Genomic DNA, 54814 nt, shown 5'->3' on the forward strand with positions numbered 1-54814 from the left:
ATATCCATCAGCTCACAAACGAAAAGAGCCGAGCAGATGCTCGGCCCCATCGCGAATGTTTCATCCACGCATGGCGTGGATCTACTGTGTCGACCAGGGTCGACACCCACCAACAGCAGCACGGACGCCGTTCCGACAGCAGCGGAAAACTGTCGAAGGCGGGGTGGTGTCGGGTTGCGGGGTGTCCGCGCCATGGATGGCGCGGCCAAGCCTACAMGGAYGTACTTGCGGCGTCCCCGCAACCCGACACCATCCCGCCATCCCACGGATATCTCGTTTTTGACGTTGACGTTGACGTTGCTGTTGCTGTTGCTGTTGCCGGCCAGCGGCCGGCACTACCAGTGCGGGTGCAGGGTCGCAGGCCCTGCAGAACATCCTCAGCTGCGCATTCCCACGCCACGGCGCAACAACCACAGCGCCAGCGCCGTCAGCACCACCACGAAACCGATCATCAGCGCATACGCCACCACCACCGGCACATCGCTGCTGCCCAGCAGGCCATAGCGGAACGCGTTGACCATGTAGAAGATCGGGTTCGCGTGCGTGGCCGCCTCCGCCCATGGCGGCAGCAGCTTCACCGAATAGAACACGCCGCCCAGGTAGGTCAGCGGAGTCAGGATGAAGGTCGGCACGATCGCCACGTCATCGAACTTCTTCGCATACACCGCGTTGATGAAGCCGGCCAGCGAGAAGATCGTCGCGCCCAGGATCACCGTGGTCAGCGTCACCAGCGGATGCGGGATGCGCACCGGAGTGAAGAACATCGCGATGATCAGCACGATCACGCCCACCATCAGGCCACGCAGCACCGCACCGGCCACGTAGCCCCACAGGATCACCCAGTTCGGCATCGGGCTGACCAGCAGCTCTTCCACGTGGCGGCCGAACTTGGCGCCGAAGAACGAGGAGCTGATGTTGCCGTAGCTGTTCTGGATCACGCTCATCATCACCAGGCCCGGCACGATGAACTGCATGTAGGTGTAGCCGCCCATGTCACCCACGCGCGAACCGATCAGGCCGCCGAAGATCAGGAAGTACAGGGTCATGGTGATCGCCGGCGGTACCAGGGTCTGGCCCCAGATGCGCATGATGCGGGCGACTTCGCGGCGCACGATGGTCATCAGTGCGATGCGGTTGCGCTGGCCGTCGGTCAGGACCGGGGTCGGGGTGCTGCTCATGCGGACGTCTCCTGGTTGCCGGTGAGGCGCACGAACAGTTCCTCCAGGCGGTTGCTCTTGGTACGCATCGAGCGCACGCGGATGCCCGCCGCGTTCAGTGCCTCGAACACGCGGTTGAGGTCCATCGCACGTGGCATGTCGATGTCCAGCGTATGGCCGTCGGTGGCGGTCAGGGTTGCCCCCTCGATCACCGGCAACTGGGCGGGCAGGGTGCCGTCGATGTCCAGCAGGAAGCCTTCCACGTCAAGCTTGGCCAGCAGTTCGCGCATCGGGCCCTGGGTGACGATCTGGCCGTGGTCGATGATGGCCAGGTTGCGGCACAGGTGCTCGGCCTCTTCCAGGTAGTGGGTGGTGAGGATGATCGTGGTGCCGGCGGCGTTGATCTCCTTCAGCACCCGCCACATGTCGCGGCGGATCTCGATGTCCACGCCAGCGGTCGGTTCGTCCAGGATCAGCAGGCGCGGCCGGGTCATCATCGCGCGGGCGATCATCAGCCGGCGCTTCATGCCGCCGGACAGGGTGCGGCTCATCACCTGCGCCTTCTCCCACAGGTGGGCGCGCTTGAGCTCGACTTCGGCCATCTGCTCGGCTTCGGCGCGCGGCACGCCGTAGAAGCCGGCGTAGTTCACCAGGATGTCGAAGGGCTTTTCAAACAGGTTGAAGTTGATCTCCTGCGGCACGAGTCCGATCAGGCGCATGGTCGCGCTGCGGTTGCGCACCAGGTCGCTGCCGAACACTTCCACCTGGCCCTCGCTGAGGTTGACCAGGGAACTGATGATGCCGATCAGGGTGGACTTGCCGGCACCGTTCGGGCCCAGCAGGGCGAAGAAGTCGCCCGGGGCCACTTCCAGCGAGACCCCTTTCAGGGCCTGGGTGCCGTTGTCATAGGTTTTACGCAGGTCGCGCACGCGCAGGGCGGGCGCCGTATCGTTCAGGGAAGCCAAGCTCGATGCCTTCGCGCCCATGGGCTGGCGCTGGAGAGGGGCGGGGAAGGTCTATTATAGAAGACCCCGAGGGCTTGCCCCGGCTACACACTGTCCCGAAAAGTCGTGCCTGTCCAATTCCCCATCAAACTGGTCGACCGCCGCATGCTGGCGCCCTCCATCGGCCATTACCAGTTCGTGCGTGACGACGGCCAGCCGCTGGATTTCCAGCCCGGCCAGTTCATCCAGGTCCATTTCAGCTACGCCGATGGCACCGAAACCAAGCGCAGCTATTCGCTGGCGACCATCCACGACCACGCGCTGGGGCCAGGCGAGGCGGTGGATATCGCGGTCAGCTTCGTACCCGGTGGCGCCGCCACGGCGCTGTTCGAGGCGCTGGACATCGGCGGCCAGGTCAGCGCGTCCGGTCCCTACGGTCGGTTCTGCCTGAACCCGGGCGACCACAACGGCCGCTACCTGCTGATCGCCACCGGTACCGGCGTCACCCCGTACCGCTCGATGCTGCCGTTGCTGGCAACGGCGATGGCCGAGCGTGGCGTGCAGGTGGTCCTGTTGCAGGGCGCACGCAGCCCGGGGGAACTGCTGTACAGCGAAGACTTCTACAGCTTCGCCGAAAAGCACCCGAACTTCCGTTATGTGCCTTGCCTGTCGCGGGAACTGCCGGCCGAGCCGCACCCGGACGTACACCATGGCTATGTGCAGCAGGCGCTGGCGGCGTTCACGCCGGACCCGGCCACCGACATCGCCTACCTGTGCGGCAACCCGGACATGGTCGACGCCTGCGCCGAAGCGCTGAAGGCGGCGGGCCTGGGTAATCCGCAGATCCGCCGCGAGAAGTACGTCAGCAGCAAATAAGACCGCTGCCGCCGGGATCAGGCAGGTGGCAAGGGGCGCGGCAGCACCTGCACCGAGGCTTGGGTGCTGCCCGCCAGTCCGGCCATGTCTATGGTCAGATGCCATGGGCCCGAAGAGGGCACCGTGAGGTGGAAGGGTGACGTGCTGACCAGCCCGCCGTGGAACTGATGCCTTCGCCCATTCCGGTAACTGGCCAGATTGCTTGGTGTCATCAAGCGCACGTTGGCGGCGCGGGTCAGAGTGATTTCAATCACGTCACCCGCCTGCAGGATTCCAAGATCCCATTTCAGGTAGTTCATCTGCTTCTGCCCTCTGGATGGCCGTTGCGAGTGCAGGCCGCGGTGATCAGTGGAGGCAGCCAGCGGCTGCCTCCGGCTCCTACCCGGTCAGTACGGCACCCACGCATCGCGCCAGGCCGAACCCACGCCCGGCCGGTAGGCCTCGGCGTTGACGTTGCACCACGCGCCTTCCGGGAACGGGCGGCAGGCGTACAGCTTGCCGTCGGTGCCCTTCACCACGGTCTCGCCGGGCTTGTAGCTGCCAAGTCCGGCCGGGTACACGAAGTCGTAGTCGCCACCCGGCGGTGGATCCACAGGATCGACCGGATCCGGAACGCGCGTGTCGAGCTGGAACCGATGACCCGGCTTCAGATAGACGCGGTTCTCGGTGGCCGAGGCGATCGGCCTGATCACACCATTGTCCATCACACCAACGCGCGCCTGCTGTGCACTGGCGTTGACCGCATGGGCCAGAGCCAGCGGCCACTGGTTCGCCGCAGTCTGGCCGGCGGCCAGGGTGATCTCCGGGCGCTCCAGATCGTTGCCTTGGGCGTTGAACACGCGCAGGGTCAGGGTGGTGCCCACTTCCAGCGCGCCGCGGGCGGTGACCGGACCGGCATCCTGCCATTGCGGTGGCGGCTCGACGCCACCGCCTCCCTCGAAACGCACGTCCATGCAGGTATAGAAGGCCTCGGCCGAATCCGAGCGCTGCCAGGTGTTGTAGATCAGGTGCTGGCCGCTGCGCTGGGGCAGTGGGCAGTCCAGCTTGTAGACACCGCCCGCGGACAACGGGACGTCGCCCAGCGTGCAGAACTCCTGCAGGTCGGCCCAGCGCAGCGGGCTGCCCGGCTGCCAGCCATCGCGGGTGACGTAGAACTTCCATTCGCGGGTGGCATGCGGGGCAGAAGCAAGAAATTCAAAGGTGTAACGGCCGTTGCCATCGGCGCGGATCGGCGTGGTCGACCAATCGGACCGGTCCAGATCCAGGCCGCGGTACTTGCTGTTGCCACCGCTGCACAGCTCGCCGTCGGGAACGACTGCCTGGTGGTTGCCATTGGCATTGGCCTGGTTGATGCCGGCCCAGTCGTAGAAGGGCTGTGCGCCGCCGATGTCCTTGGCCGCAGCACAGGCGGGGTTGGTCGGCTGCTCTGGATTGCCCTGGTAGCAGGCGTACACCCGGCTGGTGGGTTTGGACATGGTGCCGTGTGCCAGCGCGCTGGCAGAGGCGCCCAGGCTGGCGATGGCAGCCACCGCGAGAGCAAGTCGATTGAGCGGTTGCATGATGGGGTCCTGTGGACGGTGGAAGGTCCAGCGAGTCTCCACACGATGCACAGCGCCAACCATTCAACGATTCCGAAAAGCTGCAGGCTGCGACGGGATGTGCAGTGCCTGCGCGAACGGGTTAACACTTCAAGCCGGACCCGCAGGCCTGCCTCTGCCCCATTGCAGAAGCGGGGCGGCACACGCGCGCCGCCCCCGCTCAGTCACTCAGTCACTCAGTACGGCACCCAGGCATCGCGCCAGGCCGAACCCACACCCGGCCGGTACGCCTCGGCATTGAYGTTGCACCACGCGCCTTCCGGGAACGGGCGGCAGGCGTACAGCTTGCCGTCGCTGCTCTTCACCACGGTCTGCCCGGGCACGTAGCTGCCGATACCGGCCGGATACACATGGTCGAAATCACCGCCGGGTGACGGTGTACCCGGATCTGGCACCTTGGTGTCCAGCTGGAAGCGATTGCCATCCTTCAGGTACACGCGGTTGTCGGTGGCCGAGGCAGTGGGCGTGATCGCGCCGTTGCTGAGTACGCCGACGCGCGCATGCTGGGCACTGGCGTTGACCTTGCGCGCAAGCGCCAACGGCCACTGCGCCGGCGTGTTCTGGCCTGCGGCCAAGGTGGCTTCCACGCGTTCCACGTCGTTGCCGTTGGCATTGAACACACGCAGCGCCAGGGTGGTGCCCACCGGCAGCTCGGTACGTGCAGTCACCGGCCCGGCATCCTGCCACTGCGGCACCGGCGTGGTACCGCCGCCGCCTTCAAAGCGCACGTCCATGCAGGTATAGAACGCTTCGGTGGAATCGGCGCGCTGCCAGGTGTTGTAGATCACATGCTGGCCGCTGCGCTGCGGCAGCGTGCACTGCAGCTTGTAGGTGCCATCGGCCGACAGCGGCGTGTTGCCCAGCGAGCAGAATTCCTGCAGGTCGGCCCAGCGCAGCGGGCTGCCCGGTTGCCAGCCGGCGCGGGTGACGAAGAACTTCCAGTCGCGCGTAGCGTGCGGGGCGGTCGCCTTGAACACGAAGGTGAACCTGCCGTTCGCATCGGGCTGGATCGGTGTGGTCTGCCAGTCGCTGCGCTCCAGGTCCAGGCCGCGGAAGGTCGGGTTGTTGCCGCTGCACAGCTTGCCGTCGGGCACCACGGCCTGGTGGTTGCCGTTGGCGTTGGCCTGGTTGATGCCGTTCCAGTCGTAGAACGCCTGCGAGCCGGCCACTGCCTTGGCGGCCGCGCAGGCCGGGTTGGTGGGGTTCTCCGGGTTGCCCTGGAAGCAGGCATAGACGCGGCTGACCGGGGTGATCATCGTGCCGTGTGCAGCGGCGTTGCCGGCAACGCCAACACCGACGCCAACGAAGACGGTGGCCAACAGCAATGGGGTGTATCGCAGAGACATGGCGCATCCTTGTGGTCGTCGAAGGGAGCGGTGACCGCAGCACCCACGCCGTATCGCGCGACGGACGATGAGCGGTACCGTCGCGAGTATCGAGCTGCAACACGCAGTGGGAAACCACGTCAATGCCGATCCGTGACTACGTGTGTGAAGCCCTTCCCGCAGGCTTCACGCCACACTGAACGAACACGCTGGCGGTCACGCCTGCGGCGCGGCGACGATCACGTTCCCGTGCAACGTCATTGCCGCGGGTGGCCGACCCGATCCACCTGGCACGAAAAGCATCCATGTCCTGCGTTGTGCAGCTGCACAAAGGCCACCGTTGTATCGGCGAACAGCCGGTCCAGGTGCGTGGCAACCTCGGTGCCCTGGCAGACCAGGCCGCTCAGCATGAAGTCCGCGCTGTCATAGGCGCGCACCGAGATCAGCCGCCGCTGCACGTAGGCAGGTACCACGCCTGCTGGCAGCACGCAGCGGGTTGCACCGCGCTGCACGAAGATCGGGCCCGAGGCGCGGTATGGCGAATGCGTGGCCAGGTGTGTGTAGGGCAGCAGAAGCAGTTCTGCACCGGCAGGCGCGTCGGTCAGGCTGACCCTGCAGGGGTAGCCGCCGCTGTCGCCGGCGCGCCGGCGCACGATTCCCCGCGCGGCCAGCGCATCATCGCTGGATTCGAAAAGCGTCTCGAACGGCTGGTGGTCGATGCCACTGAGTTGCCACGGATGCATGGAGTGTCTCCTGGTTCTGCGCGCATTCTGCCGGCGCCACGGGCCGCCTGCTCGCCATTTTCCGCCACCTGATCGCGCTGGCCGATACCGCCCTGTACCGGGCAAAGGCCGAGGGTCGCAACCGTCTGGTGGCCGTGCCGACGCCGGCCCAGGACATCCGCCTGTCGCCGCCAGCGTCCGGCGCGTGTAAGTTGGGTCACATTCGATTGGTCACATCTGCCGCGGCACACCGTCGTGGTGGACAGGAATATCCCCAGGGGAATCACGCACGATGCAAAGACACCATTTCGCGCGGGCCGGGTTGCTGGCCAGCATGCTGATTGCCGGCTGCAGTGCACCGCCGCAGGCAGGGTCCGACGGCGCGGGCGATACACCCAGCCGCCGCTACGGCCAGATCGATTTCCGCCCCTGCACGCTGGCCACCGAAGGCGCCAATGCCAACGTCGAGGCGCAGTGCGCGACGTTCCAGGTGCCCGAAGACCGGAGCAGGCCGGATGGCCGCAGGATCGATCTGCGCGTGGCCTGGCTGGAGTCGGGCAACAGCGGTTCGGGCCTGCCGGACCCGGTGTTCTTCCTGGCCGGCGGGCCTGGCCAGGCGGCCAGCGAGGTGGCCGTCATCGTCGATACGGCACTGCGCCAGGTGCGCAAGCAGCGCGACATTTTCCTGATCGACCAGCGCGGTACCGGCGGCTCCAATCCGCTCAGCTGCCTGGGCGCGGACGGCAAGGAGCTGCCGATGGATGAAGACGCTGCGCCCAGCGAGGCGCTGCTGCGCGAGTACGCGGAGCGCTGCGCTGCGTCGCTGAAGGGCCGTGCCGATCCGCGCTTCTATACCACCGCCGAAGCCATCGCCGATCTGGACGCGGTACGCCAGGCGCTGGGCGCCAACACGCTGAACCTGGTCGGTGGCTCGTACGGCACCCGCGTTGCCCAGCGCTACGCGGCCGCGTACCCGCAGCACACCCGCAGCATCGTGATCGATGGCGTGGTACCGAACGAGCTGGTGGTCGGCGGCGATTTCGCCACGACCTTCGACAACGCGATCACCCTGCAGTCCGAGCAGTGCCGCAAGGATGCTGTCTGCAGCAAGCGCTTCCCGGTCGACACCCGTGCGCAGCTGCGCAGCGTGGTGGAAACCCTGCGCCGCGCGCCGGTCACGGTCGACTACCGCGACCCCGGCACCAACGCACCGCGGCAGGACGTGCTGACCCCGGACAGCGTGGTCGGCCTGGCGTTCGCCTTCTCCTACGTACCGCAGTACTCCTCGCTGTTGCCGCTGGTGCTGGATGAAGCGGCACAGGGTCGCTATGCACCACTGGCGTCGCTGGCGCGCGGTGCGACCCGCAGCATGGATTTCCAGATCAACCGCGGCATGCAGTGGTCGGTGATCTGCAGCGAAGACGCTCCGCGCTACCAGGCGCCGGTCGAAAGCAGCGACAGCCTGGTCGGCCCGGAAGTGGCGCGCGCGTTCTTCGCCGCCTGCCCGGTGTGGCCGCACCAACCGGCTGCGGCGGCTGCGGCAGTGCCGCTGCACAGCGACCTGCCAGTGCTGCTGCTGTCCGGCGAACTGGACCCGGTGACGCCGCCGCGTTACGCCGAGCAGGTGCTCAAGGGCCTGCCGAAGGGACGCGCGCTGGTTGCCCGCGGCCAAGGCCACGGCACCCTCACCGCCGGCTGCATGCCACGCCTGCTCGGCCAGTTCATCGACACCACCGATGCCAAGGCGCTGGATGCCAGCTGCCTGGACACGCTGAGCTACGTGCCGGCGTTCACCTCGTTCAACGGATGGGCCCCATGATCGTCGCCGACAACCTGCACAAGGCCTTCAATACCCGCACCGGTCGCATCCAGGCGGTGGCCGATGTCGGCTTCCGCGCCGAGGATGGCCGCATCACCGGCCTGCTCGGGCCGAACGGCGCCGGCAAGACCACCACCATGCGCATGCTGTACACGCTGATGACGCCCGATGAAGGCAGCATCACCGTCGATGGCATCGACGCGGCCCGCGATCCGGTGGAAGTGCGTCGCCACCTCGGCGTGCTGCCGGATGCACGTGGCGTCTACAAGCGGCTGACCGCACGCGAGAACATCGCCTACTTCGGCGAGCTGCATGGCCTGTCGGCGTCGCGCATCCGCGAACGCATCGAGGTGCTGTCGCATGCGCTGGACATGGCCGACATCCTCGATCGGCAGACCGATGGCTTCTCACAGGGCCAGCGCACCAAGACCGCCATTGCCCGCGCATTGGTGCACGACCCGCGCAACGTGATCCTTGATGAACCCACCAACGGCCTGGACGTGATGACCACCCGCGCGCTGCGCCGCTTCCTGCTGGGCCTGCGCGAGGAAGGGCGCTGCGTGATCCTGTCCAGCCACATCATGCAGGAGGTCGGTGCGCTGTGTGACCACATCGTGATCATCGCCAAGGGTACGGTGATGGCCGCCGGCAGTGCCGATGAACTGCGCGCGCAGTCCGGCGAGCCCAACCTGGAAGATGCGTTCGTGAAACTGATCGGCAGCGAAGAGGGCCTGCACGCATGAGCATGATGTCGACCCTGATGACGGTGATGCGCAAGGAACTGCGCGACCTCTCGCGTGACCGCCRCACACTGCTGCTGACCCTGCTGTTCGGCCCCGTGCTGTACCCGCTGCTGATCCTGGGCATGGGCAAGCTGGCTGAAAGCCGCGTGCGGATCCAGATCGAACAGCCGCTGCAGATCCCGACCATCGGTGCGGAGAATGCGCCGAACCTGGTGCGCTTCCTGGCGGCGCAGGGATTGAACGCCGCGCCGGCACCGAAGGATCTGGCCGAAGCGATCCGCTCGCAGGAGATCGACGTCGCCCTGCGCATCAGCCCCGAGTTCGGCAAGGACTGGGCCGATGGCAAACCCGCGCTGGTGGAAGTGATCCGTGACAGCACCCGTCGCGCCGCCGAAGTGCCCAGTGCACGCCTGCAGGCGGCCCTGGCAACCTACAACGGTCAGGTTGGTGCGCTGCGGCTGATGGCGCGTGGCGTCGACGCACAGGTTGCACGACCGCTGGATGTGGCCACCCAGGACATGGCCAGTGCCGAGGCCAAGCGCGGCATGATGCTGTCGATGCTGCTGCCGGTGCTGCTGACGCTGACCTCGTTCATCGGTGGCGCCTACCTGGTGATGGATGCCACCGCCGGCGARCGCGAACGGCAATCGCTGGAGCCGTTACTGGCGACCCCGGGTTCGCGCAGTGCCATCGTCAGCGGCAAGATCGCCGCCGCCTGCGTGGTCGGCTTCGCCTCGTTGCTGCTGACCTTGATCGCGTTCAAGGCCAGCGCACAGATCGCGCCCGGCAACGTCGGCCGGCAGCTCAACATGAACATCGGCTCGATGCTGCAGATGCTGCTGGTGATGGTGCCGATGCTGCTGATCGGCACCTCGTTGCTGACCTTCCTCTCGGCCGCGGCCAAGAGCATGAAGGAAGCGCAGAGCCACATGACCTGGCTGGTGCTGCTGCCGATGCTGCCCGGCTACGCGCTGATGGCTTACCCGGTGAAGAGCGAGCTGTGGCAGTACGCGGTGCCGTTCCTGTCGCAGAACCAGATGCTGCTGAAGGTGATCCGCCACGAGGTGATCAGCCCGACCATCTGGGCGATCTACCTCGGCGCCAGCCTGGCGCTGGCCGCCGTGCTGTGGTTCGCCGCCGTTCGCCGCTACCACAACGAGCGGCTGGCGATTTCCGGCTGAGTGGAACCGGTAGCGCCGGGCCATGCCCGGCGGATGTGGCACGAGGCCCGGTCATGCCGGGCCTCGTGCATTTCAGCGCTGTGAAGCGTTTCCGTCTGCATACCGCGCCGGCGTCACTCCCATCTCGCGCTTGAATACCGCGATGAAGGCGCTGGGCGTGTCGTAGCCCAATGACAGCGCCACGGTGGTGACGGATTCACCGGCCAGCAATCGCGGCAGGGCCAGCAGCACGCGCAGGCGCTGCCGCCAGCGGGTCAGGGTCATGTTCGTTTCGGCCTGCCAGCGGCGGGCGAGGCTGCGACTGGACAGGCCGCTGGCGGCTGCCCAGTCCTCGACGGTGCGGGTGTCATGTGGCACACGTGCCAGGGCGGCGGCGATGCGGCGCAGGCGGCGGTCGCTGGGTTGCTGCAGCGCAAGTGGCAACGGCGTGCCTGCAGCGATCTCATCGGCGATCACCCCGGCCAAGCGCTGTTGCCGCGCATCCAACGCCTGCCCGCACCAGTGCAGTGCCCGCGGCACTGCCACCTGCAGCAGGTCGCTGGGCTGGAAGATGCGCGGTGCGGTGGGCAGGTCCGCGCAGGCCGCCTTGCTGAAGTACAGGCTCCAACCATCGAAGCTGCCGATGCTGGAAAGCGCATGCGGGTGCTGCGGCGGAAGCCACGCCACGTGCCCGGCCGGAAGCAGCCAGTGGGTGTCGCCCACCTCGATCCGCAACAGGCCGGTGTGGGCGCCCAGCAGTTGCCCGCGCGCGTGCTGGTGGCGGGCGGTGCGCCGTGAACCCGGCATCGCCAGCTGCGTGCCGAGCAGGGCCGGCCCCTCACTGGCATCGGCCAATGCAGGATCGATCAGTGGTGTCTGGAGTGTCTGTTCTGCCATATCGATTGGCAGTTATACGGCAGAACGGTCGGTGGCGAGCGTCGACACTGGGCGTCCACCTCCCAGGAGCRCGCCATGCAGCCGCACGACATCCTTCCCGACCACCAGAACGAGGTGCAGGTGAACGGCCTCACCGTACGCAAGGGCAGCGTCGGCGCCTTTCTCGCCACCGTGCGGGAGTGGCAGGACCCGGCCCGTGATGCCGACCTCCGTGCCGCCGCCGAAGCTGATCTGCGCGGCCTGCTGCCCGGGCTGCACGCGCTGGGCCTGTTCCAGGTGCTGACGGCGCGTGATCCTGCGCTGCAACGGTTGATCGACAGCGCAGCCTGAAACGCACAAGGCCCGGACATGCCGGGCCTTGCTCCAGAACCGCCGGGCGCGGCCCGGCGCTACCGCCTTGGGCATCAGCCGCCCGGTGCGAACACCAGCGTGCGGCGGGTGGTGACCGGGGCCGTGACCGGTTCGAAGCGCCAGCGCTTGACCGCGTTGAGGGCTTCGCGATCAAAGACACGCGATGGCGTGGCGCGCAGTACGCGCGCATTGGTCACCGAGCCGTCGGTGCCGACGGTGATCTCCACCAGGACTTCGCCGGAGGTACCCGAACGCAGTGCTTCGGCCGGGTAACGCGGGGCTGGCGTGCTGACCGGGCGCAGGCTTGGCGCAGCGGCGGTCGCGGCCTGGCGGGCGGCGTTGGCCTGCTGCGCAGCGGCCTGCTGCTGCTTCTGCTCGGCATCGCGACGCGCGGCAGCCTGGCGCTCGGCTTCCTGGCGCTCGCTGTCACGGCGGGCAACGTCCTGCTGCGCAGCAATCTGCTTGGCCGCTTCGGCTTCCTTGGCACGCTGTTCGGTCAGGCGCTGCTGCTCGGCCAGCTGCTTGGTGCGGTCTTCAGCGTCCTYCTTGACCTTCTCGGTCTCGTCTTCGGTGCGCTTGGCGGCAACCTGCACGCCCTTGGTCAGGCCTTCCTTCAGGCGCGGCAGGGCCGGGGCCGAGGCATCGACCTTTTCGATCAGGGCGACCAGCCGCTGCGCTTCAGTGAAATCCTCGCGGCCCAGATGCTGCTCGGCGGCGATCAGGGTGTAGGGCAGAAGATCGGTCAGCGCGCTCTTCACCGAGGCATCGTCCGGCGTCTTGTCGCGCAGTGCCAGGTAGTACTCGATGGCATTGTCGCCGGCCGGGGCGTACATGCGGTTCTCGCGCAGTGCCTGGCTGGCCGATTCGCGCAGCTGCTCGGTACCCATCGACTGCACCTTGGCGGCCACTGCCGGTGCGGCTGGTGCTGCAGCGGCGGGAGCGGCGGCGCCCTGCGCGGCCGGAGCCGGTGTTTCATCCTTGCCCGAGCAGGCAGCCAGGGCCAAAGCCAGAGCGACCGGCAACCACCGGCGCGCGGCAGCGATCATTGCGACGTGCGACATCCTGCTCCCCTCTAAGAAGACGACGTTACGAAAAACGTAGATACGCATGGCCGGGACGCAAGGTCCGGGCGTGGCGGGGGACGTTTCCCAGCGTCACCGTCGCCTGTAGCGAGGGTGCAATCTAGCATCCCGGCCTCACCTGCGCACAAGGGCAGGCGTAGCGGGCCGGTGGCGGCACAGGGACCGCCACCGGGATTGGGATCAATGGACGGCAGACTTGCCGTGGCTCTCAGCCTTGTCGTGGCTGCCGGACATCAGCTTGTCGGTCCACGCGATGCCGATGGCCGACAGGATGAACACGCAGTGGATGATGGTCTGCCAGAGGACGCCRTCGGCCGTCAGCATCGAGCAGCGCGCTACGCCGATGTTGGCGGCAGCCACGCTCATCTGCTCCGGGGTGCACAGCGGGATACCGCCCAGCGCGCCGGTGGCGATGAACGTCTTCAACAGATGGATCGAGGAGATGCCGATGATCGCCATCGCCAGCTTCACCTTCAGCACGCTGGCGTTGACGTGGCTCAGCCATTCCGGCTGGTCCGGGTGGCCTTCCAGGCGCAGGCGCGAGACGAAGGTTTCATAGCCGCCGACGATCACCATCACCAGCAGGTTGGAGATCATCACCACGTCGATCAGGCCCAGCACGATCAGCATGATCTGCTGCTCGCCCATCGACACCGAGTGCGAGATCAGGTGCCACAGTTCCTTGCCGAACAGGAACACATAGACGCRCTGGGCAACGATCAAACCCAGGTACAGCGGCAGCTGCAGCCAGCGCGAGGCGAAGATCAGGGTGGACAGCGGGGAGAGCGGCGGACGGTTTGCACTCATGCGGAGGATGCTGCGTTTCGGGGGAGAGGCGAGGTTACCGGCCCGCCATGACGGTGCCAAGCCAACGCACGCACTAGACTTCAGGTTCCTTTCCGTACCCCAGAGCCGCCGCCATGATCGACCTGTATTACTGGCCTACCCCGAACGGCCACAAAGTGACCCTGCTGCTGGAAGAAGCCGGCCTGGAGTACCGCATCCATCCGGTCAACATCGGTTCGGGCGACCAGTTCAAGCCGGAATTCCTGGCCATTTCCCCCAACAACAAGATGCCGGCCATCGTCGACCACGCCCCGGCCGACGGCGGTGCCCCGCAGAGCGTGTTCGAGTCCGGTGCGATCCTGCTGTACCTGGCCGAGAAGACCGGCCGCTTCCTGCCAGCCGACCCACGTGGCCGCGTCACCACCTTGGAATGGCTGTTCTGGCAGATGGCCGGGCTGGGCCCGATGAGTGGGCAGATGGGCCACTTCAATGTATACGCGCCGGAGAAGATCCCGTACGCGATCGAGCGCTACGACAATGAAGTGCGCCGCCTGCACGGGGTGATGGACAAGCGCCTGGCCGAGCACGCCTTCCTGGCCGGCGAGGAGTACACCATCGCCGACATGGCCAGCTACCCGTGGGTTGGCGCCTACGACAAGCTGCCGGCGGACTTCGACGCGTTCCCGAACCTCAAGCGCTGGCACCAGGCCATCGCCGCCCGCCCGGCGACCCAGCGCGCCTATGCGCTGCGCCAGCAGGTCAACCCGGACGCGGGCAAGCCGCTCAGCGACGAAGAGCGCAGGCACCTGTTCGGCAAGCGCTGAGGATTCAGCGCAGGCCGCTGCGCTCGCCGGGCATGACCCTGCGCTACCCAGCCCGCCAACGGTAGCGCCGGGCCATGCCCGGCGGATGTGCTTTGCTCGGTCCCTGCCATGGGCAGAAGGTCATGCTGTCTTCCTGCACCGCCTTGGTTAGGATGGACGCTGACCGTCCCGCGCCTGTCGCGGTGGCGGACCTGCCGTTTGCCGGGACCCTCCATGCGCCATCTGTTCGCCTCGCTCGCCCTCATGCTTGCCACCAGTACCGTCGCCCACGCTGAAAAACTCACCCTGGAAGCCATCACCGGTCCGCTGCCGTTGTCCGGCCCGACCCTGATGAAGCCGAAGGTGGCGCCGGATGGTTCGCGCGTGACCTTCCTGCGCGGCAAGGACAGCGACCGCAACCAGCTGGACCTGTGGAGCTATGACATCGGCAGCGGCCAGACCCGCCTGCTGGTGGATTCGAAGGTGGTGCTGCCCGGCACCGAAACCCTCAGCGACGAGGAAAAGGCCCGCCGCGAGCGCCAGCGCATCGCCGCCATGACCGGCATCGTCGACTACCAGTGGTCGCCGGACGCGCAGCGCCTGCTGTTCCCGCTGGGCGGCGAGCTGTACCTGTACGACCTCAAGCAGGAAGGCAAGGCTGCGGTGCGCCAGCTGACCCACGGCGAAGGCTTTGCCACCGACGCCAAGCTGTCGCCCAAGGGCGGCTTCGTCAGCTTCATCCGCGGCCGCAACCTGTGGGTGATCGACCTGGCCAGCGGAAAGCAGATGCAGCTGACCGGTGATGGCAGCACGACCATCGGCAACGGTATCGCCGAATTCGTCGCCGACGAAGAGATGGATCGCCATACCGGTTACTGGTGGGCACCCGACGATTCGGCCATCGCCTACGCCCGCATCGATGAAAGCCCGGTGCCGGTGCAGAAGCGTTACGAGGTCTATGCCGACCGCACCGATGTGATCGAACAGCGCTACCCGGCCGCCGGCGATGCCAACGTGCAGGTGAAGCTGGGCGTGATCTCGCCGGCCGAACATGCGCAGACGCAGTGGATCGACCTTGGCAAGGAACAGGACATCTACCTGGCCCGCGTCGATTGGCGCGATCCGCAGCACCTGAGCTTCCAGCGCCAGTCGCGCGACCAGAAGAAGCTCGACCTGGTGGAAGTCACCCTGGCCTCGAACCAGCAGCGCGTGCTGGCCCACGAGACCAGCCCGACCTGGGTGCCGCTGCACAACAGCCTGCGTTTCCTCGATGACGGCAGCGTGCTGTGGTCGTCCGAGCGCACCGGCTTCCAGCATCTGTACCGCATCGACAGCAAGGGCAAGGCCACCGCGCTGACCCACGGCAACTGGTCGGTGGATGAACTGCTGGCGGTCGATGAAAAGGCCGGCCTGGCGTACTTCCGTGCCGGCATCGAATCGGCGCGCGAAAGCCAGATCTACGCCGTCCCGCTGCAGGGGGGCCAGCCGCAGCGCCTGTCGAAGGCGCCAGGCATGCACAGCGCCAGCTTCGCGCGCAACGCCAGCGTGTACGTGGACAGCTGGTCCAACAACAGCACGCCGCCGCAGATCGAACTGTTCCGCGCCAGTGGCGAGAAGATCGCCACCCTGGTCGAGAACGATCTGGCCGATCCCAAGCATCCGTATGCACGCTACCGCGACGCGCAGCGCCCGGTCGAATTCGGCACGCTCACCGCGGCCGACGGCAGGACGCCGCTGAACTACAGCGTGATCAAGCCGGCAGGCTTTGATCCGGCCAAGCGCTACCCGGTGGCGGTGTACGTGTATGGCGGCCCGGCCAGCCAGACCGTCACCGACAGCTGGCCTGGCCGTGGCGACCATCTGTTCAACCAGTACCTGGCCCAGCAGGGCTATGTGGTGTTTTCGCTGGACAACCGCGGTACCCCGCGCCGCGGCCGTGACTTCGGTGGCGCGCTGTATGGCAAGCAGGGCACGGTGGAAGTGGCCGACCAGCTGCGCGGCGTGGCCTGGCTGAAGCAGCAGCCGTGGGTGGACCCGGCGCGCATCGGCGTGCAGGGCTGGTCCAACGGCGGCTACATGACCCTGATGCTGCTGGCCAAGGCGTCGGACAGCTACGCCTGTGGCGTGGCCGGCGCACCGGTCACCGATTGGGGCCTGTACGACAGCCACTACACCGAGCGCTACATGGACCTGCCGTCGCGCAACGACGCCGGTTACCGCGAAGCACGCGTGCTGACCCACATCGAGGGCCTGCGCTCGCCGCTGCTGCTGATCCACGGCATGGCCGACGACAACGTGCTGTTCACCAATTCGACCAGCCTGATGAGCGCGCTGCAGAAGCGCGGCCAGCCGTTTGAACTGATGACCTACCCCGGTGCCAAGCACGGCCTGTCCGGTGCCGACGCACTGCATCGCTACCGCGTTGCCGAAGCTTTCCTGGGGCGTTGCCTGAAACCTTGATCATCATCCGGGAAGGAGCCCGCCCATGACCCTGCCGCCGCCGATTCCTGCGCCCTCCACCCTGGCTTCCGGCTGGTGGTGCCGGCATTGGCGTTGGGCGATGCCGTTGGCGGTGCTGCTGTTCCTGGCCGCACTGGGCGGCGCCATCGCCTGGAGCCTGCTGCGCTGGACCGAGGCCGCGCACGACAGTGCGCCGATGCGCGAGGCCATGCGCCGCGCCGGCTGCAGCGTCGAACTGGTGCAGGTGTTCGGGGAACCGCTGCAGGCCGGCACGCTGCCGCTGGGCAGCATGCAGACCGCCATCAACGGCGAGCGCGACGTTGGCCTGACCGTGGCGCTGGAAGGGCCGCATGCGCACGGCCGCCTGTTCGTGAAGGGCACCCGCAGCGACGACGTGTGGGATTACCCGGTGATGTACGTGCTGGCCGAAGACAAGCAGACCTTCGACCTGAGCGCGCTGGATGATGCCGAGGCGGCCGGCGAATGCGAACTGCAGGCCTGTCGCGATCGTGGCGAATGCGCGCTGACGGCAGCGTTGTAGATGGCGTGACCTCCGGCCGATTGTCGCCACCGCCGTGAGCGCGTAGGGTGCGGGCAACCCTGTCCTGGAGTGCTCCATGAAGCCGATCGCGCTTGCCATCGCCCTGGCCCTGACCGCCGCCCCGCTGCTGTCGGCCCCACCGGCCCTGGCCGCACCGGCCGCCAAGGCCTCCACGCCGGCCAGCCCGGCCTGGGTCGCGCGCAGCAATGCACTGGCGCAGATCCTGCTGGATGCGCAGGGGCCGTTCCAGCCCGAGGAGACCGGCTTCTTCGGCGTGCCCGGCTATGACGACAAGGTCGCCGACCTCGGCCCGGACAACGACCAGCGCTACCGCGCCGCGATGGCCAAGGCCCGCGACGAACTGAAGGCCAAGCTGGCCAGCGAGAAGGATCCCAACGTCCGCCAGGACCTGGAGATCATGATCGCCGCCGCCAATCAGAGCATCGAAGGCAGCGAGCTCAACCAGAAGTACCTGCTGCCGTGGCGTGATGCGCCGCAGAGCGTGTTCAGCGGCCTCAACCTGCTGCTGTCCGACCAGGTGCCGGCCGAGCGCCGGGCCAAGGCGGTCGATCGCCTCAAGGCGTATGCGGGCCTGCAGCCGGGCGGCACCGCGTTCACCACGCTGGCCCGCCAGCGTTACGAAGAGCGGTTGAAGGACAGCACGCTGCTGCAGCCGACGAAGATCGAAGTGCAGCAGTCGCTGGACAACGTCGAGACCTACATCACCGGCATCGAGTCGTTGCTGAAGAAGTACCAGGTCACTGGTGCCGACGAGGCGATGAAGGCGCTTGCCGCACAGATGAAGGACTACGCCGCATGGACCCGCAAGGAGGTGCTGCCGAAGGCACGTGCCGATGCGCGCCTGCCGGCTCCGCTGTACGCCTACCAGCTCAAGCAGGTCGGCATTGATATCGACCCGAAGCTGCTGATGCAGCGCGCGCAGCTGGAGTTCATGGAAACCCGCTCGGCGATGYGCCAGCTGGCGCCGCTGGTGGTGAAAGAGAAGGGCCTGAAGGTCAGTGATCCGAGCGACCCGGTGGCGGTGATCCGTGCGCTGAAGGGCGAGAAGATTGCCGATGACCAGCTTGAAGGCCACTACCGCAAGGTGATCGATGCCATCGATCCGTTGATCCGAGAACACCGCATCGTCGACGTGCCGCAGCGCGCGATGCAGATGCGCTTGGGCTCGGCTGCCGAAAGCGCTGCCAGCCCGGCACCGCACTTCCTGCCTGCGCCGCTGGTCAACAACACCGGGCAGCAGGGCACCTTCGTGCTGCCGCTGGGCAACCCGGCCGCCGGTGCGGGTGCGCAGTACGACGACTTCAACTTCGGTTCGGCGGCCTGGACGCTGAGCGCGCATGAAGGCCGCCCGGGCCACGAGCTGCAGTTCACCGCGATGGTCGAGCGTGGCGTGTCGCTGGCGCGCACGATGTTCGCGTTCAATTCGGTGAACGTGGAAGGCTGGGCGCTGTATGCCGAGGCGGAGATGGTGCCGTACGAGCCGCTGGACGGGCAGATGATCGCGCTGCAGTTCCGCCTGCTGCGTGCCGCCCGCGCGATGCTGGACCCGATGCTCAATCTCGGCCTGACCGACCGTGCCAACGGCGAGCGCGTGCTGATCGAGCAGGTGGGTCTGTCCAAGGCGATGGCCACCCAGGAACTGGACCGTTACATGGTGCGCATGCCGGGCCAGGCGGGCAGCTACTTCTACGGCTACACCCGCATCCTCGAACTGCGCATGCAGACCGAGCTGGCACTGGGCGCGAAGTTCGACCGCTTGGCGTTCAACAACTTCCTGCTCGACCAGGGCCTGTTGCCGCCGGACCAGCTGGCCGAAGCCGTGCAGCAGCAGTTCGTCCCGAAATACAGGAAGAACTGACCGGTAGTGCCGGCCGCTGGCCGGCATTGCCTTTGCCTGCGGTTGCCGGCCAGCGGCCGGCACTACCGCCACGTCAGCGCTGCGGGGTGATCGTCTGCGTCGGCAGGCGTGCCGGCGGCGCCGGATCCGGTACCCAGATCGCCACGCCGGCGGCGCGCTTCTGCGTCGTCGGTATGCCGATGCCCACGCCGCCGCCCACGTGCGAACCGTAACTGCCGGCACCCACCGACATGCCGACCGGCGAGCCACTGCTGCCCACGCCCATCAGGATCACGCCGTTGGCACCCAGTGCAGCCGCTTCGCGCTTGAGGCGAGCCACAGCGGCATCGGTCTGGCCCTGCGTGCCGAAGCCCACCGCCGAAGACGATTCCAGCTGGGCGATTTCCTGCGAACCGGCGGGCGGCGTCGAATAGATCTGCACCTGGGACGGATCGATCGGCGCGCGGGCGCGGCCCAGCATGACTTTGGAGGTACTGGCGCAACCGGCAACGGTCAGCAGCATGGCCGCCAAGGCGACCCAACGGATGTTCATGGCGTATACCCCTGTAGGACTGGTTCGGATCATCAGCCGGGCACTCTGAATCGGCGCCAACATCGGGGCTCGACCCATGGCCGCACGCTAGCACGGGGCCGGTGAGGCTGACGGCAACGGCGGTAGGCGGCACTGCCTGGAACGGCTATGGTTGGCGCATGAACAACCACGGGAGGGCGCTATGGGTGTGATCAGTCTGTTGTGGGGCGTGCTGGCGCTGCTGTGGATGATCCTGGCGTTGATACCGCTGCTGGGCTGGGGCAACTGGTTCCTGATCCCGTTCGCCGCGGTCGGCGCGATCATCGCCGCGCTCGGCATCCTGTTCACCCACCCCAGCAAGCGCGGCCGGGCGTGGACCGGGCTGATCCTGAACGGCATCGTGGTGGTGGTCGGCATCCTGCGCCTGGGGCTGGGCGGCGGCGTGATCTGAGCCGGCCGGGCCGGTGCGACCGGGCGTCGCAGGGACACGGCCGCCGGCCGGGCAGGGAGTAGAATGGGCGGCTGCGCGAGCCCCCCGCGTGCCTGTCGAACCGCGCCCTGCGCGGCTGCTCCCATGATCATTCGTTCCCGCCCCCACGGCTGGCAACTGCTGTACATCCTGCGTGGCTCCATCGTTCCGGCGATCGCGCCGAAGGTGCTGGCCATCCTCATCCTGTCCATCGCGGTCGCCGCGGTGGTGGAGCTGGCGCCGCCAATCGGCATCGAGCGCGTTTCGGTCACCCCGTTCACCCTGCTCGGCCTGGTTCTGTCGATCTTCCTCAGCTTCCGCAACAGCGCCTGCTACGACCGCTGGTGGGAGGGCCGCAAGCTGTGGGGCCAACTGGTGTTCGAATCGCGCTCGCTGGCGCGGCAGGTACAGGTGCTGCTGGCCGACGACGCGCCGCGCCGCCAGCGCCTCGGCTACCTGACCACCGCCTTCGCCCATGCACTGGCCGCGCGCCTGCGCGCCCGCGACGTTGCGCTGGCGGCGGTGCCATGGCTGGACGAGGAACAGCGCGGGCAGCTCGCCCAGCGCGGGAACGTGCCCGATGCGTTGCTGGCGATGATCGCCGCCGAACTGGCCCAAGCCCGTCGCGCCGGCACGCTCGATTCCATTCTTTACGTCCAGCTGGAAGAGCGCCTGCACGCGATGTCCTCGATCCAGGCTGGCTGCGAACGCATCCTGACCACCCCGCTGCCGTTCGCCTACACCCTGCTGCTGCACCGCTGCGCGTGGATGTTCTGCGTGCTGCTGCCGTTCGGCCTGGCCAGCTCGCTGGGCTGGGCCACSCCGGTGSTGTCGGCGGTGCTGGCMTAYGCCTTCTTCGGCCTGGACCAGCTGGGYGAAGARATGGAAGACCCGTTCGGCCTGGAGCCGAACGACCTGCCGCTGGACGCGCTGGTGCGCACCATCGAGATCGACCAGCTCGACGCCCTCGGCGAACGCCCGTTGCCCGCACCCCTGCTGCCGCAGGGCTACCTGTTGCAATAGCCACTCCCCGGAGCCTGCCATGCCTCATCCCCATTACCGCCCGCGGCGCATGCGCCATGACGAATTCTCGCGCCGCCTGATGCGCGAGAACACGCTGACCACCGACGACCTGATCTATCCGGTGTTCGTGCACGAACCGGCCGGTCGCGTTGCGGTGCCGTCGATGCCGGGCGTGGAGCGGCTGTCGATCGAAGAGCTGCTGAAGGTTGCCGAGGAGGCGCTGGAACTGGGCATCCCGGTGATCGACCTGTTCCCGGTGCTGGATGCCTCGCAGAAGTCGCTGGACGCCTCGGCGGCGTGGGCCGAGGACGGCCTGGCGCAGCGTGCGATCCGCGCGCTGAAGTCGCGCTTCCCGGAGCTGGGGGTGATGACCGACGTGGCCCTGGATCCGTACACCACGCACGGCCAGGACGGCATCATCGATGACAAGGGCTACGTGCTCAACGACATCACCGTCGAAGCGCTGGTCAAGCAGTCGCTGTCGCATGCCGAGGCAGGCGCGGACATCATTTCGCCGTCGGACATGATGGATGGCCGCATCGGTGCGATCCGTCGTGCGCTGGACGCCGACCACCACCTCAACGTGCGCATCATGGCCTACTCGGCCAAGTACGCGTCGGCGTTCTACGGTCCGTTCCGCGATGCGGTGGGCAGCGCGGCCAGCCTCGGCAAGGCCGACAAGAAGACCTACCAGATGGACCCGGCCAACGGTGACGAGGCGATGCGCGAGATCGCGCTGGACCTGGAGGAGGGCGCGGACATGGTGATGGTCAAGCCGGGCATGCCGTACCTGGACCTGGTGCGGCGGGTGAAGGAAACCTTCGGGGTTCCGACCTTCGCTTACCAGGTCAGTGGCGAGTACGCGATGATGAAGGCGGCGTTCGCCAACGGCTGGCTGGACGAGCGCGCCTGCGTGCTGGAATCGCTGCTGGGCTTCAAGCGTGCCGGCGCCGATGGCGTGCTGACCTATTTCGCGCCGCAGGTGGCGCGTTGGCTGCGCGAGCGCTGACAATAGCGCCCACGACGGACGGAGGAACACGCGATGGGACCTGAAATGGGTTGGATGCAATGGTTGATCTGGGGCACCGGTACGCTGGTGTTCGGGGCCATCATCGTCGGCGTGTTCGTTGCTGCCTGGCGCGCCGCGCGGCGCCCGCCCGAGCAGCTCTCCGCTGCGGCCCGGGTCGCCCGCGAGCAGGCCGTGCCGGAAAGCGTGCAGGCCGAACTGGCCGCACTGAACCGGCGCAAGGACAAAGGCCAGCTCAGCGAAGCGGAGTACGAACAGCAGCGCGCGAAGGTGCTGTCGCGCTGAGCGCCGTGGCCCGGGACCCGGGCCATCCACGCATGGCGTGGATCTACTGGTAGCCGCCAACCTTGGTTGGCGGTTTTGTTTCTGTGCCGACCAAGGTCGGCACCTACCGGAGCGGGGGGGGCGGTCGGTATCCACCGAACCGTCATCCACGCATGGCGTGGATCTACTGCATGCACGCGGGCACTGCCGCCACCTTCGGCACGGCCAGCCGGTATACATCCACGCCACCGGCGCGGGGCGACTTCGCCGCGCTGCTGGCCACCATCATTTCGCCCGGCTTGGCGTTGTCGACCACCGGCGCACCGGTCCAGCCGCCGGCCTGGTTGAACGACAGTCCGATCGGCTGCAGCGCAGCGCCCGTCCATGCACAACCGCTGGTCCAGACCTGCGCGGTGTCACCGCTGCCCCGGCTGAAGGCCACCGCGCCAGCGCTGCCCAGCCAGTCGCCATCGGTTTCATCGGCGGGGCTGTTCAATGCCTGCAATGCCGTCGCCGGGCCTCGCACGCCCTGCGCGTCCAACGAGGCCACGAACAGGTCCCAGCCGGCACCACGGCCCTGCTGGCGGGCAAACAGCAGCTGTCGCCCGTCCGCGCTCAATGCCGGCCCGCGCTCTTCATGGCGGACACCATCGCCTGCCAGCGCTTGCGGCGCCCCCACGCTGCCATCGGCGGCGATCGCCGCCCGGTACAGCCCCGACCGGCCCTCGCGGCCTGCGGCGAACAGCAGCCAGCGGCCATCGCGGCTGAAATACGGATCGCGCACCTCGCCGGACACAGCCAGCGGCAACGCCTGCGCCTGCTGCCAGCGGCCGTCGACCACGCTCGCCTGCCACAGCCCCCAGCCGGCCTCGCCACGGCGGGCGAAGACGATGCGCTGGCCATCGGCGCTGATCGTGGCCCGGCCTTCATCGGCACGGGTGGAGACCACGCCCATGCCTTCGATGCCGTACTCGTTCAACGCCATCGCCACCGGGGCAGAGAGTAGACTGGCGGCGAGCACCAGCAGGGTCGGGGCGATACGCATCATCCAGGTCCATGCACGAAAGAGCACCAGTCTAGCCAGCTTGAGGATTCCATGACCGATCGTTACGCCGTCTTCGGACACCCCGTCGCCCACTCGAAGTCGCCGCAGATCCATGCGGCGTTCGGTCGCCAGGAAGGCATCTCCCTCGACTACCGCAGCATCGATCTCGCCCCGGACGCATTCCTGGCCGGGCTGGAGGCGTTCGCCTCCGAAGGCGGGGTCGGTGCCAACGTCACCTCGCCGCACAAGGAAGCGGCGTTCTCGGTGTGCACTACGCTGACCGCACGCGCGCGCCGCGCCGGCTCGGTCAATACCCTGCTGCGCAAGGGCGACCGCTGGCACGGTGACACCACCGATGGCATCGGCCTGGTGCGTGACCTCACCGACCGCCACAGCCTGGACCTGCGCGGCCGCCGCGTGCTGCTGCTGGGCGCCGGTGGTTCCGCGCGCAGCGTCGCTCCGGCGCTGCTGGATGCCGGCATCACCGAACTGGTGGTGGTCAACCGCACGCCGGAACGTGCCGATGAACTGATCGATGCCATGGGCGAGCCGGGCCGCGCGCTCAGCCGCTACTGGGACGATCTGCGCGACCTCGGTGATTTCGAACTGATCCTCAACGCCACCTCGGCCGGCCGCGATCGCGACGCCGAGTTCAAGCTGCCGCTGTCGCTGGTCAATTCGATGACCACGGCCGTCGACCTGAACTACGGCGAGGCCGCCATCGCCTTCCTGGCCTGGGCGCGCGCCGCGCAGTGCCGCAACACGGTCGATGGCCTGGGCATGCTGGTCGAGCAGGCGGCGGAGAGCTTCCTGCAGTGGCATGCCGTACGCCCGCAGACCGACGAGGTCTACCAGCAGCTGCGCGCCGGTGCCGGCGCCTTCGCCGGGCAGGACTGATCGATGGATACCCAGGCTCTGATGGTCTCCCTGCTGACCATGGTCGGCGTGCGCCTGCCGGTGCTGATTGCCCTGTGCGTCGGCCTGGTCTGGGTGATGGGCGCGCCGCGCGATCCGGCACGTACCGGCGCGCTGACCGGCCTGCTGCTGTTGCTGGCGTCCAGCATGGGCAGCCTGCTGGCCAACCTGGTGCCGATGTGGATGGTCAGCAACGGTGACTTCGGCGCGATCTCGCAGCTGAGCACCGTGCTGGGCGTGGTGCACTTCGGCCTGGCGATGCTGGATGCCGTCGGCACGGTCCTGCTGGTCTGGGCGCTGGTACGGTTGCTGCGGCTGCGCGCCGCTACACCCTGACTCCGATGGCGGCCTTGGCCGCGTCGGTAGCGTTGCGGGGCGTGCATCCAGCCATCGTGCGACGCGGCTGACCCTGTTCAGCGCCCGCGCCTCGGAGCCCGTGGCCGGCCATGCGACAATGGCCGGCCTGACCCCGCTACGGTAGTTCTGGCGTGACCGAAACCGTCGCCGCTCCACGCAAGCTCGATGACACCTTGAAGGACGCGATCCGCAAGGCGTACACGACGCTGCAGGCCAACACCCCCGGCTTCTCCACCCGCCGCTCGCAGAGCCAGATGATCGGCGTGGTGTCGCGTGCGCTGTCCACCAGCGGAGGCGTGGGCGTGGTCGAGGCACCGACCGGCGTTGGCAAGAGCCTGGGCTACCTGACCGCCGGGGTGCCGATTGCCCTGGCCAGCAAGAAGAAGCTGGTGATCAGCACCGGTACCGTGGCGCTGCAGTCGCAGCTGGTCGAGCGCGATATTCCGAACTTCCTCAAGGCCACCGGCCTGGAGGCGACCGTTGCCCTGGCCAAGGGCCGCACCCGCTACCTGTGCACGCGCAACGCCGCCGAGGCGCACGGCGAGGGCGCGCAGAACGGCATGTTCGAGGACGAGCAGCCGCTGTTCGACCGCCCGCTGGCGCCGATCGAGATGGACATCGCCAAGCGCCTCACCGTGGCCTTCACCAGCGGCAGCTGGGACGGCGACATCGACAACGCACCGGAAACCATCAGTCCTGGCCTGCGCAGCCGCATCACCACCCCGGCCTCAGGCTGCGCGGGGCGACGCTGCGCGTACTCGGCGCAGTGCGCGGTGCTGCGCTCGCGCAACACCGTGCGCGATGCGCAGATCGTGGTCACCAACCACGCGTTGCTGCTGTCGGCGCTGTCCATTGGTGACAGCGACAACGGCCAGCCGATGATCGCCGCGCCGTCGGACATGCTGCTGGTGCTCGACGAAGGCCACCATGTTGGCAATGTGGCCATTGATCAGGGCGCGGCCAGCCTGGCATTGGATGAAATGGCCAAGCGCACCGGCCGCCTGCAGATCCTGATCGCCGGTGCCTACCGCGCGGTCGACAAGGATCGCCTCGGCAACCTTCTGCCGAACGAAGCCATCGACGCGGCCAGCAACGTGGCCAAGGGTCTGCGTGCGTTCCGCGACCACGTCGAGGCGGTATGGATGCCGGCGCCGGCCGACGAGGAGCCGATGTGGCGCGCGGCCAACGGACGCCTGCCCGAGGCCTGGCGCGAGCCGATCGAGGCGCTGGCCGACGATACCCGCAGCCTCTACAACTGGGCGCACGCGGCCACCGCGCAGGTCGCCAAGGGCAAGCCGGACGATCCGGCGCGCGAGCGCCTGCAGCGCAACCTCGGCATGGCGCTGGAGATGATCGAGCAGCAGTACAACCTGTGGCAGGTCTGGCGCCGCGAAGACAAGGAAGGCGCRCCACCGATGGCACGCTGGGTGACCGCCACCCGCGATGGCGACCTGGTGCTGCATGGCTCGCCGGTGTCGGCCGCGCACGTGCTGCGCAAGCTGTTGTGGGATGAAGTGGATTCGGTGGTGATGACCTCGGCGACGCTGACCGGTGGCGGCGACTTCCAGGCGCTGGCGATCGACAACGGCATCCCCGAAACCGCCGAGATGGTCTCGCTGTCCTCACCGTTCGACCTGCCCAACCAGGCCGAGCTGATCGTGCCGCCGTTCCCGGTCACGCCCGATGACCGCGAAGGCCATCCGCGCGAAGTGGCGCGCTACATCGGCAAGGAACTGGACTGGACGAAGGGCTCGATGGTGCTGTTCACCTCGCGCTGGAAGATGGAGAAGGTGGCGGGCCTGATGCCGGCCGCCAAGCGCAAGCAGGTGCTGGTGCAGGGCGAGATGTCGAAGACGCGCATGATCGATGAACACCTGCGCCGTGTCGCCGCCGGCGAGGGTTCGGTGCTGTTCGGGCTGAACTCGTTCGGCGAAGGCCTGGATCTTCCCGGTGAGGCCTGCACCACGGTGGTGATCACCCAGGTGCCGTTCGCGGTGCCGACCGATCCGCAGACCGCCACCCTGAGCGAATGGGTGGAAGCGCGTGGGCTCAATGCGTTCAACCTGATCGCGATCCCGCATGCGCTGCGCACGCTGACCCAGTTCGCCGGCCGCCTGATCCGCACCTCCACCGACACCGGGCGGGTGATCATTCTCGACTCGCGCCTGCTGACCCGCCGTTACGGCAAGCGCATCATCGACGCGCTGCCGCCGTTCAAGCGCACCATCGGCTGAGCTGCGGGGTCAGATCCCCTCCGCAGGAAGGGCTCTGACCCGGCCGCGCGAGCAGGGCGTTTAGCCTTTCAGGCCTGCGACTGCGGGCACGACTCGAATGCCAGTGCGTAGGGCCGGTACATGCAGCGGATCAGGTCATCCACGGTCTGCAGCCGCGGCGGCCATGCGACGCGCTGCGGGCCTTGCCTGGTCTGCAATCCGGCGATGCCGTCGCTGAGCGTGGCGCCCGGCGGCAGCGGCAGCGTCGCCAACCGCGCGCGGGCACGTCGCAGTGCCGGCAGGTCGTCGTCGAGAAAGGCGATGGTCGCATCCACATAATGGTTCCATCCTTCCGGATCGGCGCCCGCCGGCTTGTACGTCAAGCGCATCAGCGCGCTGGCCGGATCGCGCTGCCCCGCGTAGGCGCGCAGTTGCGCCTCGTGCCAGGCCAACGCTGGGTGGCCGCTTGCCTTGGCCTGGCGCCGGTATGCGGCGAACAGGTCAGCCAGTTCCAACTGGCAGCCGGCGCGCCGGACCAGCGCGTCCCAACCCTCGCCGGGGCCGTGGTCGAATGCTGCCGGAGACATCGCCAGCAGTTGGGCATGATTGTCGAAGCGGCATTCGTCGGCGAACGCCGGCGTGGACGCAGTGGCCAGTGCCAGCGATATCAGGCTGAGGAAACGGCGCATCAGGACGTCCATGTGTGGGGCCGCACATGATGCACCCCTGGGGTGGACGGTGCCGACCACTGGACGGCACGACAGGCAACGTGCGCTGCAGCTGCCGGCCAGCGGCCGGCACTACCGATCTTCAGTCGCCGAGCAGGGCGGTGTTGCGCACGGCGCCCTTGTCGGCGCTGGTGGCCAGCAGGGCATAGGCCTTCAACGCGCTGGTGACTTTGCGTGGTCGCGGTGCGCGCGGCTTCCAGCCCCGTGCATCGGCGTCGGCGCGGCGCTGGGCCAGCGTCGCCTCCTCCACCAGCAGGTCGATGCGGCGGGCCGGGATGTCGATGCGGATGCGGTCGCCATCCTCCACCAGTCCGATCACACCGCCGCTGGCCGCTTCCGGCGAAACGTGGCCGATCGACAGGCCCGAGGTGCCACCGGAGAATCGGCCGTCGGTCAGCAATGCGCACTGCTTGCCCAGGCCTTTCGACTTCAGGTAGCTGGTCGGGTACAGCATCTCCTGCATGCCCGGGCCGCCCTTCGGGCCTTCGTAGCGGATCACCACTACGTCGCCGGGCTTCACTTCATCGGCAAGAATGCCGGCCACGGCGGCGTCCTGGCTTTCGAACACGCGCGCATTGCCTTCGAACACGTGGATCGATTCGTCCACGCCTGCCGTCTTCACCACGCAGCCGTCGACGGCGAGGTTGCCGCGCAGCACGGCCAGCCCGCCTTCCTGCGAATAGGCATGTTCCAGCGCACGGATGCAGCCTTCGGCGCGATCCTGGTCCAGCGACGGCCAGCGCGTGGCCTGGCTGAAGGCCTCCTGGGTGGGAATGCCTGCGGGACCGGCCTTGAAGAAGGTGTGCAGGGTGTCGTTGTCGCTGCGCATCACGTCCCAGCGATCCAGTGCTTCACCGAGCGTGGTGCTGTGCACGGTCGGCACCGAGGTATCCAGCAGGCCGGCGCGATCCAGTTCACCGAGGATGCCGAACACACCACCGGCGCGGTGCACGTCCTCGATGTGATATTTCGGCGTGTTCGGTGCCACCTTGCACAGCTGCGGCACGCGCCGCGACAGTGCATCGATGTGGGTCAGGTCGAAGTCGACCTCGCCTTCCTGCGCGGCGGCCAGCAGGTGCAGGATGGTATTGGTCGAGCCGCCCATGGCGATGTCCAGGGTCATGGCGTTGGCGAACGCGGCCTGGGTGGCGATGCCGCGCGGCAGCGCACGCGGGTCTTCGCCGCCATACCAGCGGTGGCAGAGTTCGACGATCAGGCGGCCGGCGCGACGGAACAGCGCTTCACGGTCGGCATGCGTGGCCAGGGTGGTGCCGTTGCCCGGCAGCGACAGGCCCAGTGCTTCGGTCAGGCAGTTCATCGAATTGGCGGTGAACATGCCCGAGCACGAGCCACAGGTGGGGCAGGCGCTGCGCTCGTAGTCGGCGACCTTCTCGTCCGAAGCGCTGTCATCGGCAGCGACGACCATCGCGTCGACCAGGTCCAGCTTGTGCTCGGACAGCTTGGTCTTGCCGGCTTCCATTGGTCCGCCGGAGACGAACACCACCGGGATGTCCAGGCGCAGCGCCGCCATCAGCATGCCGGGGGTGATCTTGTCGCAGTTGCTGATGCACACCAGCGCATCGGCGCAGTGGGCATTGACCATGTATTCGACGGCGTCGGCGATGATCTCGCGGCTGGGCAGCGAGTACAGCATGCCGTCGTGGCCCATGGCGATGCCGTCGTCCACGGCGATGGTGTTGAATTCCTTGGCGACGCCGCCAACCTGTTCGATCTCGCGCGCGACCAGCTGGCCAAGGTCCTTCAGGTGCACGTGGCCGGGCACGAACTGGGTGAAGGAGTTGGCGATGGCGATGATCGGCTTGTGGAAGTCGCCATCCTTCATGCCGGTGGCACGCCACAGGGCGCGGGCACCGGCCATGTTGCGGCCGGCGGTGGAGGTGCGGGAGCGGTATTCGGGCATGGCTGGCGGAACGGGCGGGCCGTACGACGTGGGGGTCGGTTGATCATGGCCAATTTTTTCGGTTGCTGCTGCAACCACCGGAGGCGGTCCGGCAGGGCTGCGCCCTGCACCWGCCGAATCAACGTCAACGTCAAAATCAAAAGCGGGCTATCCGCGGGATGGCGGGGTGGGTCCGGTGGCGGGGGACGCAACCGGACCCACCCCGCCTCCGACAGGTGGCCGTGGGCCAGTAGATCCACGCCATGCGTGGATCAAGCTCGGGATGACAACGAAAATGAAATTCCGTTCATCTTTCCTACTTTGCCGATTCCGGTTGTTGGCCCGGATTTGGCATGATGGGGCATTGTTCCGACTTGAAGGCATGAGGCCATGAAACGTTCCCGCACCACTGCGCTGCTGCTGATGAGCGCTGCGCCGCTGCTGTTCACTGCCTGCCAGAAGGAAGAGCAGGTGCAGGTGCAGGAAGGCCTGTATACCTCGGTGGAGGCCTGCACCACGGCTACCGCTGATCCTTCGGCGTGCCGCAATGCGTTTGCCGAGGCGCAGAAGAAGTCTGCCGACGCAGCGCCGAAGTACGCGACCAAGGAAGCCTGCGAACAGGATTACAAGCCTGAGCAGTGCGTGCAGCAGCACACCTCGGCCGGCACCTCGTTCATCGGTCCGATGATGATGGGCTTCTTCATGTCGCAGATGCTGAGCAACCGCGGTGGCCTGGCCCCGCAGGCGCCGGCTTCGGCGCCGGCCTACCAGGACAAGAGCGCCGGTTGGGCGCGTCCTGCCCCGGGCGGCAGCGGCGGCCTGAACACCGCCAGCGGCATCGGCGCGGGCAAGGCCGGGCTGGCCCCGGTCAGCAGCGAACCGAACCGTGCGGTGACCGCCAGCCGCAGCGGCTTTGGCAGCACCAGTGCGCGCCGCAGCGGCAGCAGCGTCGGCGGCTGATCGACCCATGCAACGTATCCGTATTGCCGAGCGCGCCCAGTGGCGCGCGCGCGCGGAGGAAGCCGGTTTCCGCTTCCACACCATCGACGGCCAGCCGTACTGGGATGAAAGCGCGTATTACGCGTTCACCCTGCGCCAGATCGAGCAGGACATCGAAGATCCCAGCGCCGAACTGCACCAGATGGCGATGGACCTGGTCGGCGATGTCATCGCCAGCGAGCGCCTGATGGACCAGCTGGCGATCCCCGCGCATTACCGCGACTGGATCGCCGACAGCTGGCGCCAGCGCCAGCCGCACCTGTACGGGCGCCTGGACCTGGCCTACGACGGCACCGGCCCGGCCAAGCTGTACGAACTGAACTACGACACGCCGACCTCGCTGTTCGAAGCCAGCTTCTTCCAGTGGCAGTGGCTGGAGGACCAGCGCAACGCCGGCCGCCTGCCGCAGCACGCCGACCAGTTCAACGCGATCCATGAAGCCCTGGTCGAACGCTTCGGCGAACTGGCCACGCAGCTGCCGCCGCCGCTGTATTTCAGTGCGGTGGGGAGCTCGGACGAAGACCGCGGTACGGTCGAGTATCTGCGCGACTGCGCTTCGCAGACGGGCCTGCACGGGCAGGCGATCGCCATCGAGGACATCGGCCTGTCCGAAGACGGGCGCTTCACCGCGCTGGACGATACGGTCATCGGCACGCTGTTCAAGCTGTACCCGCTGGAAGACCTGATGGCCGAGGAATTCGGTCGCGCGCTGCCGGGCTCGGGCGTGCAGCTGCTGGAACCGGCATGGAAGGCGGTGCTGAGCAACAAGGGCATCCTGCCGCTGCTGTGGCAGCGCAATGTCGGCCATCCGAACCTGCTGGAAGCACACTTCGATGACGGCAGCGCGCTGGCCTCGGGCTGGGTGCGCAAGCCGCTGTTCTCGCGCGAAGGTGCCAACATCGAGATGCACCTGGCCGACGGCAGCACGCAGCGCAGCGACGGTCCGTACGACGGTCCGGCGATCCTCCAGCGTGCGCATCCGCTCACCCGTTTCGAAGGCGGTTACCCGCTGATCGGCAGCTGGGTGATCGGCGACCACGCCTGCGGCATCGGCATCCGCGAGGACGACAGCGCGATCACCCGCGACAGTGCGCGCTTCGTGCCGCACGCGATCATCGACGAAGCGCCGACGCGGATCTACGTCTGATGGCGGTGCAACGCCCGCCCGGTCGGCGCGGGCGTCCTGCTCCCGTGCCGGGCCGTCACTTCGACGATGGTCGCGGCCTGAATGCGTTCGCCGACCGCATCGCGGTGCGCTGCCACCGCTGCGATACGCCGGGCTGGGTGCTGGCGAGCTGGCAGCCCTACCGTTGGACGGTGCGTTTCCGCTGCACCGGCTGCAGCGTTGCGCTGGACAGTGGCGACTGGGTGGGCGCGGTGTGCATGCAGGGGCGTCGGCCGTGCGGGTACTGCGGGCACCAATGGCTGTACGTGCATCGCCGGATCGCGTCGGGCGTTCGTTCGCCGGCCACCTTTCCCGCACGATGTGGRCAATGTGGGCGCAGCAGCGATGTCGACGTGTCGGCCACCCCGCTGCGCGATGCCGAGCCGGCTGATCCGCACTTCGGCCTRCCGCTGCATCTGGTYGARCCSRCCCGYGYAGGTCTGCTTTGGGCCTACAACGCCGAGCATCTGCAGGCGCTGCACGACTACGCCGCAGCTACGCTGCGTGAGCACGGCGGCGTACGCAACAGTTCGATGTTCTCGCGGCTGCCGCAGTGGATGAAGCTGGCGCGTCATCGCGTGCTGTTGCAGCGTGCGGTGGAGCGGCTGCAGAAGCGCTTGCTGCAGGGGTAGTGCCGGCCGCTGGCCGGCAACCGCTGTTGGTAGAGACCGGCCTTGGTCGGCGCCGTTGATTGTGTGCCAACCAAGGTTGGCATCTACCAAGGCGATGTGTCGGTAGCGCCGGGCCATGCCCGGCGAGCGCAGCGGTCCGACAGGTCAGAGCAGCCCTTCGCGCTTCACCGCCAGATAGCGCTCCACCAGCGCGGCGGGCAGGGCATCGGCCGTGACGTCCAGCACCATCACCCGTTCGGCACGCAGCGCGTCATGCGCCTGCGCGCGCTGTTGCAGGTACAGCGCGGCGGCACCGGCCTGCGCGGCATCTTCCACCGTGTGTACCTCACCTTCCAGCGCAGCATCCAGCTCGCGCTCGCGCAGGCTGGCTACGCACACCAGATGACGGCGCTGCAGCAGGCGCACCGCCGCAAGCAGGTCTTCGATGTCCTCGTCGCGCACGTTGCTGACCAGCATCACCAGCGCGCGCCGGGGCTGGCGCAGTGAGACTTCGGTGGCGGCAGCCAGATAATCGGTGGCCACGGCCTGCGGCTGCAGGTCGTAGCTGGCGCGCAACAGATGCTGCACCGTGTCCATGCCGCGCTGCGGCGCCACCCAGCGACGCTCGCCGCCTACCGCGAACAGGCCGGCAGCATCGCCTTGGCGCAATGCCAGGTAGGCCACCACCAGCGAGGCGTTCAAGGCATGGTCGAAATGCGAGAGTCCACCTTCGCTGGCCAGCATGCGCCGGCCGCTGTCGAGCATCAGCAGCAGCTGCTGGTTCTTCTCGTCCTGGTACTCGCGCGAGATCAGCTTGCGGGCGCGGGCGGTGGCCTTCCAGTCGAGCTGGCGCAGGCTGTCGCCGATGCGGTACTCGCGCATCTGGTGGAAGTCGGTGCCTTCGCCACGGCGGCGCTTCACATGTGCACCGACCAGTCGCGAGGCCTGGTCGGCACTGAACAGCGCAAATCGGGTGAGTGGCACGAAGTTGGGATAGACCCGCACCTCCAGCGCCGGTGGCAGCGTGCGTTGCTGCCACCACAACCGCCATGGCGAGCGGATGCGCAGCTGCACGCCTTCGAAGGCAAAGCGACCGCGCTGCTGCGGCTGCACGTGGTAATGCAGCGAACTGGCATGGCCCGCCCGCAACTGCACGCGTTGCGGCAGTGATTCCAGTGGCCAACCGCCTGGCACCAGATCGAATACCTGTACCTGCATGGCCTGCCCGGACTGCAGGCGCAGGCCGATCTCGCGGCGCACGCCCAGTGCCAGGGCCTCGGGCACGTCGCGCTCGACGCTGGGCGGTGGTCGTCGCCGCTGCCGCCACAGATCAACCAGTGCCACCACCGCAACCAGTGCGCCGGCCAGCGCCCAGCTCCAGCGTGGCAGCAGCCCGGCCAGCACCACGCCGCCCAGCGCAGCCCAGGCCAACAACAACGCCAGCAGCAGCGGCGCAGGCCTCATCGGCGCGGCGCTTCCACCTTGGCCAGCAGCGCACCCAGCACGTCGTCGGCACCCTGGCCTTCGATCTGCAGCTCCGGTGCCAATGCAATGCGGTGGCGCAGGGCAGGGCGGGCGATGTCGCGCACATCATCGGGGGTGACGAAGTCACGACCGGCCAGCACCGCCTGCGCGCGCGAGGCACGCACCAGGGCGATGCTGCCGCGTGGGCCGGCGCCGACGGCGATGCCCGGCCACTGCCGGGTGGCGGCGACGATGCGCACCGCGTAGTCGATCACTTCGTCATCCACGGTGATTGCCGCGGTGGCCTGCTGCAACGCCAACAGTTCGCCGGCACCGAGCACGCGCGGCACCTGGCTCAGGTCGAAATCACTGGCGGCACGGCCGCTGGTGATCGCCGCGACCATGCGCTTCTCGTCCTCCAGCTGCGGATAGTCGATCAGCACCTTCAGCAGGAAACGGTCCAGCTGCGCTTCCGGCAGCGGATAGGTGCCTTCCTGTTCCAGCGGGTTCTGCGTGGCCAGCGCCATGAACGGCGGTGCCAGGGTGAAGGCCTTGCCTTCGATGGTGACCTGGCCTTCCTGCATCACTTCCAGCAGCGCGGACTGGGTCTTGGCCGGGGCCCGGTTGATCTCGTCGGCCAGCAGCAGGTTGGTGAACACCGGGCCGCGACGGATCTTGAAGCTCTCGCTCTTCGGGTCGTACACCGCATGGCCGCTGACGTCGCTGGGCATCAGGTCGGGGGTGAACTGCACGCGGCCATAGTCCAGTTCCAGTGCCTGCGCCAGCGCGCGCACCAGCAGGGTCTTGCCGAGGCCGGGCACGCCTTCGATCAGCACGTGGCCACCGGCCAGCAGGGCGACCAGGATCTGGTCGAGCACATCGGCCTGGCCGATGAAGGCGTGGCCGACGGCCTGGCGGATGGCGTCGACGCGTTCGATCAGGCGGGCGGTGGCGGCCGCCGGAAGTTCAGGGGCATCGGTCATAGCAGGGATCTCATCTGGAGCAGCAAGCGGATGCGCTCGCGCAGGGCGGAGGAATCATGCGGCGAAGGCGGAGTGAGTGCACTGGCGACTCGACTGACGGGCCATTGCAACACTGCGGCGATGGCCTGGTCACGCGCAGCACCGTCGAGTGCGGCAGCCAAGGGCGCGCGCAGGCGCAAGCGGTGCAGGAACAGCGCCTGCACGGCCAGGTACAGGCGCGTGCCATGGCCGAAGCGCAGCAGCAGTTCGCCACTGGCGCGGACGTGTTCCAGCAACGAACGGCGTTCGACCACCGGCGCGGGCAGGGCACTGCCGAAGCGTTGCGCGCGTGACCACAGCCAGCCGAGGATCGCCAGCAGCAGCGGCACCCACAGCGGCCAGCCCTGGTAGAAGATGCGCGCGCCCAGCGAGGGCGGGCGGCTGCCGTATACCAGCCACATCGTGYCGCGCCCATAGTTGGGATCGAGCAGGTAGCGCGTCAGGTCGCGGTGCGAGAGGTCATGCAGGCCATCGCGGGCAACGGCATCGGCGTCGACAGGGCGGCGGCGTGTTGATGCGGACGGGCCTTCACCGCGCATGACGTCCATATCCGCCAGCACGTCGATGCGGCCCTTGCCATGCGGCAGGCGCGCGAACACCAGTCCTTCCTGGCCACCCCAGCGGCGCTCGGCCGTGGCGTTGGCCTGGAAGCCCAGGCTGAAGCGCCGACCGCCGCAGAACTCGACGTGGCTGGGATCATCCACCACGTGGAAGGGTTGGCAGTCGCTGCCATGGAACAGGCTGTCCACGCCGATCCTGTCCAGCAGGGGGCCCTGCGTGCTGCTGGCATCGTCCTCGGCCGGTGGCTGCGTGCGCAGCAGCAGATGGCCACCCGTGCCGACCCAGTCCAGCAGGGCCTGCGCAGTGCGCGGCGGCATGTCGGCGGTATCCTGCAGCAATACCACCGTATCGGTGGCGGCCAGTGGCATCTGTGCCAGGTCCAGCCGCTGCCGGGACTGCACCTCGATGCCGTCGGCGCGCAGCGCCTGGCCCAGCACATACAGCGGGTTGTAGCTGGCTTCGCCCTGCGGCGGCAGCACGATGGTCTCGGTCACCTTTTCGTGCGTGCGCAGGAACAGGATGGTCAGCGGCACCCCGAGCAGGACCAGCGCGCCGAGCAGCAACGACCAGAACAGGCGCGGGCTCATGCCTGCCACCCGTACTGCTGGCGCAGCGTGCTGGCCAACGCGTCGAAATCGCTGCGGGTAGGCAGGCGCCCGCCGTATGCGGCGTACTGCCACATGCGCACGATGCGCGCGAACAGTTCACGGTCGGTGCTGTCGGACATGCGCCGCGAGGCACGCAGGCACTGTGCTTCGGTGGCACCGGGCGGCAACGCGATGCCGGTGCGCTCCACCAGCGTGCGCACGCTGGCGCGATAGAGCAGCGCCAGTGCCTGCCGCGGCCGTCCCTGGTCCCACAGCAGCCCGGCCTGGGTCGCCACATCCGGCGGCAGCACCACCGGCATTTCCACCTGCTCTTCGGTAATCTGCGGTGCCTGCTTTTCCTTGCGGCGGCCGGAACCGCGCAACCACGGCAGCCACAGCCGCGCGGTCAACAGCAGCACCAGCAGCAGGACCCCCCACAGCCCCCACAGGCCCCATTCGGCGAGCCGGGCCAGCCACAACTGGCCGCTCTTGCGCGACGTACGGTCCGCGTTGCTGCTGCTGTCCTTCTGCAGCTCTTTCTTGTCTTTCTGCTTCTCGGCGGCGTCTTCGATCGGCTTCCATCGGCTGACCTGCCGCGTCGGCCGCTGCAGCGGATCTTCGTAGGCGCGGTTCACGGCCTGGCGGAAGCCAGCGGTATCCACCGGCGTGTCGCCGAAGATCAGCGCCGGTGTATTGGCCGGATCGTTTTCCGCAGTGGCCGCTTCTTCGGCTTCTTCAGCGTCTTCCGCTTCTGCGTCTTCATCGGCGCTGGCCGTGGTGGTCTGCGCGGCGTCCGGCGTGCCGGCGTCCTGTGCGTGCACGGGCGCCAACGGCAGCGCCAGGCACAACAGCAGCACCAACGAAGAGGCGACCGGCAGCAGGCGTTCGCGCAGGCGGCGCAGGGCGATTTCCACGTCCCAGGCTTCCATCTGCGTGCGTCGGTTCAAGTACAGGCCGAAGCCGGCGCCCACGTAGAACGGCCCGATCAGCGCCGCCGCCAGCCAGCACAACAGGTTGAGGCCAAGCTTGGCCCACGCAGGCGCCTCCACGCTGACCATCGCCCACGCTGCGCGCCAGGATTCGGGCAGCAGTTCCAGCGGGATGAAGATGAAGATAGTGGCGATCGCGCCCACCACCAGCACCAGTTCGAATGCCAGGCAGATCACCGCCAGCACCAGCGCAGGGCCCGCAGCGCCGGCAGCGACTGCACGCCGGCGTGGGCCACGCTGGGCGGGCGCATTGCCCTCCAGCAGATTGACCGGCAGGCACAGGCTGCGCAGGCCGCTGAAACGGCGCCAGCCCAGATAGCCCCAGAACCCGCTGCCGCCCCACTGCCGCTGTGCGCGCAGCGCATCGCGCGGGCCGACCCGTTCGCCGAAGATGCCGCGCGAGAGCACGTACAGCGGTGCGCCTTCGAACAACGGTTTGCACCACCACATCGCCAGCCACGCCCAGCCGAAGGCATCCAGCCACCAGGCCAGTGCATTGAACAGCACGAACAACGGTGCACTGGCCAGCAGCCAGCTGCCCCACACACCGCGTGCGTGGCGGCGGGCCAGCGCGCTGCCCAGCTCCATCGCTTCCCAGCTGCTGCGCGCGCGCAGCACCACGTCCAGGTGGTCAATCCGCATGGCCACCTCCGCGTCCACCGCGCCACAGCCACAGCAGTACGCCGGCCCACAGCACCCCGGCCACGCTGAACTTCACTGCAGCCGGAATGCCGGCGATGGAGGACCAGAACGCTTCCACGAACGCGGCCAGCAGCAGCATGAAGGCCACGCCCAGGCACAGCCGCGCGCCGATGCGCCCGCCTTCGACCAGCGCATCCAGGCGGCGCCGCCGCCCGGGAGCCAGCAGTTTCATGCCCAGCTGCAGGCCGGCGCCGCCGGCAATCACGATCGCGGTCAGCTCGAACGCACCGTGGCCGGCCACAAAGCGCCAGAACGGGCCGCCATGGCCGATGTGCTGCAGGTGGCCGGCTACCGCGCCGATGGTGATGCCGTTGAACAACAGCACCAGCAACGTGCCCAACCCCGCCAGCAGGCCGCTGGCGAAGGTGCGCAGGGCGATGCTGATGTTGTTCATGATGTAGTAGCCGAACATCATCCAGTCGGTGCCGCTGTCGCGGCCCAGGCGCTCGGCGGATGGATCGTACATGCGCTCCATCTCGGCGATCTGGCCGTTGTCCATCAGCAGGTGGATGCTGTCCGGGTACACCTGCACCAGCACGAAGCAGGCCAGCGCCGGCACTGCGAACATCGCCAGCGCTGCCCACATGCTGCGCGCTTGGCTGCGCACCAGCAGCGGAAAATCAGCAACCAGGAATTCCAGCGCGCGCCGCCAGCGGGTCGGCGGCGTGCGGTACAGCACGCCATGGCCGTGCTGCATCAACTGCTGCAGGCGTTGCACCAGCTGCGGGCTGTAGCCGCGTTCGCGGGCCAGCGCCAGCTGCTGGCACAGCCGTCGGTAACGCTGCGGGAAGCTGACATCGCCGGCTTCTTCCGCGCCCGGCCTGCGCCGACGCCGACGCGAGGCACCGGCGCGATGCTGCAGCCACTGCTCCAGGTCATGCCATTCCTGTTGATGGCGGGCGACGAACTGCTCCTGCTTCATCGTCGTCCCAGCAACCAGTTGGCCATTGCATACAGGCGCAGCACGCCGACCTGGCCGGACGCGCTGGTCAACGGCTCGGCGATGCCGGCCAGTTCCTGCTGGCGTGCGGGTGACAGGCGTGGCGCGCGCTCGGCGAAGGCCATCACCGCCGCCTGTTCCTCCGGCCGCAGCGGTTGCGGCGGCGCCAGCGCGCTGTCGATGGTGGCCGGCGGCGGCAGGTAATGCGGCGGTGCATGTACCACCATCGTGCCGGCAACCAGATCGCCCAGGCGGCGGCCATGCGGATCGAACAGGCTGCTGATCAGGCCCAGTGCGTAGCCGAAAGGCAGCATGTCCACGGTGCGCAGCAGGTTGCGGGTGATCGAGGCCATCCAGCCCACCGGTGCGCCATCCTGCGCGAGCACCCGCAGGCCCAGCACGCGCTTGCCGAGGGTACGGCCCCACAGCGCTTCGCAGACGATGGGGTAGGCCCACATCAGCAGGAACATCAGCGCCATGTACAGGCCGCGGCCGAACTCATCGAGCAGGGCCAGCGGAATGGACAGCGCGGTGAGCGCGCCGAAGCGGACGGCCAGGTCGATCAGCCAGGCCAGCGCACGCGGCATCGGGCCGGCCGCAGGCAACTGCAGCGGCACACCTTCCGGCGTTACCACCTCGCGGTAGGTATCGAGCATCGGCGCGGCCATCAGCGCGATGGCCGCCGAAGTGGGCGCTGGAGTCCTCTCCGGCGTGCAGCCACGGGCATGGGGGTCTCGACGGTTCCTGGTCGGGCCCAGACTTTAGCAGAGCCCGGCCATTGGCGAGGCGGCCTCAGCCCAGGTATTCGTCCTTCAGCCGCACGTAGTGGTCGGCCGAATAGTGCAGCGACTCGATCTCCTTGTCGCTGAGCGTGCGCGCCGGACGGGCAGGGTTGCCCACCCACAGCTCGCCCTCGCCCACCACCTTGCCGGGGCCGACCACCGCACCGGCACCGACGAAGCCATGGCGCTCGACCCGGGCACCGTCGAGGATGCACGCGCCCATGCCGATCAGGCTGTAATCGCCGATGCTGCAGGCGTGGATGATGCAGCCATGGCCGACGGTGACGCCTTCGCCGATCAGGGTCGGGTAGCCGGCCTTGTTGTACGGGCTGTGGTGGCTGACGTGGATGATCGTGCCGTCCTGCACGTTGGTGCGTGCACCGATGCGCACGAAATTGACGTCGCCACGGATGACCGTGCCCGGCCAGATCGATACGTCATCGGCCAGTTCGACATCACCGATGATCGTGCAGGCCGGATCGACATACACGCGCTGGCCGAGCACCGGCATCTTGTCGCGGAAGGGGCGCAGCGGGGTCATCGGCATCTCCGGAAGAGCAGGGCAATCGCGATGATGATACCGCGTGCAGCACGCAGCCCTGCCGGTAGTGCCGGCCGCTGGCCGGCAACCGCAGAGGTTCTGCCGAAGGTGTATCGGGTTGCCGGGGCATCCAGCCATGGACCATCGCCATGCCCGGCGGGCAACTGCGGAGCCTCGGCGCGCGTGGCCATTTCCTGGTCGATGTAGTCGCTGATGGCGATGATGCGGGGACCGGCCGTCACTTCGGCGCTGGCACGCTTAACCACCAGCAGCGCTTCGATCGCCCCGCGTACCGGGCCATCCGGCAGCAAACGCTCCAGCAGATGCTCGAATGCCATGGGCGGTGGGCTGGACTCGCTTTCGATCCACTGGCAGGCCAGCAGCGCGCGCAGCACGTACAGATACTTCTTGGTGCTGATGGCCCCGCCGCCGAGATGTCGGCTGTACGTGGTGCGCGCCATGCTCATGTAGTGCCACCAGCTGCCCAGCGGCGAGTAGAAGCGCTGGGCAGCCTCCCAGAGCTGCGCCACGGCAGCATCGTTCTGCTGGTAGATGATCGGCGAACGCAGCCATTCGATCAGCGTCGGGTTCGACTTGGATACCAGCCGCAGTGCCTTGCGCAAATCCCAGCCGCTGACGTCCAGCTCGTCGTCGATCGGCAGTTCGATCACATCGCGCTGCGCCTCGCCCGGGCCGGTGCTCTCGTTGACACTCAGGTACCAGGGCTGGCGGTGCACGTAGATGAAGCGTGCATCGTAGTCGCTGTCCGGCGACGAGAAACCCCAGCCGCGGCTGCCCGATTCGCAGGCCAGCAGCACGCGCACGTCGTGCGTGCGTTCGATGTCGGCCAGGGTGGCCAGGATGGCGGCGCGCTTGTCCGCCGCGATCGGATGGATGCCGTCCATGCAAGGAAGCTCCTGCTGTTGTTGCGTCGAGCCGATCGACTCTACAGGCAGCAGGCGGATACGTGTAGCGCCAGGCCATGCCCGGCGCACGCGATCATCGGGGCTATGCCACGCGTCCGCGCCGTGCGCGCTCCAGGTGCACCAGCAGCAGCGAGATCGCCGCCGGGGTCATGCCCGGAATGCGCTGGGCCTGGCCGATGGTCTGCGGACGCACCCGCTCGAGCTTCTGCAGCGCTTCGGCCGACAGCCCGCGCACGATGGCGTAGTCGAAATCGCCGGCAATCGGCGTTGCTTCATGGCGCTGCTGGCGCTCGATCTCCTCGCGCTGGCGATCCAGGTAACCGGCGTACTTCACCCCGATTTCCACCTGTTCGGCCACCTTGCCATCGGCCACGGCCGGGCCGAGCGAGGGCACCCGCATCAGTTGCGCGTAATCCAGTTCCGGGCGCTTGATCAGGTCCAGCACGTTGGTTTCGCGGCTGACCGCCACGCCCAGCGTTTCCTGCACTTCGCGGCCCAGCGCATTGGCCGGCGTGGCCCACAGCGCGCCCAGGCGCGTGCGCTCGGCGGCTACGGCAGCCTGCTTGGTTTCGAAGGCCCGCCAGCGACGATCATCGACCAGGCCCATGTCGCGGCCGGTCGGGGTCAGGCGCTGATCGGCGTTGTCTTCGCGCAGCTGCAGGCGGTACTCGGCGCGGCTGGTGAACATGCGGTACGGCTCGTTGGTGCCGTGGGTGATCAGGTCATCCACCAGCACGCCGAGGTAGGCTTCGTCGCGACGCGGGCACCAGCCCTCGAGGCCACGCACCTGGCGAGCGGCGTTGAGGCCGGCCAGCAGGCCCTGTGCGGCAGCTTCTTCATAACCGGTGGTGCCGTTGATCTGGCCGGCGAAGAACAGGCCGTTGACCAGCTTGGTTTCCAGCGAAGCCTTCAGCCCGCGTGGATCGAAGAAGTCGTACTCGATGGCATAGCCGGGGCGGGTGATGTGCGCGTTCTSGAARCCRCGSATGCTGCGCACCATCTCCAGCTGCACGTCGAACGGCAGCGAGGTGGAAATGCCGTTGGGRTAGATYTCSACSAYGYCCAGSCCTTCGGGCTCGACGAAGATCTGGTGGCTGGCCTTCTCGGCAAAGCGCACCACCTTGTCYTCGATSGASGGGCAGTAGCGCGGGCCGATGCCTTCGATCTGGCCGCTGTACAGCGGCGAACGGTGCAGGGCGTCGCGGATGATCTGGTGGGTCTGCTCGCTGGTGTGGGTGATCCAGCAGCTGACCTGCTGCGGATGCTCATCCACCGAGCCGAGGAAGGACATCACCGGGCGCGGCGTGTCGCCGGGCTGCTCGTCCATCACGCTGTAGTCCAGCGAACGGCCGTCGATGCGCGGTGGCGTGCCGGTCTTCAGGCGGTCCACCTGGAACGGCCGCTCGCGCAGGCGTGCAGCCAGCGTGGTGGCGGGCGGATCGCCCATGCGGCCGGCTGCGTACTGGGTCGGGCCGACGTGGATCTTGCCGGCCAGGAAGGTGCCGGCGGTCAGCACCACGGCCTCGGCATCGAAACGCAGGCCGGTCTGGGTGATGACCCCGCGCACGTGGTCGCCCTCGATGACCAGGTCATCCACCGCCGCCTGGAACACGGTCAGGTTGGCCTGGCCCTCGACGATGGCGCGGATCGCCATGCGGTACAGGTTGCGGTCGGCCTGGCAGCGGGTGGCGCGCACGGCCGGGCCCTTCGAGGCGTTGAGGGTGCGCCACTGGATGCCGGCGCGGTCGGCGGCATGCGCCATCGCACCGCCGAGGGCGTCGATTTCCTTGACCAGATGGCCCTTGCCGATACCACCGATGGCCGGGTTGCAGCTCATCGCTCCCACCGTTTCGATGTTGTGGGTCAGCAACAGGGTGCGCACGCCGGTACGGGCCGCAGCCAGCGCGGCCTCGGTGCCGGCGTGGCCACCGCCGATGACGATGACGTCGTAACGATGGAAGGAGTCGATCATGGGGGCTGTTCAGCAAGGGGCAGGCGCAGCCGGAGACGGCGCCGGGGTGGCGATTTTAGCGCCAATCGGGGCAGGGACGTTGGCGCCGGCCGGCCGGCGTCGAAATCAACCCTAAAGTTGGCAGGATTTTTGCAGATAACCCAATAGCACCCACCGTGGCTGGCGCCGCGGGCGCTGGTGACCGGAATTGGAACAGGGGCCGGTACAGGCGCACGGTGGGGAAGCAGAGGGGCCGGCAGTCGGGGGACTGTCCGGCCCTGTTTTTTGGGGCGGCTGGGAACGCGGCATCCACGCATGGCGTGGATCTAGTGTCCCGCGCGCCCTGGTGTCCCAAACAACAAACGGCCCCGCAGTGCGGGGCCGTTCGTCTTTAAAGGTGCCGACATCCGACAGGGCCGGAACAGGGGGGATCCAGATGTTCCTGTCGGATATCGACGTAGAGCTGTTTGGGACGGGCCCTTAACGCTTTTGTCACTTTGTGACGCTGGCCGTCACCACCTGCGTAGATTGAGGCTTGGACCGTGTGAAATGCAAGATGGAACAAGCGTCAACTGTGCGCTATCTCTCACGATCCATGGCACGCCAGGGGGAACTGTTCATCCTCGGCGCACGCGGAGCCGGAGCCGGACGCGCCTGCGGCGGCGGCGAGGGGCGCTCGACCCGCTGTGCAGGCTGCGGCGGTCGACGCATCGAATCCATGTTGCGCCAGGGCGAGCCGCCATTGTTCTGGCGCGGCGGCGGTGGCGGGCGGTTTTCGCCGCCGTTGCCGGGACGCGGTGGCGGGCGGTGGTTGTGGTGCGGCGGGCGGTAGATCGGCCGCTGGTAGTAAGGGCCGCCATAGCCGTAATAGCCACCGCCGCCGTAATACGGATAGCCGTAGTCGGCCGGGTAGCCATAGGGGTAGCGGTACTCCACCGACGGCGCACCGTGGTAGTAGCCACCGCCGCGGCCACCGACATAGTCATAGGTGGTGCAACCGGTCAGGGCCAGCAGCAGGCCACCGGCAAGCATCAGGCGCGTTTTCATGATGGGTCCCCCCAGAGGACGGGTATGCAGGCAGCTTCAGCCGCCGGCGTTGAATCAGCCCTTAATTCCGCCGGCCAGGATGAATGGCGGTGTAGGCATGCATGCTGGCATGACCGATGGCGCCCTCGCCAGCGCGGGGCCATACGTTAATCTTGCGTCATGAGCGATTCACTGTTGCCCCGCGCTGATGACGTCCTCGCCGCCGCCGCGCGGATCGCGCCCCATGCCAGCGTGACCCCGGTGCTGCGCTCGCGCACGCTGGATGCGTTGGCCGGTGCGCAACTGGCGTTCAAGGCCGAGCACCTGCAGCGCGGCGGCGCGTTCAAGTTCCGCGGTGCGTGCAATGCGGTGTGGTCGCTGGATGCCGATCACGCCGGTGCCGGTGTGGTGACCCATTCCTCCGGCAATCACGGTGCCGCTTTGGCGCTGGCTGCCCGCACACGGGGCATTCCCTGCCATGTGGTGGTGCCGGAAGGGGCCGTGGCCGCCAAGCTGGCCAATATCGCCCGGCATGGCGCCACCCTCTGGCGCTGCCCGGCCACCATTGCCGACCGCGAGGCCACCTGCGCCAAGGTGCAGGCCGATACCGGCGCCACTCTGGTCCATCCGTACACCAACCCCGCGGTGATCGCCGGGCAGGGCACGGCCGCGCTGGAGCTGCTGCACAGCGAGGGGCCGTTCGACGTGCTGGTGGTGCCGGTGGGCGGTGGTGGCCTGGCCAGTGGCACTGCGTTGGCCCTGCAGCACGCCAGCCCGGGCACGCGGCTGGTGCTGGCCGAGCCGGCCGGTGCCGACGACACCGCCCGTTCGCTGGCGACCGGCAAGCGCCAGGAGGCATTTACCCCGGACACGATCTGCGACGGACTGCGCACGCTGATCGGCGCACCCAACTTCGCGCTGCTGCAGGCGGCGGGCGCCGAGGTCATCGTGGTTGACGATGCCGCCACCGTGGCGGCGATGCGCCTGCTGTGGGACGTGCTCAAGCAGGTGGTCGAGCCATCCTCGGCGATCGTGCTGGCAGCGGTGCTTGCGCAGCCTGCGCGCTTCGCCGGCCTGCGCGTTGGACTGGTGCTGTCCGGCGGCAATGTCGATCTGCCTGCCCTGCGTTGGGGAGCGCCATGAGCCGCGGCCGCCATCGCGAACGTACCGGCCTGCTCGGTTGGGTGTGGCGGTTGTTCGTACTGCTGGTGATCTGGCTGCTGGGCGTGACCGCCTGGATCGTCTGGGTCGGCGAGCGCGACCAGGCGGCCAAGGCGGACGCGATCATCGTGCTGGGTGCGGCGGCCTACGATGCCAAGCCCTCGCCGGTGTTTGAAGAGCGCATCCGCCACGGCCTGGATCTGTACGACGCCGGCTACGCGCCACTGCTGATCTTTACCGGAGGCTACGGCGGCACCGGTGCGCGCTTCTCGGAATCGCAGGTGGCCCGGCGCTATGCGCTCAAGCACGGCATTCCCGATGAGGCGATCCTCATCGAGACCGCCTCGCGCAATACCGTGCAGAACCTGGTCGAGGCCAAGCGGCTGATGGACCAGCGCAAGCTGCATTCGGTGATCATCGTCAGCGACCCGCTGCACATGGCGCGCGCGCTGCGCCTGAGCAAGGCGCTGGGCATCCAGGCGTTGGCCTCGTCCACGCCCAGCACGCGCTTCCGCAGCTTCCATACCAGCTGGCGTTTCCTGGTGCAGGAGATCTACTTCTTCCACCGCGACCTGGTACGGCCGCCGTTGAGTTCACCGGCCAATACCTGAGCGGCTGCCGCTGCGCTCGCCGGGCATGGCCCGGCGCTACCCATAACGCGCGCCTGGCCGGGACCTGCTTTTGGTAGTTGCCGACCTTGGTCGGCACGGGAAGCACAGCGCCGACCAAGGTCGGCATCTACCAGTGCGGATCGCGTGCCGACATCAGGTCTGCTTGCGCCGGATCGGGATCGCCGACACCGGCACGGAAGCAATGTCATGCCCACCTTCGCGGATCGGCGCGCCCGGATCCGGCGCCCAGGCATGGGCGTAGATTACTTCCCAGCTGCTGGGCAGCTTGCCATCGGCACGGCGCATCGGTTCGTACGCCGCCGCTGCCGCCGCGAACCGCCCCCGGCCGGTCAACGTATGGCGGCGATCGACCCGTGCGTTGGTCGCGCCCATCGCGCGCAGCTCGCGCATCAACGAGGGCAGGTCGTCGTAGGTCAGGGTGAACAGGTCGCGGTCCAGAACTGGATCACGGAAGCCGGCCATCATCAGCGCATCGCCGAACTGGGCGATCTGCGCGAAGCGGCTCACGTGCGGGCGGTCGTCGGCGGCGGCGAAGGCCTCGTTGAGCTCGACCAGCGTTTCCGGCCCGAACGTCGAACACACCAGCAACCCACCGGGCTTGAGCACACGGCGGAAACCGGCGAACACCGCCGGCAGGTCGTCCACCCACTGCAGGCACAGGTTGCTGAAGATCACATCGACGCTGTTGTCGGCCAACGGCAGCGCCGTGGCATCGGCGGCCAGGCGCTGGAACGGCTTCCACCAGCCGGCCTGGCGCTTGGCCTGGTCGAGCATCGGCAGTGCCACGTCCAGCGCGATCACCTGCGCCTTCGGCCAGCGCTTCTTCATCAGCGCACTGGCATGGCCGGTGCCGGCACCGATATCCAGCACCACCTCCGGCTTGCGTGCCTCCAGGTAGTCCAGCGATTCCAGCAGCCGCGACTGCACCTCGCGCTGCAGGGCGGCGGCAGCGTCGTAGCTGGTGGCGGCGCGGGCGAAGGCGCGGCGGACATGGCGGGCATCGAAGTGGGACGGCATTGCAGAAGTCTCTTAGAACGTACCGGGGTAGGCGCCGCCGTCGATCAGCAGGTTCTGCCCGGTGAGGTAACCGGCCTGTGCACTGCACAGGAAGGCGCAGGCGGCGCCGAATTCATCCGGCGTGCCGAAACGGCCGGCGGGAATCTGCTGGCGGCGGCGTTCGGCCACCGCCTGCACGTCCCCGTCCTGGCCGGCGGCGTGGGCGAAGTTGGCGCGCAGGCGGTCGGTATCGAACTGGCCGGGCAGCAGATTGTTGATCGTGACGTTGTGGACGACGGTGCGCCGCGCCAGCCCGGCGACGAAGCCGGTCAGGCCGCTGCGCGCGCCGTTGGACAGCGCCAGCGCGTCGATGGGTGCCTTCACCGATGACGAGGTGATGTTGACGATGCGGCCGAAGCCGCGCTCGATCATCGCGTCCACGGTGGCGCGGATCAGCGCGATCGGCGCCAGCATGTTGGCGTCCAGCGCGGCGATCCAGTCGTCGCGCTCGAACGTGCGGAAGTCGCCCGGCGGCGGGCCGCCGGCGTTGGTCACCAGGATGTCGACCTGCGGGCAGGCGGCCAGCGCCTGGGCGCGGCCCGCCTCGGTGGTGACGTCGGCGGCGATCGCCCGCACTCCAGCGGCACCGGGCAGCGTACGCAGTTCTTCAGCCGCGGCCTGCAGCGCAGCGTCACCGCGGGCGACGATGACCACGTTCACGCCTTCGCGCACCAATGCGCGCGCGCAGCCAAGGCCAAGCCCCTTGCTGGCGCCGCAGACCAGTGCCCAGCGGCCGGAAATGCCCAGATCCATGCGTCAGTCCTGCACAAGCTTAGGAAGGCTCATTGTCCGCCATCGGCCGGTGACAGGCCGGCAATGAAGTGTTGCAGGGCGGCTGCAACGTCATCGGCGTGGCCGAGGAAGGGGGCGTGGCCGCCATGACCCACGGTCAACGACTGCCCCCCGGGCGCCAGCGCGGCAGCGGCCTGCATCGCCGCCGGCGAGACCAGACGGTCACGCTGGCCGGCAATCCACAGGCTGGGCTTGCCCAGTGCGGGCAGGGCACCGCGCAGGTCGGTGTTCTCCAGCAGCTGCAGGCCCTCGTGCAGTGCGCGTTCGGTGGGCGCTCCGCGTTCGACCAGGCGCTGCCGCAGCGTGCGCAGTTCCTCGCGGGCATGCGCCGAACCCATCACGTCCAGTGCCAGGAAACGTTCCAGGGTGCCACTGAAGTCCTGCGCGAGGTCACGACCGAACTGCTCGAATACCGATGGCTCCGCCGCATGCGGCCAGTCATCGCCGCGCACGAAGCGCGGCGTGGCGGCGATCATCGCCAGACCGCGCACCTTCGGCAGCGTGGCCGCCGCGTGCAGCGCGAACAGACCGCCCAGTGACCAACCGCACCACACCGCTGGCGGCGTGGCCGCGGCAATGGCATTGACCACGAACGGCAGGCGCAGCGGGGTGCTGTCATCGCGGCTGTGGCCATGGCCGGGCAGGTCGACCAGATGCAGCGTGAATCGATCGGCCAGGCGCTGCACCAGCGGCGCAAACACGCCGCCCTGCAGGGCCCAGCCGTGGATCAGTACCAGGTCCGGCCCATGGCCGGTCACTTCAATATGCATGGGGAACTACACGATCACTCAGGCCAGCGCCGGTAACGACGGCGGCAGCACTTCGCGCGCGGCAAAGGCCACGCGGTCGCGTGCAACGGCGATGGCTTCGACCAGGCCGCGTACCTGCTCGGTGGTGTGCAGCGCGGACAAGGTGACGCGCAGGCGCGCCTTGCCTTCCGGCACGGTCGGTGGGCGGATCGCGCCGACCAGCCAGCCGGCCTGCTCCAGCGCCTGCGACATCGCCATGGCAGTGTGGTCGTCGCCACACAACAGCGGCTGGATCGGCGTTTCCGATGCCATCAGATCCAGCCCATGACGTCGCGCTTCGCTGCGGAACAGGGCAATCAGATCGGCCAGCTTCGCCCGCCGCCAATGATCGCGGCGGGCCAGGCGCACCGCTTCCAGTGCGGATGCCGCCAGCGCCGGCGCCATGGCGGTGGTGTAGATGTAGGGGCGTGCGGTTTCGGCCAGGTGCTCGATCAGGTCTTCGCGGCCGAGCACCAGCGCGCCGGAACCGCCGAGCGCCTTGCCCAGGGTGACCAGCTGCAGCGGCACATCGTCCACGCCCAGGCCGGCGGTGGCGACCGCGCCACGACCATCGCCGAGCACGCCCACGCCATGCGCATCGTCCACGTAGAACAGCGCCTGCTGCAGGCGCGCGACCAGCGACAGCGCACGCAGCGGCGCGATATCGCCATCCATGCTGAAGACACCGTCGGTAGCCAGCATCGCTGCGCCATCGGGCGCATGCTTGAGTTGGCGCATCGCACCTTCCGCGTCCAGGTGCGGGTAGCGGCGCAGGCGCGCGCCGGCCAGCCGGGTAGCATCGAGCAGACTGGCGTGGTTGAGCTTGTCCTGCACGCAGACATCGTTCTCTTCGCCCAGCAGCGCCTGCTGCACGGCCAGGTTGGCGGTGAAGCCACTGCCGAACAGCAAGGCACGCGGGTAACCGAGCCACTCGGCCACTTCGCGTTCCAATGCGTCGTGCAGCGCGTGGTGGCCGCAGACCAGATGCGAGGCACCGGCACCGGCGCCTTCGCGCGCAGCGGCATCCTGCAGTGCGTTGACCACGCTGAACTGCTGGGCCAGGCCCAGGTAATCGTTGCTGCAGAAGCCTGTCAGCCAGCGCCCATCGACTTCCAGGCGCACGCCATCGCGACGGGTGACCGTGCGCCGCGGGCGGCGACGGCCTTGTGCATCGCGCAACGCGCGCTGGGCTTGGAGGCGGGCGGTCAGGTCGGGGCGTGCCATGGCGGCTGGATGCGGCGACGGGGCGGCTAGGGTAGCGCGTTGCCGCGACGCCTGCTTGGCCGCCGGCTCAGGCCGCGTGGGCGCAGCCGCAGCCGGGGCCATCGGCGCTGATATCGGCATGCACGGTGCCGCCATGGTCATGACCGTCGGCGTCCACCTGCACCGCCATCGGCTGCAGGCCCAGGCGTGCGAACAAGGCCATGTCGCGCTCGCTCTCCGGGTTGCCGGTGGTCAGCAGCTTGTCGCCATGGAAGATGGAGTTGGCGCCGGCGAGGAAGCACAGCGCCTGCAGCTCGTCACTCATCGCCTCGCGGCCGGCCGACAGCCGCACCATCGAATGCGGCATGGCGATGCGGGCCACGGCGATCATGCGCACGAACTCGAACGGGTCCAGCTCGGCACTGCCATGCAGCGGCGTGCCGGCCACCTGCACCAGCTTGTTGATCGGCACCGAATCGGGATGCGCCGGCAAGGTGGCCAGCGCCAGCAGCAGGCCGACCCGCTGCGCGCGTGTTTCACCCATGCCAACGATGCCGCCGCAGCAGGTCTTCAACCCCGCATCGCGCACATGGCCCAGCGTATCCAGGCGATCCTGGTACTGCCGGGTGTGGATGATCGACTCGTAGTAGTCCGGCGCGGTATCGAGGTTGTGGTTGTAGTAGTCCAGGCCGGCGTCCTTCAACGCGCGCGCCTGSTCGCCACTGAGCATGCCCAGCGTGGCGCAGGTTTCCAGGCCCAGCGCTTTCACCCCGGCGATCATTGCTGCCACCTTGGGGATGTCGCGGTCCTTCGGCGAACGCCACGCTGCACCCATGCAGAAACGCGAGGCACCGGCCGCTTTGGCTTGGCGGGCCTTGGCCAGCACCGCATCGGTGTCCATCAGCTTCTGTGCGTTGACCCCGGTGCTGTAGCGCTGCGCCTGCGGGCAGTACGCGCAGTCTTCCGGGCAGCCACCGGTCTTCACCGACAACAGCGTGGAGACCTGCACCTGGGCCGGGTCGAAATGCTCGCGGTGGACGGCGGCGGCGCGGAACAGCAGTTCCGGGAAGGGCAGGTCGAACAGCGCCTGCAGTTCGTCGTGGTGCCAGTCGTGGCGGATGGCGGTTGCCATGGCGGGACCTTGGAAGGGCTGGAGCGAGGGCGCAGTCTGGGTGGGGTTGGGAACGCTGTCAACTATTAATATAAAATAGTGGTTTACAGGAAGTCGTCGCCCGCGTCAGTTGCAGCGGTGCTAAGTTCGCCGCTACGCATGGAATGTGAGAATCGGCATGGACACGCACAAGAACGCCGCAACCCTTCGCAACGCTGTGCTGTGCAGCCTGGCTGATCTGCCCGATGGAGGCTTGCGCGTGGTAATGGATGACCTGCGGAAATCGGACACCGCCGGTATGTGGCAGCACCGCACGTTCGTTACGTTCAAGGACTATCCACCAGGCATGCTTGCCGACCCGGTAGGCCTGTCCGAAGCGGAGTTGGCAGACTTTGGCTTCTTCGTGCTGGTCCGCCTGCTGGCTGTAAATGGCCGGCTGGCTGACACTGACGACGCGCCGGACTGCGATGCGCACCTCACCAACGAACAGCGGCACCGCATCGCAGCGCTGACCGAGGAGGACGTCGCGCGGATCGATCAGCAGCTGCTTTCCCACTGTGACGGTCAGTTCCGCAAAGTCGCCTATATCGTGGGCACGGCGATGTCGTTGGATCCCGAACGTCCGCCGGGAATTCCAGAGGTGTTCTACGCAGGGCGTGTGCGCAAGCTGGTCGAGCGTGGCGCGCTGCAGGCTGCCGGCGACCTGTCGCGCATGCGCTACAGCGAAGTGCGCCGGGTCAGCTCTGCTTGAAGACGGTTCTCTGCCCGATCGCGCTGGACTTTCGAACGTCGGACCGGCCCAACCCGGGAATCAGGAAATCGGCAGGGCTGCGGCCATGCTTGGTCTTCTCGGCAAGCCAGCGCGGCATCCGGCCGCGGCCCGACCACGTATTGCGCTTGTTGTCCGGGTCGCGGTACTTGGCCGCCACCTTGCCCGCCTTGCGCCGTGTGGCAGGTTTGCGGACCGGTGCAGCGGCCTCGGCGGGCGCGGCCCCGATCAGCTCTTCAATCGTGTAGCCGCACTGCGCGGCGAAGGCGATCAGCTTGCGACGGACAACGGCCACGGGGCGGCGGCTGGCAACCAGCGCCCTCCGCTGCTCGGCAGCAGTCACAAGGGCGTTCAGTTCGCGCAGGCTCAGGTGTTCGACGTCGATTGTCATGCCGCGAAGGGTCCGGACATCCCGGCAGCCTGTCAAGCAGCGGACGGGTATCTCAGCCTGGGCAACCAGTCCCCCAGCCGGGCTGCCACCAGGCATCTGGCCACCAGTGTGGGTAGGCCCAGGGCGTCCAGCATGCTGCTGACGCTGTGGGGTATGTTGTTGAAAGGCGGCGGACCCAGCCGCTACCTTGTCGAGTACTTTTACTTTATCGATGCCGCTGAGCGTGGAACGAGACCAGACCGGAAACATGCCCACAACTGACCGAAAGCTCCTGGTGCTCGATCTCGATGAAACGCTGGTTCATGCCAGTGCGCGTCAGTTGCACCGTCCTGCTGACACTCAAGTGGTGGGCTATCACGTCTACAAGCGGCCCTACGTTGACGACTTCCTGGATTTCGCATTCGCGCACTTCAACGTAGGGGTGTGGACATCTTCCGGCAGTCTGTATGCCGAGCCACTGGTGGCATGGTTGATGCCAGGGCGCACGCTGGAGTTCCTGTGGTCGTCCCAGCGTTGCAGTACTGCGCGTGATTGGGAGACCGGTGGCTACACCAGCCAGAAGCGCCTGGCCAAACTGAAACGTCTAGGCTTTGCGCTGGAGCAGATGATCGGCATTGACGACACTCCCAGCAAGTACGCCAAGAACTACGGAAATCTGATACAGGTGCGGGAGTTCACTGGTGATGGTTGCGACGATGAATTGCTTCATCTTTCTCGATATCTGGATGTACTGCGCGCGCAGCCCAACATCCGGACCGTGGAGAAGCGCCGTTGGCGAGAGCGCATGATGGAGTGAATCGGCAGGATCATTGATTCACCCGCTTCCAGTGTCGTTTGCGGAAGTGTCACGCTGCGCACACCACCGCACTCCTGTGCGCGGTGCCCGCAGCGGGCCCCCTTTCTGGTTTCACCAACGTCTCTGCGCTTTCGTATGAAGCGGACGACCAGCAATGTTGAAGGGACGAGTGGGCGGGTTCTTCGCCGATTCAATGGTGCTGGCCGACGTTCCTTCCAGTACGATTCCGCGAACGTTCGCAAGCGCAAGGATGCCTTCGATGTCGACCGCTCAGCACTCTCGAATGATCAACGCTGCAGCCAGAACGGTGCTGCGCCCTCTGGGCTGCGTGCAGAAGGGACGCTCCAGAATCTGGATCGACGACCAGGTATGGTGGATCGGCGTGGTTGAATTCCAGCCCTCTTCGGGACGGAAGGGAAGCTATCTGAATGTTGGAGCGTGCTGGCTCTGGCATGAGAAGGACTTCCTTTCATTCGACGCCGGGCACAGAGTGGGAACCTTCCACGAATTCATCGACGAGGAGCAGTTCTCGGCGGAGGCCACGCTGCTGGCCAGGCGTGCAGCGCAGGAAGTCCTTGCGCTGCGCGATCGCTTCCCCTCGATCGCCCACGCGCTGGCGTGGACTACTGCCAATGCATCGCCCGCGCTATGGAACACGTACCACTCGGCGGTGTTGGCGGGGTTGGCGGGTGAGGTCGAACGCAGTGGGTTGCTGTTTACAGAAGTGATCGCCGATCCAAATGACGTGCCATGGGCCGTTGAGCTGAAGCAGAGGGTTGTCGGGCTGCTGCATTGCCTGGAGTCAGGGGCTGGCTTTGAACAGGAGATCGCGGCCACGGTCGGGCGAACGCGTATCGCGCTGGGACTGCCTGCCTGCCAGCGTGCAGCCAACGGGATCGAGTTTTGAGGGGAATTCACGGTGGTCGATCCGCTGCGTGCGGCTGACCCCCGGTGAGCCCAAGCCAGCCACGTCCAGCCTTGGGCTGCCGCCGCCAGGAGCAGGACAAGCCCATGCGTGGTTGCACCGTCCTGAAGGTATTGGCCATCCTGGCGTGGGCGAGTGCTGACCGGGGAGCTGGGGGGCTCCCCATCGTCATATCGCCCTGATCAGGAACAAGCGGAAGTCTGTTCCTTCTGACCCGGCTGGGATGCTGCACGCCATGCCCATCCTTGCAAGATTCCGTTCCCAGAATGCGTGCGCCACATGATCCTTGCGGAATGTGGCCAGCAGCCATTCTCCCGCCGTTGGCCGCACAAGCTCTGCGACCACTGCGGACGCGATGCCTTTGCCCCGATGCCTTGGAAGGATGAACAGATCGGCCAACTCTGGCAGGCGCCGCCCCTGGAAGTCGACTTCATCCACCTGGACGAATCCACACAGCTGGCCATCGAGCCAGAGCAGACGGGTCCACTCCGGCTCTTCCTGCAGGCGGGCCCGGACATCGGCAAGTGTGCAGTCGTAGAGACCATCGGCAAGGATCTCCTCACCACTCCAGGCAGAGGCTTCGAAGTAGTACAGCTGCATCAATCTGAAGACCACATCTGCGTCCTGCGCAGTTGCTTTGACCAGCGTCAGTCCGTCCATGCAGTAGAGGTCCATCCAGGGCAACCGCGCCCATCCTGATGATAGCTGGCGCAGGATCGGCCAGTAGTGGTTCTGCAGTTCCGGCCGTACGTGGATGGAAGCGCGCGGTAGCAGGTGCGATGCAGGTCTACGGCCTGGCAAGGTGCAGCCCCCATCGGCCAACGCTCCCTGTACTGACATGCAGGCAGCCCCTTTACCGATGGGCAGCCTGCGCTTGCAGGGCGATGCTGCGGCATGCGCTTCCCACTGCCTTCTGCCCTTGGTGAACCGTTGCAGGCCGCCTTTCGCCTGTTGCTGCCCCTGCGCTGCCTGGTCTGCAGCGAGCGCGGCCACGACACCCTCGACCTCTGCGTCGCCTGTCTCGCCGACCTACCGTGGGCGGGTCGCGCCTGCCTTCGCTGCGCGCTGCCGCTACCGGAGGAAGCCCTGCCCATCTGCGGCACCTGCCGTGACGAGCCGCCGCCGCAGACCGCTACCCACGCCAGCCTGCTGTACGTGCCGCCGATCGATCAACTGCTGGTCCGCTACAAATTCCACCAGGACCTGGCTGCCGGACGCCTGCTTGCGCAGTTGATGCTGCGCAATCCGCCGCCATGGTCGTGCCCACCGCTGGTACCGGTGCCGCTGCATCCCAAACGCCTGCGCCAGCGCGGCTATGATCAGGCAGCC

At 67.6% G+C, this 54814-nt stretch carries 55 protein-coding genes (1 of these 55 cut by a window edge); 25 read left to right on the forward strand and 30 right to left on the reverse strand.

Going from position 1 to position 54814, the window contains the following annotated elements:
- Nucleotides 1-377: 377 nt before the first annotated feature.
- On the reverse strand, nucleotides 378-1178 hold the full coding sequence (locus AC1DJN_RS03010; RefSeq protein ID WP_088101854.1) for an ABC transporter permease: 801 nt from the start codon (nucleotides 1176-1178) through the stop codon (nucleotides 378-380).
- Complete coding sequence (locus AC1DJN_RS03015; RefSeq protein ID WP_051501690.1) at nucleotides 1175-2143, reverse strand: ABC transporter ATP-binding protein; 969 nt, start codon at nucleotides 2141-2143, stop codon at nucleotides 1175-1177. The genes AC1DJN_RS03010 and AC1DJN_RS03015 overlap by 4 nt, the downstream gene beginning before the upstream one ends.
- 84 nt (nucleotides 2144-2227) lie before the next feature.
- Between AC1DJN_RS03015 and AC1DJN_RS03020 the strand changes: the two genes are divergently transcribed.
- Nucleotides 2228-2977 carry a ferredoxin--NADP reductase gene (locus AC1DJN_RS03020; protein WP_080149594.1) on the forward strand — a complete coding sequence of 250 codons (750 nt, stop codon included), beginning with the start codon at nucleotides 2228-2230 and terminating at the stop codon, nucleotides 2975-2977.
- 17 nt (nucleotides 2978-2994) lie between these two features.
- Here AC1DJN_RS03020 and AC1DJN_RS03025 read toward each other — a convergent pair whose 3' ends face one another.
- The 4 genes from AC1DJN_RS03025 to AC1DJN_RS03040 form a co-directional block, all read right to left on the reverse strand.
- Entirely contained in the window at nucleotides 2995-3276 is a 282-nt protein-coding gene (locus tag AC1DJN_RS03025) for a DUF1883 domain-containing protein (RefSeq protein WP_025877572.1), read from the reverse strand.
- Nucleotides 3277-3363: 87 nt separating this feature from the next.
- Nucleotides 3364-4536: a lytic polysaccharide monooxygenase gene (locus tag AC1DJN_RS03030; RefSeq protein ID WP_280884149.1), complete on the reverse strand. Its 1173-nt coding sequence runs from the start codon at nucleotides 4534-4536 to the stop codon at nucleotides 3364-3366.
- A gap of 215 nt (nucleotides 4537-4751) precedes the next feature.
- Nucleotides 4752-5921 (reverse strand): lytic polysaccharide monooxygenase, encoded by a 1170-nt coding sequence (locus AC1DJN_RS03035; protein ID WP_478038824.1) that lies wholly within the window; start codon nucleotides 5919-5921, stop codon nucleotides 4752-4754.
- Between the two features lie 236 nt (nucleotides 5922-6157).
- The gene (locus AC1DJN_RS03040) at nucleotides 6158-6643 is read right to left on the reverse strand and encodes a DUF1203 domain-containing protein (RefSeq protein WP_312965074.1); all 486 of its coding nucleotides are present in this window, start codon (nucleotides 6641-6643) and stop codon (nucleotides 6158-6160) included.
- Nucleotides 6644-6914: 271 nt separating this feature from the next.
- On the opposite strand from AC1DJN_RS03040, the gene AC1DJN_RS03045 reads away from it, so the two are divergent.
- The 3 genes from AC1DJN_RS03045 to AC1DJN_RS03055 are packed head-to-tail and all read left to right on the forward strand — an operon-like array spanning nucleotide 6915 to nucleotide 10365.
- Nucleotides 6915-8441 (forward strand): alpha/beta hydrolase, encoded by a 1527-nt coding sequence (locus AC1DJN_RS03045; RefSeq protein WP_032976837.1) that lies wholly within the window; start codon nucleotides 6915-6917, stop codon nucleotides 8439-8441.
- Nucleotides 8438-9184, forward strand: coding sequence for an ABC transporter ATP-binding protein (locus AC1DJN_RS03050; protein ID WP_025877565.1), 747 nt, complete (start codon nucleotides 8438-8440; stop codon nucleotides 9182-9184). The genes AC1DJN_RS03045 and AC1DJN_RS03050 overlap by 4 nt, the downstream gene beginning before the upstream one ends.
- Nucleotides 9181-10365 carry an ABC transporter permease gene (locus tag AC1DJN_RS03055; RefSeq protein ID WP_478038826.1) on the forward strand — a complete coding sequence of 395 codons (1185 nt, stop codon included), beginning with the start codon at nucleotides 9181-9183 and terminating at the stop codon, nucleotides 10363-10365. The genes AC1DJN_RS03050 and AC1DJN_RS03055 overlap by 4 nt, the downstream gene beginning before the upstream one ends.
- A gap of 72 nt (nucleotides 10366-10437) precedes the next feature.
- Here the strand turns inward: AC1DJN_RS03055 and AC1DJN_RS03060 are convergent, their stop codons facing one another.
- Nucleotides 10438-11241 carry an AraC family transcriptional regulator gene (locus tag AC1DJN_RS03060; protein ID WP_442251312.1) on the reverse strand — a complete coding sequence of 268 codons (804 nt, stop codon included), beginning with the start codon at nucleotides 11239-11241 and terminating at the stop codon, nucleotides 10438-10440.
- A gap of 75 nt (nucleotides 11242-11316) precedes the next feature.
- Here AC1DJN_RS03060 and AC1DJN_RS03065 point away from each other — a divergent pair, with 75 nt between their 5' ends.
- A complete protein-coding gene (locus AC1DJN_RS03065) occupies nucleotides 11317-11571 on the forward strand; it encodes a hypothetical protein (RefSeq protein ID WP_105164841.1) in 255 nt (84 codons plus the stop codon).
- A gap of 74 nt (nucleotides 11572-11645) precedes the next feature.
- Here the strand turns inward: AC1DJN_RS03065 and AC1DJN_RS03070 are convergent, their stop codons facing one another.
- Nucleotides 11646-12653 carry an energy transducer TonB gene (locus AC1DJN_RS03070; RefSeq protein ID WP_478038829.1) on the reverse strand — a complete coding sequence of 336 codons (1008 nt, stop codon included), beginning with the start codon at nucleotides 12651-12653 and terminating at the stop codon, nucleotides 11646-11648.
- A gap of 201 nt (nucleotides 12654-12854) precedes the next feature.
- Nucleotides 12855-13481 (reverse strand): TIGR00645 family protein, encoded by a 627-nt coding sequence (locus AC1DJN_RS03075; protein WP_478038831.1) that lies wholly within the window; start codon nucleotides 13479-13481, stop codon nucleotides 12855-12857.
- Between the two features lie 113 nt (nucleotides 13482-13594).
- Between AC1DJN_RS03075 and AC1DJN_RS03080 the strand changes: the two genes are divergently transcribed.
- From AC1DJN_RS03080 to AC1DJN_RS03095, 4 genes are all read left to right on the forward strand, one after another.
- A complete protein-coding gene (locus tag AC1DJN_RS03080) occupies nucleotides 13595-14284 on the forward strand; it encodes a glutathione binding-like protein (RefSeq protein WP_033832494.1) in 690 nt (229 codons plus the stop codon).
- 213 nt (nucleotides 14285-14497) lie between these two features.
- Complete coding sequence (locus AC1DJN_RS03085) at nucleotides 14498-16723, forward strand: S9 family peptidase (protein WP_442251313.1); 2226 nt, start codon at nucleotides 14498-14500, stop codon at nucleotides 16721-16723.
- A gap of 25 nt (nucleotides 16724-16748) precedes the next feature.
- Nucleotides 16749-17264 carry a cytochrome c oxidase assembly factor Coa1 family protein gene (locus AC1DJN_RS03090; RefSeq protein ID WP_032976843.1) on the forward strand — a complete coding sequence of 172 codons (516 nt, stop codon included), beginning with the start codon at nucleotides 16749-16751 and terminating at the stop codon, nucleotides 17262-17264.
- A 76-nt stretch (nucleotides 17265-17340) separates the two neighbouring features.
- Nucleotides 17341-19143: a DUF885 domain-containing protein gene (locus AC1DJN_RS03095; RefSeq protein WP_478038833.1), complete on the forward strand. Its 1803-nt coding sequence runs from the start codon at nucleotides 17341-17343 to the stop codon at nucleotides 19141-19143.
- A 73-nt stretch (nucleotides 19144-19216) separates the two neighbouring features.
- Here AC1DJN_RS03095 and AC1DJN_RS03100 read toward each other — a convergent pair whose 3' ends face one another.
- A complete protein-coding gene (locus AC1DJN_RS03100; RefSeq protein WP_025877548.1) occupies nucleotides 19217-19675 on the reverse strand; it encodes a hypothetical protein in 459 nt (152 codons plus the stop codon).
- 181 nt (nucleotides 19676-19856) lie between these two features.
- On the opposite strand from AC1DJN_RS03100, the gene AC1DJN_RS03105 reads away from it, so the two are divergent.
- From AC1DJN_RS03105 to AC1DJN_RS03120, 4 genes are all read left to right on the forward strand, one after another.
- On the forward strand, nucleotides 19857-20105 hold the full coding sequence (locus AC1DJN_RS03105; RefSeq protein ID WP_032952021.1) for a hypothetical protein: 249 nt from the start codon (nucleotides 19857-19859) through the stop codon (nucleotides 20103-20105).
- Between the two features lie 123 nt (nucleotides 20106-20228).
- Nucleotides 20229-21146, forward strand: coding sequence for a bestrophin family protein (locus AC1DJN_RS03110; RefSeq protein ID WP_478038836.1), 918 nt, complete (start codon nucleotides 20229-20231; stop codon nucleotides 21144-21146).
- A gap of 19 nt (nucleotides 21147-21165) precedes the next feature.
- Nucleotides 21166-22155, forward strand: coding sequence for a porphobilinogen synthase (hemB, locus tag AC1DJN_RS03115; RefSeq protein ID WP_025877543.1), 990 nt, complete (start codon nucleotides 21166-21168; stop codon nucleotides 22153-22155).
- Nucleotides 22156-22188: 33 nt separating this feature from the next.
- Complete coding sequence (locus tag AC1DJN_RS03120; protein WP_312963134.1) at nucleotides 22189-22458, forward strand: gas vesicle protein GvpG; 270 nt, start codon at nucleotides 22189-22191, stop codon at nucleotides 22456-22458.
- 163 nt (nucleotides 22459-22621) lie between these two features.
- Here the strand turns inward: AC1DJN_RS03120 and AC1DJN_RS03125 are convergent, their stop codons facing one another.
- Nucleotides 22622-23485: a hypothetical protein gene (locus tag AC1DJN_RS03125; protein ID WP_312963132.1), complete on the reverse strand. Its 864-nt coding sequence runs from the start codon at nucleotides 23483-23485 to the stop codon at nucleotides 22622-22624.
- A gap of 48 nt (nucleotides 23486-23533) precedes the next feature.
- On the opposite strand from AC1DJN_RS03125, the gene aroE reads away from it, so the two are divergent.
- From aroE to dinG, 3 genes are all read left to right on the forward strand, one after another.
- Nucleotides 23534-24379, forward strand: coding sequence for a shikimate dehydrogenase (gene aroE / locus AC1DJN_RS03130; protein WP_033832490.1), 846 nt, complete (start codon nucleotides 23534-23536; stop codon nucleotides 24377-24379).
- Nucleotides 24380-24382: 3 nt separating this feature from the next.
- Nucleotides 24383-24733, forward strand: coding sequence for a hypothetical protein (locus tag AC1DJN_RS03135; RefSeq protein ID WP_088101842.1), 351 nt, complete (start codon nucleotides 24383-24385; stop codon nucleotides 24731-24733).
- A 152-nt stretch (nucleotides 24734-24885) separates the two neighbouring features.
- Nucleotides 24886-26988, forward strand: a complete 2103-nt coding sequence (gene dinG, locus AC1DJN_RS03140) for an ATP-dependent DNA helicase DinG (protein WP_025877533.1) — start codon at nucleotides 24886-24888, stop codon at nucleotides 26986-26988.
- 68 nt (nucleotides 26989-27056) lie between these two features.
- Here the strand turns inward: dinG and AC1DJN_RS03145 are convergent, their stop codons facing one another.
- Together AC1DJN_RS03145 and ilvD are read right to left on the reverse strand one after the other, a co-directional pair.
- Complete coding sequence (locus tag AC1DJN_RS03145; protein ID WP_312964989.1) at nucleotides 27057-27656, reverse strand: hypothetical protein; 600 nt, start codon at nucleotides 27654-27656, stop codon at nucleotides 27057-27059.
- A 121-nt stretch (nucleotides 27657-27777) separates the two neighbouring features.
- Nucleotides 27778-29616, reverse strand: a complete 1839-nt coding sequence (gene ilvD, locus AC1DJN_RS03150; RefSeq protein ID WP_442251316.1) for a dihydroxy-acid dehydratase — start codon at nucleotides 29614-29616, stop codon at nucleotides 27778-27780.
- A 369-nt stretch (nucleotides 29617-29985) separates the two neighbouring features.
- Between ilvD and AC1DJN_RS03155 the strand changes: the two genes are divergently transcribed.
- From AC1DJN_RS03155 to AC1DJN_RS03165, 3 genes are read left to right on the forward strand one after another with little or no spacing between them, the layout of a single operon-like run.
- Nucleotides 29986-30555 carry a DUF1190 domain-containing protein gene (locus tag AC1DJN_RS03155; RefSeq protein ID WP_032976852.1) on the forward strand — a complete coding sequence of 190 codons (570 nt, stop codon included), beginning with the start codon at nucleotides 29986-29988 and terminating at the stop codon, nucleotides 30553-30555.
- 7 nt (nucleotides 30556-30562) lie between these two features.
- Nucleotides 30563-31741 (forward strand): glutathionylspermidine synthase family protein, encoded by a 1179-nt coding sequence (locus AC1DJN_RS03160; protein ID WP_025877526.1) that lies wholly within the window; start codon nucleotides 30563-30565, stop codon nucleotides 31739-31741.
- On the forward strand, nucleotides 31741-32391 hold the full coding sequence (locus AC1DJN_RS03165; RefSeq protein WP_478038838.1) for a hypothetical protein: 651 nt from the start codon (nucleotides 31741-31743) through the stop codon (nucleotides 32389-32391). The genes AC1DJN_RS03160 and AC1DJN_RS03165 overlap by 1 nt, the downstream gene beginning before the upstream one ends.
- A gap of 144 nt (nucleotides 32392-32535) precedes the next feature.
- Here AC1DJN_RS03165 and AC1DJN_RS03170 read toward each other — a convergent pair whose 3' ends face one another.
- From AC1DJN_RS03170 to AC1DJN_RS03215, 10 genes are all read right to left on the reverse strand, one after another.
- Nucleotides 32536-33834 carry a DUF58 domain-containing protein gene (locus AC1DJN_RS03170; RefSeq protein WP_442251318.1) on the reverse strand — a complete coding sequence of 433 codons (1299 nt, stop codon included), beginning with the start codon at nucleotides 33832-33834 and terminating at the stop codon, nucleotides 32536-32538.
- The gene (locus tag AC1DJN_RS03175) at nucleotides 33831-34817 is read right to left on the reverse strand and encodes an AAA family ATPase (protein ID WP_025877520.1); all 987 of its coding nucleotides are present in this window, start codon (nucleotides 34815-34817) and stop codon (nucleotides 33831-33833) included. Before AC1DJN_RS03175 ends, AC1DJN_RS03170 begins: the two co-directional genes overlap by 4 nt.
- Nucleotides 34814-36004: a DUF4350 domain-containing protein gene (locus AC1DJN_RS03180; RefSeq protein ID WP_478038840.1), complete on the reverse strand. Its 1191-nt coding sequence runs from the start codon at nucleotides 36002-36004 to the stop codon at nucleotides 34814-34816. Before AC1DJN_RS03180 ends, AC1DJN_RS03175 begins: the two co-directional genes overlap by 4 nt.
- A complete protein-coding gene (locus AC1DJN_RS03185) occupies nucleotides 36001-37635 on the reverse strand; it encodes a DUF4129 domain-containing protein (RefSeq protein ID WP_312964868.1) in 1635 nt (544 codons plus the stop codon). Before AC1DJN_RS03185 ends, AC1DJN_RS03180 begins: the two co-directional genes overlap by 4 nt.
- Nucleotides 37625-38617 carry a stage II sporulation protein M gene (locus AC1DJN_RS03190; RefSeq protein WP_312964866.1) on the reverse strand — a complete coding sequence of 331 codons (993 nt, stop codon included), beginning with the start codon at nucleotides 38615-38617 and terminating at the stop codon, nucleotides 37625-37627. The genes AC1DJN_RS03185 and AC1DJN_RS03190 overlap by 11 nt, the downstream gene beginning before the upstream one ends.
- Entirely contained in the window at nucleotides 38614-39303 is a 690-nt protein-coding gene (locus AC1DJN_RS03195; protein ID WP_032976856.1) for an RDD family protein, read from the reverse strand. Before AC1DJN_RS03195 ends, AC1DJN_RS03190 begins: the two co-directional genes overlap by 4 nt.
- Before the next feature lie 124 nt (nucleotides 39304-39427).
- A complete protein-coding gene (locus AC1DJN_RS03200) occupies nucleotides 39428-39958 on the reverse strand; it encodes a gamma carbonic anhydrase family protein (RefSeq protein ID WP_059065523.1) in 531 nt (176 codons plus the stop codon).
- On the reverse strand, nucleotides 39955-40863 hold the full coding sequence (locus tag AC1DJN_RS03205; RefSeq protein WP_478038842.1) for a nucleotidyltransferase domain-containing protein: 909 nt from the start codon (nucleotides 40861-40863) through the stop codon (nucleotides 39955-39957). The genes AC1DJN_RS03200 and AC1DJN_RS03205 overlap by 4 nt, the downstream gene beginning before the upstream one ends.
- Before the next feature lie 103 nt (nucleotides 40864-40966).
- Entirely contained in the window at nucleotides 40967-42856 is a 1890-nt protein-coding gene (gene mnmG, locus AC1DJN_RS03210) for a tRNA uridine-5-carboxymethylaminomethyl(34) synthesis enzyme MnmG (protein ID WP_478038844.1), read from the reverse strand.
- Between the two features lie 558 nt (nucleotides 42857-43414).
- The gene (locus AC1DJN_RS03215) at nucleotides 43415-43882 is read right to left on the reverse strand and encodes a hypothetical protein (protein ID WP_032952020.1); all 468 of its coding nucleotides are present in this window, start codon (nucleotides 43880-43882) and stop codon (nucleotides 43415-43417) included.
- Nucleotides 43883-44041: 159 nt separating this feature from the next.
- On the opposite strand from AC1DJN_RS03215, the gene AC1DJN_RS03220 reads away from it, so the two are divergent.
- Together AC1DJN_RS03220 and AC1DJN_RS03225 are read left to right on the forward strand one after the other, a co-directional pair.
- The gene (locus tag AC1DJN_RS03220; protein WP_025877505.1) at nucleotides 44042-45004 is read left to right on the forward strand and encodes a pyridoxal-phosphate dependent enzyme; all 963 of its coding nucleotides are present in this window, start codon (nucleotides 44042-44044) and stop codon (nucleotides 45002-45004) included.
- Entirely contained in the window at nucleotides 45001-45633 is a 633-nt protein-coding gene (locus AC1DJN_RS03225; protein ID WP_025877503.1) for a YdcF family protein, read from the forward strand. Before AC1DJN_RS03220 ends, AC1DJN_RS03225 begins: the two co-directional genes overlap by 4 nt.
- Before the next feature lie 153 nt (nucleotides 45634-45786).
- On the opposite strand, the gene bioC is transcribed toward AC1DJN_RS03225, so the two are convergent.
- The 5 genes from bioC to bioB form a co-directional block, all read right to left on the reverse strand.
- Nucleotides 45787-46671: a malonyl-ACP O-methyltransferase BioC gene (gene bioC, locus AC1DJN_RS03230; protein WP_025877501.1), complete on the reverse strand. Its 885-nt coding sequence runs from the start codon at nucleotides 46669-46671 to the stop codon at nucleotides 45787-45789.
- A 12-nt stretch (nucleotides 46672-46683) separates the two neighbouring features.
- The gene (locus AC1DJN_RS03235; protein ID WP_032976861.1) at nucleotides 46684-47463 is read right to left on the reverse strand and encodes an SDR family oxidoreductase; all 780 of its coding nucleotides are present in this window, start codon (nucleotides 47461-47463) and stop codon (nucleotides 46684-46686) included.
- 29 nt (nucleotides 47464-47492) lie between these two features.
- Nucleotides 47493-48272 (reverse strand): pimeloyl-ACP methyl ester esterase BioH, encoded by a 780-nt coding sequence (gene bioH, locus AC1DJN_RS03240; protein WP_032976862.1) that lies wholly within the window; start codon nucleotides 48270-48272, stop codon nucleotides 47493-47495.
- An 18-nt stretch (nucleotides 48273-48290) separates the two neighbouring features.
- Nucleotides 48291-49514: an 8-amino-7-oxononanoate synthase gene (gene bioF, locus AC1DJN_RS03245; RefSeq protein WP_032976863.1), complete on the reverse strand. Its 1224-nt coding sequence runs from the start codon at nucleotides 49512-49514 to the stop codon at nucleotides 48291-48293.
- A gap of 67 nt (nucleotides 49515-49581) precedes the next feature.
- Nucleotides 49582-50625, reverse strand: coding sequence for a biotin synthase BioB (gene bioB / locus AC1DJN_RS03250; protein WP_478038846.1), 1044 nt, complete (start codon nucleotides 50623-50625; stop codon nucleotides 49582-49584).
- 157 nt (nucleotides 50626-50782) lie between these two features.
- On the opposite strand from bioB, the gene AC1DJN_RS03255 reads away from it, so the two are divergent.
- Nucleotides 50783-51355 (forward strand): DUF3658 domain-containing protein, encoded by a 573-nt coding sequence (locus AC1DJN_RS03255; RefSeq protein WP_032976865.1) that lies wholly within the window; start codon nucleotides 50783-50785, stop codon nucleotides 51353-51355.
- Here the strand turns inward: AC1DJN_RS03255 and AC1DJN_RS03260 are convergent.
- Nucleotides 51342-51764, reverse strand: coding sequence for an H-NS histone family protein (locus AC1DJN_RS03260; RefSeq protein WP_032976866.1), 423 nt, complete (start codon nucleotides 51762-51764; stop codon nucleotides 51342-51344). The genes AC1DJN_RS03255 and AC1DJN_RS03260 overlap by 14 nt on opposite strands.
- Before the next feature lie 274 nt (nucleotides 51765-52038).
- Here AC1DJN_RS03260 and AC1DJN_RS03265 point away from each other — a divergent pair, with 274 nt between their 5' ends.
- Complete coding sequence (locus AC1DJN_RS03265; protein ID WP_157804433.1) at nucleotides 52039-52560, forward strand: HAD family hydrolase; 522 nt, start codon at nucleotides 52039-52041, stop codon at nucleotides 52558-52560.
- Nucleotides 52561-52819: 259 nt separating this feature from the next.
- Nucleotides 52820-53467, forward strand: a complete 648-nt coding sequence (locus AC1DJN_RS03270; RefSeq protein WP_235189966.1) for a DUF4304 domain-containing protein — start codon at nucleotides 52820-52822, stop codon at nucleotides 53465-53467.
- A gap of 186 nt (nucleotides 53468-53653) precedes the next feature.
- Here the strand turns inward: AC1DJN_RS03270 and AC1DJN_RS03275 are convergent, their stop codons facing one another.
- Entirely contained in the window at nucleotides 53654-54145 is a 492-nt protein-coding gene (locus AC1DJN_RS03275) for a GNAT family N-acetyltransferase (RefSeq protein ID WP_161763245.1), read from the reverse strand.
- A gap of 234 nt (nucleotides 54146-54379) precedes the next feature.
- On the opposite strand from AC1DJN_RS03275, the gene AC1DJN_RS03280 reads away from it, so the two are divergent.
- Nucleotides 54380-54814, forward strand: the 5' portion of a protein-coding gene (locus tag AC1DJN_RS03280; protein WP_032976869.1) for a ComF family protein. Its footprint extends 261 nt past the window's final position; the window shows 435 of its 696 coding nt (coding positions 1-435); its start codon is at nucleotides 54380-54382; its stop codon lies off the right edge, out of view.

Source organism: Stenotrophomonas sp. 05L414_2, assembly GCF_056397905.1.

What these genes read in the sequence shown, in the direction of transcription:
- AC1DJN_RS03010 (WP_088101854.1), bottom strand. Translation starts at nt 1,178, where the DNA reads ATGAGCAGCACCCCGACCCCGGTCCTGACCGACGGCCAGCGCAACCGC.
- AC1DJN_RS03015 (WP_051501690.1), bottom strand. Translation starts at nt 2,143, where the DNA reads ATGGGCGCGAAGGCATCGAGCTTGGCTTCCCTGAACGATACGGCGCCC.
- AC1DJN_RS03025 (WP_025877572.1), bottom strand. Translation starts at nt 3,276, where the DNA reads ATGAACTACCTGAAATGGGATCTTGGAATCCTGCAGGCGGGTGACGTG.
- AC1DJN_RS03030 (WP_280884149.1), bottom strand. Translation starts at nt 4,536, where the DNA reads ATGCAACCGCTCAATCGACTTGCTCTCGCGGTGGCTGCCATCGCCAGC.
- AC1DJN_RS03040 (WP_312965074.1), bottom strand. Translation starts at nt 6,643, where the DNA reads ATGCATCCGTGGCAACTCAGTGGCATCGACCACCAGCCGTTCGAGACG.
- AC1DJN_RS03045 (WP_032976837.1), top strand. Translation starts at nt 6,915, where the DNA reads ATGCAAAGACACCATTTCGCGCGGGCCGGGTTGCTGGCCAGCATGCTG.
- AC1DJN_RS03050 (WP_025877565.1), top strand. Translation starts at nt 8,438, where the DNA reads ATGATCGTCGCCGACAACCTGCACAAGGCCTTCAATACCCGCACCGGT.
- AC1DJN_RS03060 (WP_442251312.1), bottom strand. Translation starts at nt 11,241, where the DNA reads ATGGCAGAACAGACACTCCAGACACCACTGATCGATCCTGCATTGGCC.
- AC1DJN_RS03065 (WP_105164841.1), top strand. Translation starts at nt 11,317, where the DNA reads ATGCAGCCGCACGACATCCTTCCCGACCACCAGAACGAGGTGCAGGTG.
- AC1DJN_RS03080 (WP_033832494.1), top strand. Translation starts at nt 13,595, where the DNA reads ATGATCGACCTGTATTACTGGCCTACCCCGAACGGCCACAAAGTGACC.
- AC1DJN_RS03085 (WP_442251313.1), top strand. Translation starts at nt 14,498, where the DNA reads ATGCGCCATCTGTTCGCCTCGCTCGCCCTCATGCTTGCCACCAGTACC.
- AC1DJN_RS03090 (WP_032976843.1), top strand. Translation starts at nt 16,749, where the DNA reads ATGACCCTGCCGCCGCCGATTCCTGCGCCCTCCACCCTGGCTTCCGGC.
- AC1DJN_RS03100 (WP_025877548.1), bottom strand. Translation starts at nt 19,675, where the DNA reads ATGAACATCCGTTGGGTCGCCTTGGCGGCCATGCTGCTGACCGTTGCC.
- AC1DJN_RS03105 (WP_032952021.1), top strand. Translation starts at nt 19,857, where the DNA reads ATGGGTGTGATCAGTCTGTTGTGGGGCGTGCTGGCGCTGCTGTGGATG.
- hemB (WP_025877543.1), top strand. Translation starts at nt 21,166, where the DNA reads ATGCCTCATCCCCATTACCGCCCGCGGCGCATGCGCCATGACGAATTC.
- AC1DJN_RS03120 (WP_312963134.1), top strand. Translation starts at nt 22,189, where the DNA reads ATGGGACCTGAAATGGGTTGGATGCAATGGTTGATCTGGGGCACCGGT.
- AC1DJN_RS03125 (WP_312963132.1), bottom strand. Translation starts at nt 23,485, where the DNA reads ATGATGCGTATCGCCCCGACCCTGCTGGTGCTCGCCGCCAGTCTACTC.
- aroE (WP_033832490.1), top strand. Translation starts at nt 23,534, where the DNA reads ATGACCGATCGTTACGCCGTCTTCGGACACCCCGTCGCCCACTCGAAG.
- AC1DJN_RS03135 (WP_088101842.1), top strand. Translation starts at nt 24,383, where the DNA reads ATGGATACCCAGGCTCTGATGGTCTCCCTGCTGACCATGGTCGGCGTG.
- AC1DJN_RS03145 (WP_312964989.1), bottom strand. Translation starts at nt 27,656, where the DNA reads ATGCGCCGTTTCCTCAGCCTGATATCGCTGGCACTGGCCACTGCGTCC.
- ilvD (WP_442251316.1), bottom strand. Translation starts at nt 29,616, where the DNA reads ATGCCCGAATACCGCTCCCGCACCTCCACCGCCGGCCGCAACATGGCC.
- AC1DJN_RS03155 (WP_032976852.1), top strand. Translation starts at nt 29,986, where the DNA reads ATGAAACGTTCCCGCACCACTGCGCTGCTGCTGATGAGCGCTGCGCCG.
- AC1DJN_RS03160 (WP_025877526.1), top strand. Translation starts at nt 30,563, where the DNA reads ATGCAACGTATCCGTATTGCCGAGCGCGCCCAGTGGCGCGCGCGCGCG.
- AC1DJN_RS03170 (WP_442251318.1), bottom strand. Translation starts at nt 33,834, where the DNA reads ATGAGGCCTGCGCCGCTGCTGCTGGCGTTGTTGTTGGCCTGGGCTGCG.
- AC1DJN_RS03175 (WP_025877520.1), bottom strand. Translation starts at nt 34,817, where the DNA reads ATGACCGATGCCCCTGAACTTCCGGCGGCCGCCACCGCCCGCCTGATC.
- AC1DJN_RS03185 (WP_312964868.1), bottom strand. Translation starts at nt 37,635, where the DNA reads ATGCGGATTGACCACCTGGACGTGGTGCTGCGCGCGCGCAGCAGCTGG.
- AC1DJN_RS03190 (WP_312964866.1), bottom strand. Translation starts at nt 38,617, where the DNA reads ATGAAGCAGGAGCAGTTCGTCGCCCGCCATCAACAGGAATGGCATGAC.
- AC1DJN_RS03195 (WP_032976856.1), bottom strand. Translation starts at nt 39,303, where the DNA reads ATGGCCGCGCCGATGCTCGATACCTACCGCGAGGTGGTAACGCCGGAA.
- AC1DJN_RS03200 (WP_059065523.1), bottom strand. Translation starts at nt 39,958, where the DNA reads ATGACCCCGCTGCGCCCCTTCCGCGACAAGATGCCGGTGCTCGGCCAG.
- AC1DJN_RS03205 (WP_478038842.1), bottom strand. Translation starts at nt 40,863, where the DNA reads ATGGACGGCATCCATCCGATCGCGGCGGACAAGCGCGCCGCCATCCTG.
- AC1DJN_RS03215 (WP_032952020.1), bottom strand. Translation starts at nt 43,882, where the DNA reads ATGAAAACGCGCCTGATGCTTGCCGGTGGCCTGCTGCTGGCCCTGACC.
- AC1DJN_RS03220 (WP_025877505.1), top strand. Translation starts at nt 44,042, where the DNA reads ATGAGCGATTCACTGTTGCCCCGCGCTGATGACGTCCTCGCCGCCGCC.
- AC1DJN_RS03225 (WP_025877503.1), top strand. Translation starts at nt 45,001, where the DNA reads ATGAGCCGCGGCCGCCATCGCGAACGTACCGGCCTGCTCGGTTGGGTG.
- bioC (WP_025877501.1), bottom strand. Translation starts at nt 46,671, where the DNA reads ATGCCGTCCCACTTCGATGCCCGCCATGTCCGCCGCGCCTTCGCCCGC.
- AC1DJN_RS03235 (WP_032976861.1), bottom strand. Translation starts at nt 47,463, where the DNA reads ATGGATCTGGGCATTTCCGGCCGCTGGGCACTGGTCTGCGGCGCCAGC.
- bioH (WP_032976862.1), bottom strand. Translation starts at nt 48,272, where the DNA reads ATGCATATTGAAGTGACCGGCCATGGGCCGGACCTGGTACTGATCCAC.
- bioF (WP_032976863.1), bottom strand. Translation starts at nt 49,514, where the DNA reads ATGGCACGCCCCGACCTGACCGCCCGCCTCCAAGCCCAGCGCGCGTTG.
- AC1DJN_RS03255 (WP_032976865.1), top strand. Translation starts at nt 50,783, where the DNA reads ATGGACACGCACAAGAACGCCGCAACCCTTCGCAACGCTGTGCTGTGC.
- AC1DJN_RS03260 (WP_032976866.1), bottom strand. Translation starts at nt 51,764, where the DNA reads ATGACAATCGACGTCGAACACCTGAGCCTGCGCGAACTGAACGCCCTT.
- AC1DJN_RS03270 (WP_235189966.1), top strand. Translation starts at nt 52,820, where the DNA reads ATGTCGACCGCTCAGCACTCTCGAATGATCAACGCTGCAGCCAGAACG.
- AC1DJN_RS03275 (WP_161763245.1), bottom strand. Translation starts at nt 54,145, where the DNA reads ATGGACGGACTGACGCTGGTCAAAGCAACTGCGCAGGACGCAGATGTG.